At 58.1% G+C, this 57671-nt stretch carries 51 protein-coding genes and 4 pseudogenes (1 of these 55 running past the window's edge); 32 read left to right on the forward strand and 23 right to left on the reverse strand.

The features are described from left to right. Window positions 1-123: 123 nt before the first annotated feature. The gene (locus tag RIE31_03780; GenBank protein MEQ8639717.1) at window positions 124-600 is read right to left on the reverse strand and encodes a DUF2924 domain-containing protein; all 477 of its coding nucleotides are present in this window, start codon (window positions 598-600) and stop codon (window positions 124-126) included. After that, on the reverse strand, window positions 600-1163 hold the full coding sequence (locus tag RIE31_03785) for a DUF3489 domain-containing protein (protein ID MEQ8639718.1): 564 nt from the start codon (window positions 1161-1163) through the stop codon (window positions 600-602). The genes RIE31_03780 and RIE31_03785 overlap by 1 nt, the downstream gene beginning before the upstream one ends. A gap of 129 nt (window positions 1164-1292) precedes the next feature. Between RIE31_03785 and RIE31_03790 the strand changes: the two genes are divergently transcribed. Continuing rightward, on the forward strand, window positions 1293-1886 hold the full coding sequence (locus tag RIE31_03790; protein ID MEQ8639719.1) for a hypothetical protein: 594 nt from the start codon (window positions 1293-1295) through the stop codon (window positions 1884-1886). A 33-nt stretch (window positions 1887-1919) separates the two neighbouring features. On the opposite strand, the gene RIE31_03795 is transcribed toward RIE31_03790, so the two are convergent. The 6 genes from RIE31_03795 to RIE31_03820 form a co-directional block, all read right to left on the reverse strand. Beyond that, a complete protein-coding gene (locus RIE31_03795; protein ID MEQ8639720.1) occupies window positions 1920-2135 on the reverse strand; it encodes a hypothetical protein in 216 nt (71 codons plus the stop codon). A gap of 59 nt (window positions 2136-2194) precedes the next feature. Continuing rightward, entirely contained in the window at window positions 2195-3712 is a 1518-nt protein-coding gene (gene terL / locus RIE31_03800; protein MEQ8639721.1) for a phage terminase large subunit, read from the reverse strand. After that, a complete protein-coding gene (locus RIE31_03805) occupies window positions 3699-4109 on the reverse strand; it encodes a DUF5681 domain-containing protein (GenBank protein ID MEQ8639722.1) in 411 nt (136 codons plus the stop codon). Before RIE31_03805 ends, terL begins: the two co-directional genes overlap by 14 nt. Continuing rightward, window positions 4106-5593, reverse strand: a complete 1488-nt coding sequence (locus tag RIE31_03810; GenBank protein ID MEQ8639723.1) for a DNA methyltransferase — start codon at window positions 5591-5593, stop codon at window positions 4106-4108. The genes RIE31_03805 and RIE31_03810 overlap by 4 nt, the downstream gene beginning before the upstream one ends. A gap of 330 nt (window positions 5594-5923) precedes the next feature. Beyond that, window positions 5924-6346: a hypothetical protein gene (locus RIE31_03815; protein ID MEQ8639724.1), complete on the reverse strand. Its 423-nt coding sequence runs from the start codon at window positions 6344-6346 to the stop codon at window positions 5924-5926. A gap of 209 nt (window positions 6347-6555) precedes the next feature. Continuing rightward, a complete protein-coding gene (locus RIE31_03820) occupies window positions 6556-6801 on the reverse strand; it encodes a helix-turn-helix transcriptional regulator (GenBank protein MEQ8639725.1) in 246 nt (81 codons plus the stop codon). Window positions 6802-6995: 194 nt separating this feature from the next. Between RIE31_03820 and RIE31_03825 the strand changes: the two genes are divergently transcribed. The 4 genes from RIE31_03825 (at window position 6996) to RIE31_03840 (ending at window position 11512) form a co-directional block, all read left to right on the forward strand. Next, window positions 6996-8171 carry a hypothetical protein gene (locus RIE31_03825; protein ID MEQ8639726.1) on the forward strand — a complete coding sequence of 392 codons (1176 nt, stop codon included), beginning with the start codon at window positions 6996-6998 and terminating at the stop codon, window positions 8169-8171. 155 nt (window positions 8172-8326) lie between these two features. Continuing rightward, window positions 8327-9742: a hypothetical protein gene (locus RIE31_03830; protein MEQ8639727.1), complete on the forward strand. Its 1416-nt coding sequence runs from the start codon at window positions 8327-8329 to the stop codon at window positions 9740-9742. A 238-nt stretch (window positions 9743-9980) separates the two neighbouring features. After that, entirely contained in the window at window positions 9981-10655 is a 675-nt protein-coding gene (locus tag RIE31_03835; GenBank protein ID MEQ8639728.1) for a hypothetical protein, read from the forward strand. Window positions 10656-10717: 62 nt separating this feature from the next. Beyond that, window positions 10718-11512: a DUF4145 domain-containing protein gene (locus RIE31_03840; GenBank protein ID MEQ8639729.1), complete on the forward strand. Its 795-nt coding sequence runs from the start codon at window positions 10718-10720 to the stop codon at window positions 11510-11512. A gap of 127 nt (window positions 11513-11639) precedes the next feature. Here the strand turns inward: RIE31_03840 and RIE31_03845 are convergent, their stop codons facing one another. Further along, window positions 11640-12770, reverse strand: coding sequence for an ion transporter (locus RIE31_03845; GenBank protein MEQ8639730.1), 1131 nt, complete (start codon window positions 12768-12770; stop codon window positions 11640-11642). Between the two features lie 506 nt (window positions 12771-13276). On the opposite strand from RIE31_03845, the gene RIE31_03850 reads away from it, so the two are divergent. Together RIE31_03850 and RIE31_03855 are read left to right on the forward strand one after the other, a co-directional pair. Further along, complete coding sequence (locus tag RIE31_03850) at window positions 13277-13483, forward strand: hypothetical protein (protein ID MEQ8639731.1); 207 nt, start codon at window positions 13277-13279, stop codon at window positions 13481-13483. A 12-nt stretch (window positions 13484-13495) separates the two neighbouring features. Next, entirely contained in the window at window positions 13496-14320 is an 825-nt protein-coding gene (locus tag RIE31_03855) for a DNA/RNA non-specific endonuclease (GenBank protein ID MEQ8639732.1), read from the forward strand. 1620 nt (window positions 14321-15940) lie between these two features. On the opposite strand, the gene RIE31_03860 is transcribed toward RIE31_03855, so the two are convergent. Further along, window positions 15941-16864, reverse strand: a complete 924-nt coding sequence (locus RIE31_03860; GenBank protein MEQ8639733.1) for an NADP-dependent oxidoreductase — start codon at window positions 16862-16864, stop codon at window positions 15941-15943. A 349-nt stretch (window positions 16865-17213) separates the two neighbouring features. On the opposite strand from RIE31_03860, the gene RIE31_03865 reads away from it, so the two are divergent. The 7 genes and pseudogenes from RIE31_03865 to RIE31_03895 all read left to right on the forward strand — a co-directional run bounded on the left by RIE31_03865 (window position 17214) and on the right by RIE31_03895 (window position 24122). Further along, window positions 17214-18035, forward strand: a complete 822-nt coding sequence (locus RIE31_03865; protein ID MEQ8639734.1) for a serine protease — start codon at window positions 17214-17216, stop codon at window positions 18033-18035. A 1053-nt stretch (window positions 18036-19088) separates the two neighbouring features. After that, entirely contained in the window at window positions 19089-21047 is a 1959-nt protein-coding gene (locus RIE31_03870; GenBank protein ID MEQ8639735.1) for a PAS domain-containing protein, read from the forward strand. Continuing rightward, a complete protein-coding gene (locus RIE31_03875; GenBank protein ID MEQ8639736.1) occupies window positions 21034-21429 on the forward strand; it encodes a response regulator in 396 nt (131 codons plus the stop codon). Before RIE31_03870 ends, RIE31_03875 begins: the two co-directional genes overlap by 14 nt. A gap of 138 nt (window positions 21430-21567) precedes the next feature. Beyond that, window positions 21568-22104: a hypothetical protein gene (locus RIE31_03880; GenBank protein MEQ8639737.1), complete on the forward strand. Its 537-nt coding sequence runs from the start codon at window positions 21568-21570 to the stop codon at window positions 22102-22104. 93 nt (window positions 22105-22197) lie between these two features. Beyond that, a pseudogene (locus tag RIE31_03885) lies at window positions 22198-22555 on the forward strand (mannose-6-phosphate isomerase). Between the two features lie 274 nt (window positions 22556-22829). After that, window positions 22830-23360, forward strand: a complete 531-nt coding sequence (locus tag RIE31_03890) for a hypothetical protein (GenBank protein MEQ8639738.1) — start codon at window positions 22830-22832, stop codon at window positions 23358-23360. Between the two features lie 495 nt (window positions 23361-23855). Further along, window positions 23856-24122, forward strand: a pseudogene (locus tag RIE31_03895) (transposase). 192 nt (window positions 24123-24314) lie between these two features. On the opposite strand, the gene RIE31_03900 reads toward RIE31_03895, so the two are convergent. Continuing rightward, window positions 24315-25781, reverse strand: coding sequence for an aromatic amino acid lyase (locus RIE31_03900; protein ID MEQ8639739.1), 1467 nt, complete (start codon window positions 25779-25781; stop codon window positions 24315-24317). An 811-nt stretch (window positions 25782-26592) separates the two neighbouring features. On the opposite strand from RIE31_03900, the pseudogene RIE31_03905 reads away from it, so the two are divergent. After that, a pseudogene (locus RIE31_03905) lies at window positions 26593-27073 on the forward strand (transposase). Window positions 27074-27526: 453 nt separating this feature from the next. Continuing rightward, entirely contained in the window at window positions 27527-27928 is a 402-nt protein-coding gene (locus tag RIE31_03910) for a hypothetical protein (GenBank protein MEQ8639740.1), read from the forward strand. A gap of 127 nt (window positions 27929-28055) precedes the next feature. Here the strand turns inward: RIE31_03910 and RIE31_03915 are convergent. From RIE31_03915 to RIE31_03930, 4 genes and pseudogenes are all read right to left on the reverse strand, one after another. After that, window positions 28056-28461 (reverse strand): annotated as a pseudogene (locus tag RIE31_03915) (transposase). A gap of 2 nt (window positions 28462-28463) precedes the next feature. Further along, a complete protein-coding gene (locus tag RIE31_03920) occupies window positions 28464-29363 on the reverse strand; it encodes a U32 family peptidase (GenBank protein MEQ8639741.1) in 900 nt (299 codons plus the stop codon). A gap of 4 nt (window positions 29364-29367) precedes the next feature. Beyond that, on the reverse strand, window positions 29368-30369 hold the full coding sequence (locus RIE31_03925; GenBank protein ID MEQ8639742.1) for a peptidase U32 family protein: 1002 nt from the start codon (window positions 30367-30369) through the stop codon (window positions 29368-29370). Next, a complete protein-coding gene (locus tag RIE31_03930; GenBank protein ID MEQ8639743.1) occupies window positions 30353-30775 on the reverse strand; it encodes an SCP2 sterol-binding domain-containing protein in 423 nt (140 codons plus the stop codon). Before RIE31_03930 ends, RIE31_03925 begins: the two co-directional genes overlap by 17 nt. A gap of 457 nt (window positions 30776-31232) precedes the next feature. Between RIE31_03930 and RIE31_03935 the strand changes: the two genes are divergently transcribed. From RIE31_03935 to RIE31_03970, 8 genes are all read left to right on the forward strand, one after another. After that, window positions 31233-33263, forward strand: a complete 2031-nt coding sequence (locus RIE31_03935; GenBank protein MEQ8639744.1) for an FAD-dependent oxidoreductase — start codon at window positions 31233-31235, stop codon at window positions 33261-33263. Window positions 33264-33411: 148 nt separating this feature from the next. Then, window positions 33412-34941, forward strand: coding sequence for a trimethylamine methyltransferase family protein (locus tag RIE31_03940; protein MEQ8639745.1), 1530 nt, complete (start codon window positions 33412-33414; stop codon window positions 34939-34941). A 742-nt stretch (window positions 34942-35683) separates the two neighbouring features. Continuing rightward, window positions 35684-36133, forward strand: coding sequence for a cytochrome c (locus tag RIE31_03945; GenBank protein MEQ8639746.1), 450 nt, complete (start codon window positions 35684-35686; stop codon window positions 36131-36133). Between the two features lie 186 nt (window positions 36134-36319). Next, a complete protein-coding gene (locus RIE31_03950; GenBank protein ID MEQ8639747.1) occupies window positions 36320-38680 on the forward strand; it encodes a heavy metal translocating P-type ATPase in 2361 nt (786 codons plus the stop codon). Between the two features lie 137 nt (window positions 38681-38817). Next, a complete protein-coding gene (locus RIE31_03955; GenBank protein MEQ8639748.1) occupies window positions 38818-39282 on the forward strand; it encodes a potassium channel family protein in 465 nt (154 codons plus the stop codon). A gap of 3 nt (window positions 39283-39285) precedes the next feature. After that, the gene (locus tag RIE31_03960) at window positions 39286-40653 is read left to right on the forward strand and encodes an MBL fold metallo-hydrolase (GenBank protein ID MEQ8639749.1); all 1368 of its coding nucleotides are present in this window, start codon (window positions 39286-39288) and stop codon (window positions 40651-40653) included. Further along, complete coding sequence (locus RIE31_03965) at window positions 40653-42191, forward strand: thymidine phosphorylase family protein (protein ID MEQ8639750.1); 1539 nt, start codon at window positions 40653-40655, stop codon at window positions 42189-42191. Before RIE31_03960 ends, RIE31_03965 begins: the two co-directional genes overlap by 1 nt. After that, on the forward strand, window positions 42191-43114 hold the full coding sequence (locus tag RIE31_03970) for a ribose-phosphate pyrophosphokinase (protein MEQ8639751.1): 924 nt from the start codon (window positions 42191-42193) through the stop codon (window positions 43112-43114). The genes RIE31_03965 and RIE31_03970 overlap by 1 nt, the downstream gene beginning before the upstream one ends. Window positions 43115-43124: 10 nt before the next feature. On the opposite strand, the gene RIE31_03975 is transcribed toward RIE31_03970, so the two are convergent. After that, the gene (locus tag RIE31_03975; protein MEQ8639752.1) at window positions 43125-43397 is read right to left on the reverse strand and encodes a DUF5676 family membrane protein; all 273 of its coding nucleotides are present in this window, start codon (window positions 43395-43397) and stop codon (window positions 43125-43127) included. A 184-nt stretch (window positions 43398-43581) separates the two neighbouring features. Then, window positions 43582-44133, reverse strand: a complete 552-nt coding sequence (locus RIE31_03980; GenBank protein ID MEQ8639753.1) for a hypothetical protein — start codon at window positions 44131-44133, stop codon at window positions 43582-43584. Between the two features lie 234 nt (window positions 44134-44367). On the opposite strand from RIE31_03980, the gene RIE31_03985 reads away from it, so the two are divergent. Together RIE31_03985 and RIE31_03990 are read left to right on the forward strand one after the other, a co-directional pair. Continuing rightward, entirely contained in the window at window positions 44368-44961 is a 594-nt protein-coding gene (locus RIE31_03985) for a carboxymuconolactone decarboxylase family protein (protein MEQ8639754.1), read from the forward strand. Next, window positions 44958-46283 carry an APC family permease gene (locus tag RIE31_03990; GenBank protein MEQ8639755.1) on the forward strand — a complete coding sequence of 442 codons (1326 nt, stop codon included), beginning with the start codon at window positions 44958-44960 and terminating at the stop codon, window positions 46281-46283. The genes RIE31_03985 and RIE31_03990 overlap by 4 nt, the downstream gene beginning before the upstream one ends. Before the next feature lie 49 nt (window positions 46284-46332). Here the strand turns inward: RIE31_03990 and RIE31_03995 are convergent, their stop codons facing one another. Further along, on the reverse strand, window positions 46333-46740 hold the full coding sequence (locus RIE31_03995; protein MEQ8639756.1) for a helix-turn-helix domain-containing protein: 408 nt from the start codon (window positions 46738-46740) through the stop codon (window positions 46333-46335). Between the two features lie 179 nt (window positions 46741-46919). Here RIE31_03995 and merF point away from each other — a divergent pair, with 179 nt between their 5' ends. The 6 genes from merF (at window position 46920) to RIE31_04025 (ending at window position 52927) form a co-directional block, all read left to right on the forward strand. After that, entirely contained in the window at window positions 46920-47171 is a 252-nt protein-coding gene (merF, locus tag RIE31_04000; protein MEQ8639757.1) for a mercury resistance system transport protein MerF, read from the forward strand. Then, a complete protein-coding gene (merA, locus tag RIE31_04005; protein MEQ8639758.1) occupies window positions 47168-48610 on the forward strand; it encodes a mercury(II) reductase in 1443 nt (480 codons plus the stop codon). The genes merF and merA overlap by 4 nt, the downstream gene beginning before the upstream one ends. A 98-nt stretch (window positions 48611-48708) precedes the next feature. Next, the gene (locus tag RIE31_04010) at window positions 48709-49734 is read left to right on the forward strand and encodes a lysylphosphatidylglycerol synthase transmembrane domain-containing protein (GenBank protein MEQ8639759.1); all 1026 of its coding nucleotides are present in this window, start codon (window positions 48709-48711) and stop codon (window positions 49732-49734) included. Next, complete coding sequence (locus RIE31_04015) at window positions 49731-50999, forward strand: MFS transporter (GenBank protein MEQ8639760.1); 1269 nt, start codon at window positions 49731-49733, stop codon at window positions 50997-50999. The genes RIE31_04010 and RIE31_04015 overlap by 4 nt, the downstream gene beginning before the upstream one ends. A 113-nt stretch (window positions 51000-51112) precedes the next feature. Continuing rightward, window positions 51113-51850, forward strand: coding sequence for a ferric reductase-like transmembrane domain-containing protein (locus tag RIE31_04020; GenBank protein MEQ8639761.1), 738 nt, complete (start codon window positions 51113-51115; stop codon window positions 51848-51850). Window positions 51851-52336: 486 nt separating this feature from the next. Next, window positions 52337-52927, forward strand: coding sequence for a TlpA disulfide reductase family protein (locus RIE31_04025; protein ID MEQ8639762.1), 591 nt, complete (start codon window positions 52337-52339; stop codon window positions 52925-52927). Window positions 52928-52945: 18 nt separating this feature from the next. Here the strand turns inward: RIE31_04025 and RIE31_04030 are convergent, their stop codons facing one another. The 5 genes from RIE31_04030 to RIE31_04050 form a co-directional block, all read right to left on the reverse strand. After that, window positions 52946-53935, reverse strand: coding sequence for an amidohydrolase family protein (locus RIE31_04030; protein MEQ8639763.1), 990 nt, complete (start codon window positions 53933-53935; stop codon window positions 52946-52948). A 425-nt stretch (window positions 53936-54360) separates the two neighbouring features. After that, complete coding sequence (locus tag RIE31_04035; GenBank protein MEQ8639764.1) at window positions 54361-55548, reverse strand: CoA transferase; 1188 nt, start codon at window positions 55546-55548, stop codon at window positions 54361-54363. A gap of 86 nt (window positions 55549-55634) precedes the next feature. Then, window positions 55635-56369, reverse strand: coding sequence for a Crp/Fnr family transcriptional regulator (locus tag RIE31_04040; protein MEQ8639765.1), 735 nt, complete (start codon window positions 56367-56369; stop codon window positions 55635-55637). A gap of 42 nt (window positions 56370-56411) precedes the next feature. Continuing rightward, the gene (locus tag RIE31_04045) at window positions 56412-57107 is read right to left on the reverse strand and encodes a TfuA-like protein (protein ID MEQ8639766.1); all 696 of its coding nucleotides are present in this window, start codon (window positions 57105-57107) and stop codon (window positions 56412-56414) included. Window positions 57108-57180: 73 nt separating this feature from the next. Next, window positions 57181-57671 carry the end of a YcaO-like family protein gene (locus RIE31_04050; protein ID MEQ8639767.1) on the reverse strand. 760 nt of this gene lie beyond the right edge of the window, so only the last 491 of its 1251 coding nucleotides appear in the window; its start codon lies off the right edge, out of view — the gene reads right to left on this strand; its stop codon occupies window positions 57181-57183.

A 57671-nucleotide genomic window follows, 5' to 3' on the forward strand; every position in this document is an offset into this window, starting at 1 on the left:
CCTTCGCCCGCCTGGCTCCTGATATAGGCCGCGCAGGCCTCGCGCTGGGCGTCCAGGGAGTTGAAGTCCTGCTCCAGCCCCTCTTCGGAGGACTTACGGGTATAGACCGCACAGCGTCGGAGCTTAGGCGCGGTCATCACGGCGGCCCTTCAGGCCGAAGAACAATGGCCCGGACCAGCGAGCGCCGGTGATCTCGCGGGCCACGGCAGAGAGCGAGGCCCAGGTCCGGCCGCGATACTGCACGCCGGTCTCCAGCACGATCACCTCATAGGTGGCGCCTTGCCACTCTCGCAGTAGCCGCGTGCCGGGCTTGACCGTAGTCGGGGAGCGAGACGGCGGGCGGCCGGCGGCGATCTCTTCCGCGGCCCGGTACAGCCGGCGGCGGGTCACCGGGCGGAGGCCGCCGAACGCCTGTTCCTGCAGCCGGTAGGCCACGGCTCGGGTCATGAGGGCGCGCCCCAGCCGTGACGGCGGCGGAGACCCGTACAGGCCCTGCCTCCGCTGTTTGAGCCCGTCGAGCGGCAGTTCGGGCAGGGCCGCCAGTTCCGCGGCGAGCGCCCCGTCGGCGCCTTCCCGATGCACTTTTCGGCAGAGTGCCATCAGCCTCGCCCGGTGATGCGGTAGACCCGGCCGCGGCTCTCCACCTTCTCCGACGTGACGTCGAGGCCGAGCTTCTTCTTGAGCGTGCCGCTGATCGCGCCGCGCACCGAGTGGCGCTGCCAGCCGGTTGCATCCACCGCCTCGTCGATGGTGGCGCCGCCCTTGCGCTTTAGAAGGTCGATCAGCAGGGCCTGCTTGGTACCAACACGCATACCGGTGGTTGCTGACAGTTTGGTGGTCTTCTTGCGCGGATTCTTTGGCTTCGATTGGGTCGTGGGATTGGCTGCTTCGGCCGTATCGTCCGGCTCGACGCCGATCGCCTCCAGACCTGCAAAGGTGATGGCGAGTGCGACGTGCTCGCCGTCCTTACCGTCGCGCCAGACCCCCTCGCCGGCACTGGCTGGCCGTTCTTCGATCAAGTCTTTCTTTATCAGGCTCTTGAGCACGGACGCGGCGCTGCCCTTGTTGAGGGTGAGGGACGCGGGCAGAGGTAGGACGGCACCGTCGTCACGCTTGGCGGCATGGGCCAGAATGACCCGTTGGGTATCGGTGAGATTGGGCATGGGGTGGTTCCTTGTGCTTGGGCCATGGGCCTCCATGGCCTCCCACCACCCCAAACCCGGAGGTCCGGGCCGGGCCCAGGCGTGCTCTCAGATGAGCCAGGGCCAAGCCCCATGCATGCTTGCTTTGCGGTGGCTGACAAGCGAGAAATGGGCCTCGTCTCCAATGCCCTGAATATCCCCCGGAACCGTCTCATGTATGTCCGTGTCGCACAGGTCAGTGACCTGCCGATCATCCTCGGCCTGTTCCAGGAAGCCGAAGCCTGGCTCAATGCCAAGAACATCAGCCTGTGGCCCTGGGTCCTTGGCGCAGAAGCCGAGGACACGGCCTTCTGGTATCTGACCAGCAGCGAGCCCAAGCTGGATCGTACCACCGGGGCACCGGCCCGGACGGTCTATGTGGTGGAAGGCGGCCGCGGGCCCTATGCCACCTTCTGGTTGGCTCTAGCCGACCCAGACCAGGTCTGGCCCGGGCCACAATGGGATACCGCAGTCTATGCAGGCAATCTGATCGTCAGTCGTGCTCGCATCGGCCAGGGTTCTGAGGTGCTGTCCTGGATCACGGAGGAGACCATCCGCCTGGAGCGGCGGGCCATGCGGCTCAGCGTGCCGTCCGGCGCTATAAAGTTGTTCAACTACTTCCGGCGGCATGGGTTCGAAGCGGTTGGCCAGGTCAACACAGATCCACCGCTGCAATTGCTGCAGAAACCCCTGGTGCCTAGGTAGCAGGCTGTCCACACGCCAGATGGAATCTCGGTTCTATCCGGCAGCGATCACCCTTGCGGCGCGCGCGACCGTCGCTATCTTCCCGGCTTCTACATTGAGCTGATCTGCCAGTTCCATCAGCTCGGCCAGGCTCTGCCGAGAGGACTGACCCGCTACCGCAATATCACTGACGTATTCCAGCATAGCCGTAGCGGCGGCGAACAGCTGGTTGACCAGGTCTCGGGTGTCGTCATGGGCTTCGCCGGCCATGGTCAGAGTGACGCTTGCCGAGCCGGTGAAGTCCAGACGAATGTTGAGATACAGTTACCCTAATAGCCGCGGAAGCCACGCAAATTGTCAAACACATCGACGCCGGTACGGGCGCGATAGTGATCGACAGTGTCGAGCGGGAAGATCGCGCGGAACCGCACTTCCGGCAACTTCCTATGGTAGTGAGTCTGGGCCCAGCGCAGGAACTGCGAAACACTATCAGCCTGATCGTCGTGGCGAGTGTTTGGGAATGCAAGGATTTCGCTGAGGAAAGCATCGAGCCACGGTGCTTCGGCTGGCAGAAACACCCGGCCATCAGCGATCATCGCTGATACGCCTTCCATGCGGATTGCCTTGTCGCCTTCTGGTTTGATTGCTCGGAACGGCACCTGATTGCTCTGCGCCAAGCTTTGCATCAGTGATCGGCCGGTTGATGCGTTTTCAATAAGCACAAGATTTGGCTTGCGCCGAATACAAAGATGCTGTGCCATTTTGATCAGGTCGGGATACTCGATCCGCTCACGAAACACGTGCATCAAGTAGTAGCGGCTTTCGCATATACCCCAGGTGGTGCAAACCGAATAGCTGGCCGTCTCACTGATGCTTGATGCGGTATCCCAACTCTGGACCACCGTATCGAACTTCGGCGGGTTTTGCGTGTCATAGCTTCTGAACCAACGCTGCTTGATCAAATTACCTTCTGGCGGCATGGGATTCTGCTGGAACTGGGCCTGAAAATTATACGGACCCAGCGTCTTCCTGAATGTGTTCAGATTGTCCAGGCCCATGCGCGCTTCGTGCATGGCTTCGCCCTTCTTTCGCTCATAGAATTCATCATCGCCGATTCTTATGGTCTCGCTCTCCGTCGCGATGGCAGGAACATAAATCCGTGTCCAGTCATCCAGTTCCTCCACATAGCCAATGAGATCATTCTGATGAACTCGCTGGCTGATGATGATCATGACCCCGGTCTTAGGATTATCGAAGCGAGTTAGCACAGTGCTTGAATACCAGTGGTTGACGCGATTGCGCTCCGCTTCTGAGGTGGCGTCCTTGGGGTTGATAGGATCGTCGATGATGATGAAGTGACCGCCGAGGCCTGTAAGTGTCGCGCCGACCGATGTGGCGTAGCGGAACCCACCCTTGGTGGTGGTGGTTTCATCGAGACTGTCCTTGTCACCGATCTTCAATTTGGGGAATGCCTTCTTGTACCAGGGCGCCTTGATGATACGCACGAAGTCTCGATGAAGCTTTTCAGCCAGGTCCTTGGTGTAGGAACAGCAGATGAAGCGGCGTGTCGGGTCCCGACCCAGGCACCAAGCCGGGAAGGCCACGGAGACCAGGAACGACTTGAGGTTGCGGGGCGGAAGCGCCACCAGAAGTCGTCGCTCACAGCCGGTACAGGTATGACCGAGGCGCCAGCACAAGAGCTTCAGGTGCCAGTTGCTCTCGAACTGTTCCCCCACATTGACGGTCTCGAACGCCTTGATCGCGAAAGAATAGAAATCCTTGCGGAGCAAGGCTTCGACTTCTTCGTATCCGGCTCCGTCAGTTTCAGGCATGTCACTCAGCGTCATGATCATCTCTCTCAGTTGGGTTGGGGGTCTGGGTCTTGAGGATGTGCTTCTGGAAGTTTTCCAGAATTGCCTTGTCAGCCTTAGTTAGATCGAGTTCTTCGATCGGCACCTCTTCTGCGTCGTGGAATTTGTAAATCAGGTTGAATAGCAAGGTCATGGCACGGACATCGCCGTTCGCAGCCTTGGCAATCAGGCTTTTGACTAGCGCTGTTTGTTTGGAGACCGTCTTGGGCTTGCCGCCCTCCTTGATGGTGAGCTTTTCGTTTAGTTCCTTGCCCAGGACGGTCTTCAGGTTCTTGGCCTCCTTGGGCTTTCCCTTGGGGTTGCCGGACTGACCCTTCTTGAACTGGTGCTTCTTCGGCGGCTTCTTGTAGCCGACCTCAAAGTCGCTGCTCATACCGGCACTCCTTCGCCCCGATCATCGTCAGCGTCTGGTTCGATGGTTGGTTGCGGAGCGGGATCGCCGCCTGGCCCGCGGCAGGCGGCTACCTCATCGAAACTCTGGCCAGTCTTCCGGAGACGTGCCGTACCGCCGGTAGCGCCCTGCCAGCGGCGCACCGCTACATCCACGTAGAGCGGATCAATCTCCAGGCCATAGCCGCGCCGGCCAGTCTTCTCGGCCGCCAGGAAGAGGGTGCCGGAGCCGATGAATGGATCGGCGATGATGCTGCCACGGGTTGAGCAATCGAGGATGGCGTCAGCCACCATGGGCACCGGCTTGACCGTCGGGTGGGCTGCCAGCGCTTCGTCCCGTTCTGCCCCGAAGGCATTCTGGCCAGGATAGGTCCAGACATTGGTCCGATAACGGCCGTGCTTACCGAGCTGGACATTGTTGATGTGTGGCGCCCGGCCACTCTTGAACACGGCAATCAGCTCGTGCTGGGAGCGGTAGAGCGAGCCCATGCCGCCATTGGTCTTGTTCCAGACCACCAGGTTCAGCTGATCCTGGTAGATGTGGTCACTGGCTTCCAGCAGGTGACGGTAATGGCGCCAGTCGATGCAGACGAAGTGCAAGGAGCCATCGCTGCTGTGATCCACTGCCTTGACCAGGCAATGGGCCAGGAAGGAGATGTACTCACCATCTGCCATCTCGCCCGAGGCCTGAGAGAACTCGCGGTGGGTATTGCGGCCCAGCCCAGATACGTGACCACGGATTGGCACATTGTAGGGCGGGTCGGTGAAGACCATTTGGGCCTGCTCGCCGCCCATCAGGACATTCCAGGCAGCCCTGTCTACGGCGTTGCCACACTGCAGCCGGTGGTCGTCCAGCAGCCACAGATCGCCCGGGCGAGAAACCGGCACCGCATCGGGGTCCACTTCCGGCACCTCGTCTAGCGGATCGTCATCTTCTTCATTCGCCTGTTGGATAACGAAGTCGATCTCCGGCGGTTCGAAGCCAGTCAGATCCACCTCGAAGTTCACCGAAGCGAGGTATTCGAACTCGTGGGCCAAGGCCTTCTGGTCCCATTCGGCGAGCTCGGCGATACGGTTGTCGGCGATACGGAAGGCCCGGAGTTCGACGGCGCTCAAGTGAGTGACTCTTACTGCCGGGACAGCATCCATGCCGAGATCGGCCGCACATTCCACCCGCAGCTCGCCGGCGATGATCTGGTTCTGGCTATCGATCAGGATAGCGCCCAGGAAACCCATTCGCTTGATCAGGCGCTTGAGCGTCTTCTTCTGATGTTTCGTATGCTGACGCGGGTTGTCGGGCAGGTGATTGAGATCGCTCAGCCGTACCATCTCGATGGCCGGATGGTTGCGCAGATCCGTTAGACCCTGACCTGGGAGGCCTGGTGTCCCTGGTGTGGTGCTTGGTTTTGGGCTTTTCGCGCCACCAGATAGAGCATCTCGTGGCGTACTGCGAAAGTCATCGGACATGAACGACTCCTCTTGCGAGCTGTCGTTCCGTTACCACCTTCCTGGAATACGACAGCGGATTGACCCCCGCATCTCCGTACTCCAGCTGAACTGGCGGTAGATGACTTACGTTGCAGCGACCGTAGCCATGAAATGATTCCTTCGTCAACAGGCTTGTTGAATTAGTATGCAAGTGTTCGCCATGCATTCGACTTGTCGTTGTGAAGTTAACTTCATTTTCCCAATAGTCGCCGGCTGACTGAAGTTTGCAGTTAACTGCAAACGCCAATCCGCACCTGCGCTGATGCGAATCTGTCGATGTTGGTGTAGGTGCTGTCAGAGCGGAGATGATCATTCATCACCTCCCTCGGGAGACGGTTCCTGAGAGGAGGAAGAGCCACAGTGATCGCGCCAATAAACAAGTAAAAGGCCCAGTATCTCGAGGGCTTCAAGGGCGGGAACTCTGTAGGCCAGCACATTCTGGATGCCGATTTCCCGGGCGCAGATCGGGCAGAAATCTCCCTCGAAAACGAGCCCACGCTCGTCAACGATGATTGGGCCGAGCCACCCTTTCTCGAGACATGCGCTCTCGAGGCTCAACTCTTCAGGCGGTGAATGAGCGCAGCGATTCGGCGCCAGAAACGTCAGCGAGCCAATGGGCACCAGTTCACAAGCGTGATGGTGCTTCCCGTGCTGAGGGTCGAGCGCGATCTCGCTCGAGTTAATCAGCGCAGCTGCCGAAAATCTTGAAATGGGAATCGTCTTGTCCGTCATCGTGACCAACCTCCTTCAACGGTTGTTGGTCACCCGTGGAGGACGATCAACAACCGTCCTCCTTGACGAATCACTTGGTGAGACTCTTCTACATCAACAGATTCATGACACCAAGAGAAAAAATACAGGGGATGAATCAGGCCTCTGATATGCCCGGCAACAATTGTTGTGATGAATTTGTTCGCCGAATAATGGCAATAGACTCGGGCTTAGTGCCGGCCCAGTCGTCGACGTCGGTTGGCTGGAGTTACGTCTTCCACCAGCTCGGCAATGGACACGCCTAGTGCGTCGGCGATTTTTTGTAGAACGACGACAGTGGGATTGCGAACGCCGCGTTCGACACCACTGATATAGGTCCGGTGCAGGCCGCATTCAAAGGCAAAGACCTCCTGCGAGAGGCCACGCTCTTGGCGCAGGCGCTTGAGATTGAGGCCAACCGTGCGACGAATGTCCATGGCCCGAGTGGGCCAACTCTGCTGACTTTTGATCTACAGACGATGAGTCTCAATTGACTGGACTTCCCCGGCAGGATTAGCGACCAATAGCCTGTGGGGAGGCTGGTGCCCCCGGTATCTGTGGCGGGGACATTGAGATGGGTGGACGACAGCATGCCGGGCCGATTTTGGTCTCAGGCCTGGACGGACCAGGGGTGGCGGACCCACTGCCGCGGCTGGACCTGAGCCAGGATGGCGCGGGCCGGGTGCTGTACCACGAACAGTGGCTGCAGCGGTTGGTGCAGGCCCACCCCGGGCTCCTGCCGGTGGAGGAGATCGAGCCGGCCTTTATGCCCTTGGTGCCGGTCTGTATGGAGCTGCCGACCCCCAATGGTCCGGTCGACAATCTGTTCATCACCCCGACCGGCAATCTGGTGCTGGTGGAGTGCAAGCTCTGGCGCAACCCCGAGATGCGCCGCCAGGTGGTGGCCCAGGTACTGGATTATGCCGAGGGCCTGTCCCGTTGGGGTTATGGCGATCTTGAGGCGGCCGCTCAACGAGGTGCTCAGCTCAATGGGTCCCGCCTGACACAGGGCCTCTATGATCTGGTGGCCCCGGAGCTTGAGGAGTCTGCGTTCATCGACGCGATCTCTCGCAATCTCAGGCTCGGCCGTTGCCTGTTCTTCATCCTAGGCGATGGCATAAGGGAAGAGACGGAAGCCCTCGTTGGCCATCTCCAGTCCCATGCCGGAACTCACTTCGCCCTGGCCCTGACCGAACTGGCCCTCTATCGGCTGCCGGCAGGCGAAATCCTGGTGCAGCCGAGACTCATCGCCCGTACCTTCAACATCGAGCGGGGCGTCGTCCGCCTCGATGACAACCGGTTGTCGGTTGAGTCTGCACCTCAGGTCAGGACGACAGCCAAGGTTGCCAGTCGCCAGTCTCTGACCGCCGAACAGTTCTACGAGCACATGGCGGCATTGGATCCGTCACTTCCCAAAAAACTCCGAAACTTCCTGGCCGAGTCTGAGGCACGAGGCATTGTGCTCGAGTTTCGTCGCAGCCTGATCCTACGTTGGACGGCGGTGGACGGGACCTCCTTCAACCTGGGTCACATCGATACCAGGGGCCGGCTGATGACCGAGGCCATCAACTGGGGTGCGCGAGAGAAGGAGGTATTGGAGATCACCCAGGGCTATGTACGGCAGCTGGCAGACGTGCTGGGCGGCGAGATTCAGGCCCGCCCCGGCAATGGTGATCACATCTATGTGGTCGTGGGTGGCGCAGTCCCTATGATCGAACAAGCGTTGCGTCACCAGGACCAGTGGCTGCAGGCGATCGATCAGGTGACGGATAGCTTAAATGATAAGCTGGAGCACACCAGCTACTAAAGGAAAAGATAGGTCTTCGGGTCGGCCCTTGTGATCTGAATCACAGGGTGATGATTGAAGCCGTTGATATATTTGCACAGAATAGGAGTCATCATTCCAAGATGTGCCAATAGAATTCAATTTGTACTTCACAGATTCGCTTCGGGGTGGTGATTATGACAACGGGAGAGAGACCAGACTTTCTGCTGCGTGGTGAGCCAGCACGCCTGATCCCTGTGGTTGCCGACACCAGCCGTGAGCAGCGCGTGACCTCTGTATTGCTAGCGGGCATGGTGGCCGTACCAGACTTGGCCAACAAGATACTCTCGGCCGCGGGAAAGCCGGTTCGCAAGACCTCGCGTGTCAGCTGCTGGACTGAGCCCCAATTAGCCAATCAGCCAGCAGAGCTCCGCTCACGGGCTGATGGATTGATCGTCGTGCGGACCGGCAAGAAGACTTGGTCCGCCCTGGTGGAAGCTAAGATCGGCAATACGGAGCTGGATCCCCAACAGGTCGAACGCTATGCCGAGCTCGCTCGGGCCAATAGGGTCGATGCGGTCATCACTCTATCCAACCAATTCGTCGCTGGCGCGGATCATCACCCGGTGCGACTGCGCAAGAGTCTGACCAATCGGGTTGGGCTTTATCACTGGCCATGGATGTGGGTATTGACCGAGGCCCTTTTGCTGGATTGGAACAAGCAGGTTGAAGACCCCGATCAGGCCTTTCTGATCGACGAGATTATCCGCTACCTGTCGCATGATTCGGTAGGCATCAGCGGTTTCGGCCACATGGGGCGACAATGGAAGTCAGTTGTCGACACAGTACGCAATGGTGGGACATTGTCGCGAAACTCCCCTGACGTAGTCGCAGCAGTCAGCAGTTGGCAGCAGGAAGAACGCGACCTCTGTCTGAACTTGACACGCCATCTCCATACCCCGGTCACCCTCAGACTCACACGACGCGAGCGTGACGAACCGACTCTTAGGGTGGATGCCGCGGTCCGACAGCTAGCCTCCGACAAGACTCTGTCGGCCACGATCCAGGTCCCTGGCGCGGCAAGTGAGATTGAAGTGACCGCTGACCTACAGACGCGGACCTTGCGTTGTGCCATGCAGTTACAGGCGCCCGAGGATCGTAAAGGTGCCGGCGCCCGGTTCAGCTGGCTGACGCGACAGCTGACTCGTTGCCACCATCCCGAGGTCTATATTCAAGCCCAATGGCCGGGCCGAACGCCACCGACAATGTCCACTCTGTTATCCATTCAGGAAGGTGGCCCGAGTGGGCTTCTCCCAGAAAACAGCAAATTAGTGCCGCACCACTTCCAGGTTCTGATGGTCAGGGATACGGCAGGACGATTTTCCGGCTCTAGAACATTCATCGAAGAATTGGAGAAGCTTGCCATCGTCTTCTATGACGAAGTCGGGCAGCACCTCAGAGCCTGGCAGCCACGACCGCCAAAACCCAAGGCGGTTGAAAAATCGGACGAAAACCCCAGGCCGCATACCCACCATGCATCTATAGTAGATGTCGGGAGTGATAGCGGTAGCGAGGCACATTCAACACAAGTAGACAAACCGGAGGGCTCCTAATCCTTGTATCTACATGCCCTAGGACCATCACCTTGCAAAGGATGTTGTTGACTGGAATGGTTCGAAACACCATCTGCGGACCGCTCCCTCGTATCCGTAGCTCGGTGTTTGGGTATCGGTTGCCTAAGCTAAGTGTCGAAGGTTCGAAGTCTGCCGATACCAACACCCATCTCTTGGCCTTCAATTCTCAGTCGTTATAGAGCTGTGTTATTCAGAGCCAGTTATTCGGAGTCGAAACATGGTCAAGGTATATCAAATATTTGTGGGATGTCCGTTTCTAAATACGATACGCAAAAACTTTGACAAGCTTAGATATGACATAGAGAAGGAAACGCCACTGCATATCGTTTTAGCAGATACAATGGGAATTTCCTCCACAGACTATTTGTTAGAGCACATCACAGGACTCATCCGAGATTCAGCGGGTTGCATCTTTGACGTGACCGGGGGGAATGCGAACGTATCTCTTGAGGTTGGCATCGCACATGCACTTCCTTCGGATTTTCTCTTGACCCTAAAGACCAGGAAGCCGCGCACTCAAACCAATGCCCTGCGTGGCTTGCAGCGTGAGGGAGAAGCAAAACCGATCATCTCAGATTTGCAGGGCCGAAATCGGGTTGAATACAAGACCTATCCGGCACTGAAGGACCAAGTCCTAGAGCGGTACTTGAACACACTGCCATACCTTCGCCGATGGCGCCAATTTCGAATGCGACACTCCAGCATGGTCGAGCCAGCGCTGCAAATCTTTGACGATATAAGAACCTCGGGCAGGGCTCTTCGTCCCCGCGTTGTATCGATGTTAGACGGTACTGGAATTACTGCGAGGGACCTATTGGACGCACTGTCCCGTGAGAAACTGATCACGGTCAAGCGGGGACGTGCAGGAGGAATTTACTATCCGAACAAGTAGATTAGGATTGCATTCGGCGTTCGAGTCCTGTCGAGCGCTCCAACTCTTTCACAGGAAAGAGAATGGTTGACGTCCGAGCCAAGTACGTACCGCCAGCAATTGACCAGCTCGCCTTCAACTGCCCGCATTGCGGCGCGCTGGCGAAACAATTCTGGCTTACGCTTCACGCCGCCGCGATGAAGAAGGACGGGACGCCGCTCCGGCTCACAGACGACGAGGTCAAGGACATGACCCTTGACCACATCGAGGAGGCTGATGAGCGGAGGAGGCTGAGAGATTGGGCTGAGCGGATGGCCAAGGGACGGCCTTTCATCGAGCGGAATTCGAAGTATCGCGAATTCGACCTGCAGAATGTCTCGTTATCTCGCTGCTACAACTGTAACGACGTGGCTCTCTGGATCTACGACCGACTGATTTGGCCGCAGCGGGGTGAGGCACCACTTCCCAACCCCGATCTACCCGACGATGTCCAGAGGGACTACGGCGAGGCAAGCACAATTTTCGACCTCTCGCCCAGAGGAGCCGCCGCGCTCCTGCGTCTTGGCATCCAGAAGCTATGCGCTCACCTCGGCGAGAACGGCAAGAGTATAGACGATGATATCGCCTCGCTCGTGAGGAAGGGACTGGACGTGCGCGTGCAACAGGCGCTGGACGTAGTGCGCGTGATTGGCAACAACGCTGTTCACCCCGGACAGATCGACTTGCGGGACGATCGTGCCACGGCGAAGAAGTTGTTCGGCCTCGTCAACCTCATAGCAGAGATAATGATCAGCCAACCGAAGCACGTAGCGGAGATGTACAGCGGTCTGCCAGAGAGTTCGCGCAAGGCAATAGAGATACGCGACAAGAAGAGATAGGGACGAGGCGAGTTATGACTGTCCTTTACAGAACAAGTGGGCGGTGGAAACTGTTTCTAACGTGTCTGATGTCAGCGTATGTGGGACAGCTTGAGGGTCAACGTAGCGGTATTCTTGTTGTGCTGAACTAGAAATTTATCGGCGCCAGATCTACTTTGATCAGTGAGTCGGCATCGCGGTTCAGCGGATCGTCCATGTCTTCGATGAGGACATACATGCCGCCCAGGACATAGATCACGAGCGCCGCAGAGAAGAAGCCCACCAGGCCTGGGATGGCGAGAATGACGACGCCCGTATAGACCACCGTCACATTGCGCAGGAAGCGTTCATAAGCGATCGGTGTATGGCTCTGCGCACGGTGCAATACGAACTCAATATCGCGGTGCAGACTGGCCGTCACAGGCCCACCGATGCCGGCCTTCTCCAGGACTTGTTCCAGGTGATCTGACCGCTGCCGCATTTGGTTGAGGTGGTCGGCGACCCCGTTTTGTAAGGCTTGGCGGAAAGATGCTGTCCAGGACTCGATCTCGCGTACGACGGCCGGGCTGTCTTTGTTGATGTCACGAAGAGAGCCGGCAATGTGGGCAATCGCATCTTCCAGAGCGTGGATGCGTCGCTGGACGATTCCCAATTTGGTGCCAAGCAAAATACCAATCGCAAAGCCCGTGACGCCGATGACGATAGTGAGGTCACTGCCGAGCGGAGGCCACCAGGCTTTGCCCTCCAGCGCCACCACAAGCCCTTTGATGCCGACACCGATAGCTACATAGGGCAGGATCTTGCGGGATATGCCGCCGGCTGTTCTCGCTGAGGCACCTGACACCCTCATGAGCTTCAGAATGCGAACGAATCGGAACAGGCGAAGCGCCCGCAGGGCGGAAAGATCGGCGCCGAAGGGTGCTACCCAACCAACCAGGCCAGGGACCACCGCGACCACATCGATCAGACCCCACCAGCTGAAGAGATATCTGAGTGGTTTGGGATAGCATGAGAGCCGAACCACGAGCTCCAACGCAAAGACCGCCAATATGAACCGTGAGGCGCCGTCCAGGACGTCGGTGTATCTACTGGCGATGTCAGGAAATCGATGCTCTATGACCAGAAGCACCACAGAGCCATAGATAAAGGCCAGCAGCGAGTATACGACGATACGGGCCGGCAGGGATTGCGGTGCATCCAGAGCTTCGATGACTCGATGCCGCACAGATCGACTATTGGTCGGACGGTTATCTCGGTCTGTGCTTTGGCTGACGGCCATTCCCCTGCACCCCATACTCCCCATTTCAGCCTAGGCGTAGCTCTGCAGCACTGGGTGTGATGTGTCTCACACTTGGGCTGGCAGACTTGTAGGAAACTCTGCTCGTCAGGTGGGGCTAGCCAAACGGAGAGGGCAGGGTGATGTGTCTGATCTACAGGTCTTTGAAAATCTTGGCGCTGGCCGTTGGACTGGCCCTGCCACTTGCTGGGCTAGCTGGCGACAATGGCCCTCCGGACCTCGTATCTGCGCCTTGCCAGGCCCAGGTGCAGGTTCCCTGGGCCGATGGCGTCAGCCAGGCAGCCTGCTGCCGGGTCTGTACGGTGGGGAAGCCGTGCGGCGACTCTTGCATCGCCCGCAACAAGACCTGTCACAAGGGCCCAGGCTGCGCCTGTTTCGCACCGCAGGGTGACTCAGAGGGCGATGGTCTGACGGACCTGTAGGTGGGCCTGGTTTTTCCTGTGGCATATCCGGTGGCATATTGTGTGGGCAGATATCAGCGAGGCCGCATGGTTGAGGCAATAGATGTTTGGCGCACGGCGTCCACGCTCGTCGCCGCTCATGGCGAAGATGCGGTCATCATGGCGGCACAGAACGCTGATCGGCATCTTGAGCAAGGAGACATGGACGGCGTGGCGGTGTGGAAGCGGGTTCTGGCAGCGATCAGGGAGCTGCAGGATCAGTCGCCACCGCCGGACGGCACCTCACTCAACTAGGCGGCCGAGGCCATGACCAAGCACCTGCGCCGTTGGATCCGGTCCACCAGTATCTGGGTATCGGTTGTGGCTGCCGGCCTTCTGGTCCTTGCCTCAGTTTCTCAGGCCCAGGAGATCCATACTCCACATTGCCTCTATGGCTGTCCGGCAGGGACACCCTCGACCAATGATCTCATCGTCAGGGAGATCTACACCCTCAGCTCCAATGACCTGACCAAGTTCGCCGACTGGGTGGCCTATGTGGTGACCCCGGGGACTATAGGCCCATCACAGACCCGGGTCTGGCGGGCCGATCCCTTGCTGGACGTACGCGAGACCCTGGAGCCCGAGGACTATACCGGTGCCCATGCGGCCCTCGGTACCGACCGTGGCCACCAGGTGCCGCTGGCCAGTGTCTCCGGCACCCCGGACTGGGAGACCAGCAACTACCTCTCCAACATCACGCCTCAGAAGAGCGACCTGAACCAAGGGCCCTGGAGCCAGTTGGAGCAGGCGGTCCGCGATATGGTCATAACGACGGGCAATAGCGCCTACGTCCTCACCGGCCCCCTCTACGAGCGGCCCATGACGCCACTCCCAGGCGCGGACGAGCCTCACCTGGTGCCCAGTGGCTACTGGAAGATCATCGCCGTAAAGGACGATAGCCAAGTGGCAGTGGCAGCCTTCATATTTGAGCAGGAGACGCCGCGGTCAGCCGGCTACTGTGTTGGCCTGACCACGGTCAGCGACATCGAGGTAAGGTCCCGGCTCATGATGTTCTCCGACATCGGCAGCGACCCTGTTGCGATTGACGGCGGCAGTGCTGCCGAGTTGGCACAGGCTCTCGGGTGTATTTGAGGCCCAGAAGCTGCATTGGTCGCCTGGCCACCTCTCCGGAATGGTTCAATGAGATCGGCGGAAAACGCATGGCTACAGTCGCTGTAGCCCGCTATAGGCGAGATGCGAAGAGTACAATCACGAGTCCACCAACCATCAGCAATACAGTCAATAACACCAAGCTGCTCGCTGGTCGTTGGCTCGTGCGCGTTGGCAACGAAGCCTGTGGTGAAGGTCCCTGCTCCGGAATTCTCCGTGAAGCTACTTGAGCCCTTTTAGTGCCGGTTTCTTTTGGCACCGACCGCCAAATAGTATGGCTAGTGAACTGTCCGGTTGCAGAATCATATTGTTCTTGTGAGACAATGATCCGACCGGCGTTTGGTTTGTTCAACAGACGATGTGCTGCGACAATGGCATCCTGCCGGCTCCAGTAGCTTTCCACAGCTACCCACCCCGAACGCCGGAGCGTCAGGACTTCGAAGAATGTCTGTTCGGAGTTTCGACTCGGTGGCATCATTCAATTGATCGATTGATGGACCTGGAGCTTGTCAAACCCGACCTCGGACCTGCTCGCGCAGGATTCGGCGAGTCGGCCTAATGTCCCCTAGTAGGTGATCCTAGTGCTCGGTCTTTTTGCATATCAGCGCAACAACACGCATATATGTGATTTACCTCACAACAAGACGGTCAGTGACCTGCGTTTTGAAGGCGCGCATTTTTCTTCCACCCTGCGACCGGAAGGGATTCCATGGCATCTCTGCTTGGGCGTGTAGCTGTCGTGACTGGTGCGGCCCGAGGGTTGGGCAAGGCAATCGCCATTGGCTTGGCCCGTGCAGGCTGTGATGTTGCGCTCTGCAGCCGGTCCCCCCGGGACCTTGAAACCGTCGCAGAACGAACTCTCCGAGATAGCGGTAGGCGCGTATATTGGCAGGGTGTCAATGTCGCATCCGCCGCGGAGGTTGCCACATTTTCTGATGCTGCGTGTACCGCCTTGGGCCCGGTCAGTATTCTGATCAACAATGCCGCAGGATGGGTGGATGCGGATTTTCTCGAAGTCTCCCCTGAGGATATCGAAGCAACGATTGACGTTACACTTAAAGGCCCTATTTGGATGGCCCGGTCGTTTTGGCGACAGCTGAAACAGACGGTACCTGGCCATATTGTCAATATTACAAACCTGGGGCTCGGCCATCGCGCAGCAATGCCTCACCAGCTTATGTAGCGGCGAAATTTGGGGCGAGCGGTCTGACGGAATCACTCAGGCGCTATGCGGTCAGGGACAATATCAAAGTTACTGAAATCCTGCCCGGCAGTATTGCAAGCAAGTTTGATATTGACGATGGGTCGGAGGCTGTCAGCCGTAGTTACGGAAACGGGAGAGTTCCTGTCAGTGACTATGTCGAAGCCGTCTTGTTTGCGCTCACTCGCCCGCCAATGAGCGTAGTTGAGGATATCTCAATCGCATCAGTCCAAGACTACAAGACCGATTATTCAACCTACTAGGGGTCGGACTCATTGGCGTCACCAGATGCCGAAGGCTGCGGTGGTTATGTTTGCCACCGACCCACCCTTCATGAAGGATCCGCTTGTGATGTTCCCCTGTGAAGGTGATCGGTAGTGCCGCACCAAGACAGTGGTTTCTCAGCGCACCCTGAACACCAGCTTGCCGCGAAAATGCCGTGATTCGCTAATGGCCTGCGCCTTGGCCGCTTCAGATAGCGGGAACTCCGTGGTCTCCGGCGTCCGCACGGCACCTGCTTCCACCAGCTCGACGATGCGCTCCAGGTGGGGCCGGTCACGCCCGACCTGCGGCCGCAGGGACCGGACGTCGCCCCGTGTCGGTTCGGGCGCCTTGCCGCCGGAGGCAATGAAGGCTGCGCGTCCGCCGGGCTTCAGGACGTCGAAGGAACGCCGCGCCACATCGCCGCCCACCGTATCGAACACGCTGTCGCAGCCGGATACCACGGCGGCGAAATCCTCCGCCTCATAGTCGATGACTTCATCGGGTCCGAGACCCTTGACATAGTCCAGATTGGCGGCGCTGGTCGTGGTGACGACATGGGCGCCGATATGCTTGGCCAGCTGGATGGCGAAGCCGGCGACTCCGCCGGCACCGCCTTGTATCAGGGTCTTCTCGCCGGGCTGGAGCTTCAGCGTGTCCTCTACCGACACCAGCGCCGTCAGGCCGATCAGGCCAAGGGCGGCGGCATCGACATGGGAAATGGTGTCGGGCTTCCTGGCGACCAGGCTCGCCTTCATGGCGATCTTTTCCGCATAGGCGCCTTCCTGGCCTACGTCGCAAACGCCGAATACGGCATCGCCGGCATGGAGATCCACGACCCCGTCGCCGACCTGGCTTATCACCCCGGAGAAATCACGCCCCAGTATGTAGGGAAAGGACGAAACCTGGCTGTCACGGCCGGAACGGACCTTCCAGTCGGCGCCGTTGACGCTTGCCGCATGGATATCCACGACGACTTCGTTCGGCCTGGCGACGGGGTCCTGCAGATCGCCGTAGCGCATCACGTCCGGTCCGCCATGCTGCTCGAAATAGGCTGCCTTCATCACGGCTCCTCTTCTGGTCTCTGTGGATATCTTGGACAGGGGTTTCAAATGGTTCAACCGCCGGGATCGATGCTTCCAATGCGATCCCAGCTAGACCGTACCGGAATTGTGTCTCACAAAAACTGGCTCCCCCGCGGCACCGAGTTGAACCAGGGCAGGGTCGCCGGGTCCGACCCGAAGCCATGTGGGTCCTGGCTATGACCAGTGATCAGGCCGGGTGAGCAGGTCGCCATCTGTGAGGTATCTCACAGGAGGATCGACGGTAATTGCCCTAGAATGATTCTATTGAAGATATGCGGTCTTTCGGCCGCCGGCTGAAAAATGGTCGATAACGGGGGCCGATGGACCGATGAACTCTGTCATTACCAGCATCCGGCTGTTGGGCGTCCTAGGGTTCCTGCTCCTGGGGGCGCTGCTCAGTAGTGCTCTGGCTGACCACATTAGTGTTGAACATGAATTTTCGCTGTCGGCATTGCCCCTGGCGTCTGGACACTCGGTTCCAGTCGAGCAGCGGATCGGGCTCGGCTTTGCGATCTCGCAACGCAACGGGGGCAGCCATGTGATTACAGCCGCCCACGTGGTCAATGGCTGCGAGGTGATTGGAGTGACCTACGCGGACTCGTTACGGCGGCAGGCGACATTGATCGGTCTTGACGACAACAATGACCTTGCCTTGCTGTTTGTGCAGGGAGAGGCGCCCGGCTTCGCCAGATTCAAGGCGCAAGGCCAGCCCTCCGGCAACAACCGGATCTTTCGTGGCAGTCACGACAGCTTCGGCATAGCCAGCGCCGATGGCGAAACCATTGGCTATCGCGGTGCCCAGTTGGACACCCGCCTGATGAGTTTCCATGGCCAGGCCGTCAAACCGGGTGAGAGTGGCGGCCCGGTATTCGACAAGGAGGGGCATGTGATCGGCATGATCATCGGCCACGTGCCGGATATGGAGGTTGGTAGCAACTCCTTGCGGCAAATTTCCTATGCGCTGAAGGTGCCGATCTTGCTGGCCTTTCTGTCAGCTTTCGACAATCCGCAGACGGTCGAACCACTGCAAGGGCCGCTTGAGGATGTTGATTTGCACAATCTCGTGGCAAAAACGACGGCTGATGTAACCTGCATCGCGGCGACACGGACCAACGCGAGCACCGCATCTAACTTACTGTCGGATGGGTAGCGTGAAACCGCAATCGACCAGGCCTGTCGAACGCCGTCACGAGCGATTGAAGCGAACTGCAGGGAGCAGCAGCTGGAGGCGTTTGGCCGAATAAGCTCTCTATATGAACATCTGGAAGACGACTCACCGGCCGAGCGCGTTCTTATCGGGTGTGCCACAAACATATTCAGTGTGCTGAATAAACTGGATTACCTGACTTGGTACGAGTGCGCCCGGCTGTCTCTGGAACTCGATCCGGCCTGAACACCGAGTCTGTGATTCAAACGGTATTTTGACCATGCCTCGCGCTGACCGTCTATGGATCAGAAGCCGCACAAGTGGCTTTACACGGTTCAATAGAATTTGGATAAAATTCAAACTGATAATCATTGAAACTTTCGGAGTGCTTGACCCAAGCTGCGTGTATGTCCGCCCTCGTGCCAGTGTATTGGGAATGTCCGCAAATGGCGCCAGATAAGAATACCGCCCGGACATTCTTCGAGGTTCAGGTCCTCAAGCGTTCGGGCTGGGTAGTCGTGGTAAGCTACTGGGACAGATTCGATGCACACGAAGCTGCACATCGTTTGTTGCGCTCTCCCTCCGTCAGTCGAGCCAGAGTTACCGAAGAGAGATACGATACAAAGCTCGACCGGTTTTCCAGCCACATCATCTGGCGATCAAGTTCGGACGACCCCGACCGTCCTTCTTATAGAGGGCAGACAGAGATAGGGCCTCGACTGGCAAAAGCAGGCCCACGGCCCAAGGAGAAAATGCGCACCTGGTCGCGTCGGAGACACTCGTCTTCTGGGCGCATGATCGCGTTTGTTGTTGTGCTTGCTCTGAGCGGGCTGCTCCTCATAGTGCTAGCTTCGCGAATATACCATTTGCTGGAGCAATTTTGATGGACGCCTGTGGGAACCTTCATGACACACAGTGGCCCCGCGCGCGTAGCTGTAGCGGTAGCAGGCGGTGCTCCCTCTGGGGGCTTAGTGAGAACCGGCTTGCACTTCTCGGCCAAGCGTGGGGCGTGATGTTCTCGCTGCTGGCACTAAACCGGAATGGCAGGCGTTCATCATGAACAGCTCGTCGTCCACTACTGAGCCGCGAATGGCTAGAGACGTCCTGCAACAGTGGCTGCTGGACTCGGCGGAAGATGCATCGAGCTCCATCGCGATGTATGACCGCTTCGAGCGCTTGATCTATGCCAACCGACGATTTCTACAGGGGTGGGAGCAGTTGGATCCGGAGTGGTCACCGATTGGCAGAACATTAGAGGCAATAGTTCTCCGGTGGATTGAGGCCCATCAGGCGACACTACCAAAGGCTGAACGCGCCACACCAGAGCAAGTTGAGCAGAGATGCAATGAGAGCCTGCGATTATTCCGTCAGCCAGGAACGGTTGTGCGCACGCTCAGAACCATGAGTAATCAGATCTTTGAGATAAGAGAGCGACCTCTGAGCTATGGTGGTCGTATTCAAGTCATTCGTGATATCACGCCGGCCGAGTACAACCGAGCGATCCTGCTCTCGCTTGCTGAGCATTCTCCGGAAGGCATGTATGTCAAAGATTTGAAAGGTCGGTTTCTCTGGGCCAACAAAGTTATGGCAGAAGGAGCTGGCCTGACATCGGAGTCGATTGTTGGGAAGCTAACATCCGACTGGCTTCCGCCCGATCAATCCGGCCGACTTGAGCGCATGGACAATCATGTCATAGAGACAAAGACGGCGATTACCGAGGAAGTCCGTATAACGCGACGATCGACCGGCGATAGCGTCGAGCTCTTGTTGACCAAGTTTCCCGTACTCGATCAAATCGGCAATATCACTGCCGTGGGAGCTATGTCGCTCGATATTACAGAGCGACAGCAACTAATGAGGCAGTTGCAGCATGCACAAAGGCTTGAAGTGATTGGTTCGTTGACGGGCGGTATAGCTCACGATTTCAACAATCTTCTTCAAGTTGTCTCAGGAAATCTGGAGCTCCTTCGGGAGACGGTGCCTTCAAGCGAAGACCAAGATCTTCTTCGAATGACTGCTGAAGCAGCAGATCGTGGCAACCGGCTCGTCCGTCAATTATTGTCCTACGTTAAAAGATCAGATCTTTCTCCATCGTCGATCGATGTCACAAAAGTCGTGGCACATGTACAAAAATTTCTGAAGCCTACCTTGGGCGAAAGGATCACATTGAGGTTCACGACGGAGCTGGATATTCCTTACCTATATGTTGATTCAGCGTTGCTGGAGTCGAGTCTGGTGAATCTGGCGATCAATGCGCGAGATGCCATAGAGGGGGCGGGGACAATTTCGTTCAATGTGTCCCACTTGGACGGTGACGAGATGGGGGCACGTTGGATACGCATTGAGGTGATAGATAATGGCAAAGGCATGGATTCCGACACTCTCACACGGGCTACGGAGCCGTTCTACAGTACGAAGGAGAAGACAAATGGGTCCGGGCTTGGTTTGAGCCAGGTGCAGGGATTCGTGCACCAATCAGGTGGCCGCTTTGCGCTAGAGAGCACTCTTGGCGAGGGCACCACAGCAATTATCGACCTTCCGATCCCGGAAAGTGAACCGAAACCAAGTCCCACGAACGCAGTCAGCAGGCGAGCGCCTGACCTGACCGAGCCGGACAGTTTGTTGGCTGGTCAGGTTGTACTCTTGGTTGAAGATGACGAATTTGTGCGTGATAGCACAGCTTTGTCCCTCAGTCGGTTAGGTGCGATCGTTCAACAAGTCAGGAATGGAGATGAAGCTCGCCAAATCTTGCTGACAGACCAGGATATTTCCTGGATGCTGACTGACTTGGTTATGCCAGGCTTGCTCAATGGGTTTGAGTTGGCAGGTTGGGCGAGGGAGCAAAACCCTTCTCTTATTGTTGTGGTTGCTAGTGGCTATGCCTTCGATGAGGAGAGTGCTGACTGCGAATCTGGTGTCCAGTTCCTACGCAAGCCGTACTCCCAATCAGATCTTCTGGCTGCTTTTCAGGCGGCAGCTGACTCGCTAAAGCGAGATGAAAATGGCCGAGTCTGAGCGCCCAAAAGTCTTGGTCGTGGATGACGACGATTTGCTGAGATTTCAATTCCGACGCGCGCTGTCTACGTTAGACGTAGACGTATTTGAGGCGGACGATGGACCAGGTGCGATTGACACAATTCGAAAAGAAAACCCGGACATAATATTTCTCGACATACTAATTCCAGGTATTGACGGTGTAGAGGTCGCCCGAAGGGCTCGCGAACTGGTGCCGAACGCCAAGGTTATTCTCATGACAGGTTTCGTCAATGCGTCCATTGAAGCGAACGAACGGCATGCAGCGGTATTCGCTATAGTTGAAAAGCCGATTCCATTGGCTGTCTTGCGAAGGTTTGTCGAGAATGCAGTCGCTGTACAGCAGACAAGAGGCCGATCTTGATTTCTGCGACTAATGGCCTTCACACCTGTGCTCCGTCGGGCCACGGGAACGATCTATAGTCGCTCGTTTTGGTGGCGACTCCTCAATGCGTCGACGCTGGTTTCTGGTGCCAGTATAGAAAGGAGCGAAGTTCTATAAATGATCTACCCGACCACTACGCGAACTGCTTTGATCCATATTTTGTTCGTCGCCATGTTGCTCGCGCTTCCGTTAGCTGAAGGCAAATCAAACGAAGGTGTTGGGCGTTGGGCGGTGCTCAGTGATGAGGTTAATGGTGAGAGAGCGTGTTGGGTCGCTGCAGAGCCGGCCGCAAGTGAGAACCCCGACAATGTGGACCGTCTCTTCCCGATGTTCATGGTGGCGTTTTATCCCGAAAGGAATATTCAAAACGAGATGACGTTTAACGCTGGATTCTCGCTTGCACCGGATCAGCGAATTGAGCTTGTGGCCGGAGCGCGGACATATACGCTTTCTCCGTCCGGTGCTTGGGCCCTTGTCGGTCTCTCGCCAAATCGGATTGATATTGATAAATTGACGGCAGATTCAACATTTACAGTGAAGTTGCGCTCATTAGCCGGGTCGGTCGTAGTTGATCGTTTCGATACAACGGGCTTGCGCCAGGCTTTGATTGAGGCTGCGCGGCAATGTGAAGTGTCGTTGTCCCTATTGCCATGAACTGCGTTGGAAAGACATCCTACGGATCGGCAGGCGATGACAGGGTCTCAAGTCGACGGCATGCAGAGAAACTGACGGACCGAAGGTGTCCGTATCGTCACGGCGCCGAATCTCGATCTCAATACGCCATAGACTCCCGGCATGACTCGCGCGGTGGTAACTAATTTCGCGAAGGCCGGTGCCAGCAAGCATTGGGCAGGAACAGTGAATTTCCACGCAAATGTCAAGGTGGACGCCCATCACCATGGCGATCTGGAGAGTATAATTTATGTGCTCAAGGGATAGGCGTGCATGCGATGGGGTGAGGTGACAGGAGTTCACGGCCGAGATCGGCCCCGGGGACTTCATCTATGTCCCGCACCAAGAAATCTATGCAACGAGAGACGAACCCTTGGAGTGCGTCTTGATCCAAAGCGATCAGGAGCCTGTTGTTGTCAATCTCGATATCAAGCAGTGGAGAACGCGGAAGAAGATCGTAGGGCCGGCTCGAATCGTCCCCGAGCGCAATGAGAGGCCCCGGCTCTCATCAATCTCCTATTCTTGTCCGCGGTGCTGGCAAGGAAGCCCTCCAACAAAACTACGGGTTGGGTGCAATCAAATAATTGACCTTGAGGCACCAGCCAATACTCCATAATCTTTTCGACAGGTGAGGTTCGCGGGTGGCCGCCGAAGGCACATTGCTCTGGCCGTGCCTCCATGGATTTTTCACTTTAGGGGAGGTTGATGTGACACGTTTTGTCTCTGCGTCATTAGTCTTGGTCTTACTTGTTTTTGCGGGTCAACTGGTCGTTCGGCCTGCCTTTGCGCAAGACGCCGAGTCATCACTTGTTGGATTGCGCCAAATTGGCGTAACGGTGTTTGAAGTCGATAGTGATGACACGTTTTGTGGCATAGATTGGGAACAGACTCGCCAGACAACATTGCTAGCACTCGCATCCGGCGGACTTGCAGCGACGGACTACGAAAATGCACTCTGGGATCCAGAATTTGTCGTGTTCTTCATTACATATCCGGTTGCAAACAATACGGAGTGTGTCACTTATGTAGAGACATATTTGCAGATTTCAAACACGGTCGTCTTGCCAAGTAGTGAAAACTTTCGGCCTCCTTCGGATGCAGTTGTACGCGTTCGACTATGGGACAGTCATAGACTTCTTCGGGGCTCGGTCTCCGGTCACGGCGCCCAGTTCTACAAAAATGTAGAAGAGAGAATCAGCGAGTTGATCGCAGACTGGAAGATCCAAAACGGTATCTAGGCTTGCGTTCTATAAACAGGAGTTACAATCGGCTGAATATGTAGGTCACTCGTCTTCCGTGAGCCTGCTGATGCGTCAACGTACGATGACGTTCAACTTCGTGCGCAGGCATCCAGCTGAATTCGGCATCTGTTGTCACAGTGCCATGACGAACAAGACGGCACGTACCGCCTGGGCGGTGCCGGCGCATGAGGCGCCATGCCACACGCCGGTGATCGCATGAGATGATACTAACCGCGGCAGCCACGCTGCTATGCCGAACTGCATGAGCAGTATGATTGATGGTGGTCAAGGAGGACCGCTACCGGGACACCCCGAGATGCTGTCAGGGCTTCAAAGTCTCGATAGACTGTTTGGAACCCGACATGCGGACTTCATCAGCGCCAGTGGCCAAAAACACCGCGAATACAAGCGGGACGCATGACCGCAACCCGCTACGATCGCGTCAAGCTTGGCCAGGGTGAGCGGATTGGGACGATTTGCCGGTCGTTCGGCATCTCGGAGCAGAGCTATTACCGCTGGAGACGGGAGTATGGCGGCCTGAAGGTAGATCAGGCCCGGCGCCTGAAAGACCTGGAAAAAAGAGAACACACGCCTGCGCAAGGCAGTGTCGGACCTGACCCTGGAGTGGCTGATCTTGAAAGAGGCTGCTGAGGGACCCGAAGGGCGGCGTCAGCCAATCTTCTGAGTCCCGAACGTCGCCGCCGTTGTGCGACCCGTGTCCGGCAAAATTACGGACTCTCCGAACGCCAGGCCTGTCGTACCACCACCAGATCCGTTGCGACACCTTCAAGCAGAACCGTGAAACAGTGGTTGCAGAATGGCAGTCACTGGCCGCCTGATGCCGTCGGAGATCGCAAATTAGAGGGCCAGTACGTTTAGATTGACGGCACCAAAGGGGAGAAGGTCAACAGCTTGTACCCAGCTTGCATATTGCAAAGCCACTTCAGAAAGTTATTTGGTCGGCTGCACCAGGTTCGCAGCCCCTGTTTGTATCATGGCAGAAAAAGCATCAGCCAGCCGTTTACCATCATCCCCGAGGCGCCGTGTACTCTCAACTACGGGGAATAGTGTGCGAATCTCTTCCAGGAATCCGATCAGAGCCGATGGTGCCTTGCGCTTGGTCACCCACAGGGCCTGGCTTACCACCGCTGCCAGCACCGCCAACACCATGTCCATCAGGCGGGCAATCTTTGCTTCCGCCCGCCATGCGGCGAAGCCAGGACTGGAGATATCGTCCTGTTCCGATGCAGCAGGCTCCACCGGCGACAATAGGTTTGGCACCATAAGGTCTCGCATTTCGTCTACGAAGCTATTCGCAACATACTCCAGCAGGGTTGTTGAGTGGCCAGACAACCAATCAGTTCCTGTCGGCAACAGACCGTCCGGCAGTAGGGAATACTCGCCCTTGTGCAATTTGACCGAATGACGGTGCGCCAGGGTCGCCAGGTCGACCCAGCTTGCCGCCACACCGTCCAGCGCCGGCGGCACGATAGCATTGTGGTAGGTCCCCGTGCTTATTGTCTTGCCATAGAGCAGGCCACGGTGCGGGGGCACGAAGGTCGGGTTGGATGCAGCCACGGCTATCGAATAAGAAGCCGTCTGTTCCAAAGTCGCCACCGCGCGATGGGCCTGACCGAGAACTCGGGGCAGGATATTCCACGACACAGGAGCCTCATAAGATCGGCGGCCCTTGCGCGGCACGCCGCGCAGCCAGCGATTCAGGCCATCCAGCGCCCGACCTTCGTAAGGATCTTGCCACAGCGGTTTGAGCGCCGGGTCATAGGGTTCCAGCGGTGCCGCCAGGGCCTCGATAGACAGTGCAAAGACTTTCTCCACCAACTCCAACCGGCGGCGTGCCTGGATCGCTGCCACCGCGCCCATGGCGCTGACGAAGGGCGCACCATTGCCATTGCCAGCATGGAACCCCTTCGCCGCCTTCTGCCAGGAAGGACCGAACAGGGCGAATAAGGGCATGATCTCGCCAGCGGCAGTAAGTCCCTGAGCCGGAATTGGTGGTAGGGGTTTGTCCAGCATGCCGGCGACGAGACGCACCCTGTCGGGAGAGGTCGCCGTCGTGCCGTCAATAAACATGGCCAGCGAGGCGAAGATGGCGCCGCGTACCACGCTGTCCGGTAACATGTCGTCGCCAAACGCCAAAGCGGCAAAAGGCAGGCCCCGCCGCATGCGCTTCTTTTGTTGTTCCGGCGTACGGTGGTTCTTGGCTTCCGGGCCTGCGCCCGATGTGACGCCGTAGATGAACTTGCCCCGGTTCTTGTCTACATAGACCTGAAAGTCGGCGTGTGCCTTGCCGATGGTTTTCAGCGCTGTGGTCGAGAAGCGTACTGACTCACCATCGAATGCGACCCGCGCAAAATTAGACAGAGTAAAATCGCGTCGCGAAGCCAGCACTACAGTCATCACGTGATTCCTTTGCAGACGCTTGTCGGGTCCAAGGTCAGGTCTTCCGCCAACTCCAGGCGGGTGGAAAGGTACCAGCATCGGCCAGCATGTCGGTCTCTCCCGCTGTAATTACGCCGGTTGGCCGTAGTTATATCCCTCCCACTGTGTGACTGGATCGCACATTAGGGTAGGCGAACGGCCATATATGACTGATGAGTGTAAATCTCGCGACTACCGGTTGACTGCAGACAAGACGGGCGTATGGCTCAGCTAAACCTGATGGCTGCCGGCAAACTGAGATTCCAGCGAATCTGACTAATCTCCAAACTCTGTCAGGAAGTAGCAGGCCGGTTCCTGTCCTGCCACACTCGGCCGGTGAGCGTGCTCGGCGCCGGAGGGAATATGGGCCATATCACCAGGGCCGAGTTCGACAACGTGGTTGTGGAATTCATACAACACGCGCCCGGATACGACAAAGACGGAGTGACCCGTTTGGCACCATGGGCCATCGTTTCGCGGGCCGGGTTGGCGCTCTTGGTATCGTAGGGTCATGCCATTCAACATACGCGCTTCTTTTACCTTCAAATTCGAAGAGCCTTCGGAGAACGAAGTCTCACTAGCGCGGAACACATACGGGCTCTCATACATCGAAATCTCCCTGCGAAAAGATGGTGATGTCATAACGTCATAACAATGTGCATTTTGGTGTGAAGATCTTAGCTGCGTTGCCGGCCAGGATACTCTCTGATTGGGTGCGATTGAGATCAAGCGCGCGCACTGCGGCAATTGAATCGTCACTTTTGACGAGTGAGCATCGAGACCAGCTGGTGGCTGGCACGTGAACGTGAAGCGAGTCTGGCGTATCTTGCGGCGGGAGCGGCTCAAGGTCCCCACGAAGTAGCAAAAAACGGGGCCGTCTCTGGCTCAATGACGGATTATGCGTGCGCCTGCGGCCGCAGAATCCAGGACACGTCTGGTCCTATGACTTCGCCCAAGATTGTCCGCAACTAGCTCAGCCGTATCGGCGTTCGGACCCTGTACATAAAACCCAGGTTGCCCTGGGAGAACGGATATAACGAGAGCTTCAATGGCAAGCTCTGGGACGAGCGCTCAACGGGGAAATCTTCAATACCCTGAAAGAAGCACAGGTGCCGATCGAGCGCTGGCGCGGCCAATACAACACCATCCGACCACGCAGTGCGCTTGGCTATCGACCACTGGCGCCACAAGCCGTGTTGCCCACCTTGCTGTGCCGTCCGAAGCGTAGCGTAGGGCAGCACAGCAAGGTGGCCATGACTGCCGGACTCTAACTCTCTACCGGTGGACCACTCCACGGGGGCAGTTCACTTATCAAGCAAAACTTGAAAGGAAGGCAATCAACCGCCAACCAATTTGGCGCACATGCCAAGTTGATGTCGCACTTCGGCCTTAATCTGGAACTGTGGTTGCATTGCCGCGCGGCGGTGAGAAGGCTGCTGTGTGCAGGCAAGTACTCTCAATTGCTGAGGGAAAACCGGAAAGGAGACAGAGGAATGTCACATCACCGGTCAAGGGTAAGCAAAGTGTTTGCAAGTGTTGGCATCATAGCAACGGGTTGCGTTGCAACTATACTACCTCAACTCGATATGCAGTCTGGGCAGCTTGGCTACGCTGCGGCTTATGCCCAGGGAAAAAGCGGGAGCGCTCCTGGTCGTAGTGGACCTACCCCCGGAAACAGGGGCAATAATGGAAAAAGCAGTTCCTCTAATGGAAATGGGGTTGCTTTGGACGAAGAAGATGAAAACGAAGTAGCTCGGCCTGTTTGGCGGGCATCCTCCACCGCAACTGGTAATGAATTCCGCAATCACGGCCAACGTGTTCGCTCCATGGTGGCAATTGCAAAGGCGCTTGGCTATCCGGCGTCTGTCGGTGCCCTTCAAGGAAATTTCGGTACGCCACAAGAAATACTAAACGACGATGAGCTGGTTGCATTTTTTGCCGGCAACCCAGATGGAGAAACCATGCAGAAGATACTGGCCGCCAAGCCAGGTAGCGACTCTGGAGCCTGGGCGACCTACAACCTCGATGTTAACAATGATGGTGTTGTCGATTCGATTGATTTGGAAATTGTGCGATCAGGCGCCGGTCAAAACGGCGGCAATGACGAAGAGGATAGCGGGGTATGATAGTTCTCATCGCCTATTCAACAGGTGTATGACATAACCCCTTCAGGGCCACGCCGGAATCATTCTCAGCGTGGCCCTACTAGTATAGCCCCAACAGTCATGCCCCACCTTGCTGTGCCGCCCTACGCTATGCTTCGGACGGCACAGCAAGGTGGGGCAACACGGCTTGTGGCGCCGGCGGTCGATAGCCAAGCGCACTGTGCGGTCGGATGGTATTGTAGTGGCAGCGCCAGCGCTCGATCAGCACCTGTGCTTCCTTCAGAGTGGTAAAGATCTCCCCGTTGAGCAGCTCATCCCTGAGCTTGCCATTGAAGCTCTCGTTGTATCCGTTTTCCTAGGGCGACCCAGGCTCTATTTACAGGGTCCGAACGCTGATATGGCTGAGCTAGTTGCGGACAATCTTGGACGAAGTCATAGGACCAGACGTGTTCTGGATACTGCGGCCGCAGGCGCACGCATGATCCGTCATTGAGCCAGAGACGGCCCCGTTTTGGCTGCTTCGTGGGGACCTTGAGCCCCGCCCACCGCCAGATAGCTAGGTGTCTCCAAGCCAGACATGCCCAGCCTGGCCATGGATAAAGCCATTAGCAAACGGTGCATCGATGCTGATCTCGCCAAGCTTCTCGATGCCTTCCGTGGCTGCCATATGACCGTCAGCAACGGCCCGGTATGCCTCAGACACTCGCACCATGTCGCAAGTGTGAGGCGACAAACGAAAGGCATCCACGCCGGCAGCGCTAAGCACCGGCATTTCGGCCATCAGATTGAGACAGGCGTGTGACAGAGTTTGAATTCCATTGATCGCCAGAAACGGCGTTTTATCCAAGGTACGCAACCCCATTCCGTCAGGATCTTCGCGGCAGACGAAACGACAGTTGTTCTTCACGCGGCCGTGGGCCCGGGCGTGATAACAGCGAGCTGACAGAGCCAGAGGAATGCGTCCAAACACCTGGACTTCCACCGATAAATCAAAGGTCTTGGCCGCAGCGGCCATGGTTCGTATTGCCGGCATCCGCAATTCAGGCGGCAAGGTCACATGCGTCGCGCCCAATCCGGCAAGATACCTCAGGGTCAGTTCGTTATAGACATTCAGATATGGGCCGCACGCAAACGGACGCCCCTGCAGGTGATAGAGAGTCGCTGTCTCATTCGCCTCGACAAGGTCGTCATAGTCGGCGATTTTTTCCGCCATGCGTCGTTCCGGCCTGGTCATGACTTCTGCAAGGCCGGACATGACCACTGATTTCCCGCCCGCTGTTAGCCGTTGCCGCGCAGATTCATAAAGTGGTTCGATAAATGGCGCGCGCTTGGAACAAATCACTTCGCCAAGGTACACCGTATCCACTGGCGCTTCGTCAGCGATACGGGCATAGAAATCCAACCATTTCTGCGGCGCCCAATGAAACAGAAGAGGCCCGATCGTAAGTGCGGTCACCGGTTTATCGCCACAATTTACTGGCGAATGCGCCGGGGCTTTGCTTGCCGCCTTCACTCAGCGCCACAAGATTTGCCAGGATCGGCTGGCGACCTGCCTCCAACTCATCGAGCGCGTGGCGCCATGCTGAAACGACTTCGCGCACATAGGCTCGCGATCGCTGCCTGCCTTCGATCTTGAAGGCCGACACACCAGCGGAAACGAGCTCGGGGAAGAGTTCTGCCAGGTTCAGGCTCAGAGGCTCCTCGAAGGCGTATGTGGCGTTGGATTGACGGCCAGCAAAATATCGGCCCTTGCAAATGGTTGGATAGCCAGCTTTTTGGTCACATGCAAAGCAGTCAATCGTGAACACCCCTAACCGGGACGCTCGGCTGCCATTCGCGTCTTCTACGTAATGCACATGGTCAGCTGGTGAACAAGCGCCATCCATGTTGGTTGACACACCAGTCACATAGTTCGTCAGGCTGCATCGCCCCTCCGCCATCAAACCGTGATTGCCAAATATGAAGGTTTCAATTTCACATGGAACCTCGCGTTTGAGTTCGCGTATTTCAGCCACTGTTAGAATACGCGGCAACACGACGCGCTTGACGTCAAATGCCTCACAATAGAACCGGATGGCATCAACGGATGGCGCCCCGGCTTGTACGGAAAGATGCAAACGAAGCTTGGGGTAGTTTCGTGCCGCATAGTCCGCAACGCCGATATCGGCAATAATGACGGCATCGACACCAAGCGCTACAGCGCGATCTATGGCATCCCGCCAAAGATCGGTTCCGCCGGCTGGCGGAAACGTATTGATGGCAAGCAAGACTTTCGTACCATGAGCATGTGCATAGGCAAGGCTCGCCGCCAGCTCATCAACGCTGAAATTTAGACCAGGAAAATTACGTGCGTTGGTGGCATCGCGAAAACCGCAGTAGACAGCGTCGGCACCGGCATCCACTGCGGTCCGTAGAGACGCGGGCGTCCCGGCCGGGCAGACGAGCTCAGGCCGGGTAGCCATCAGAACCGGCATATGCACGGCAGGCCCGTCTCAGGGAACGCAGGACAATGCGGCCAGGATGGCCAAAGGCCGACGCCAGTTCGTCAAGCACACTACCGTCGAGGTCATCAAGCGCATTGCGCAGGCATACGACGGCCTCGACCTGCCCCTCTACTGCTAGGGCTCGCGAAAAGAACATGGCGTCGCCATCGAGCTGTCCGTCGATCATGCGGAGCAGCATCAGGAATGACCCGGCGATTCGCGCGTCATGGGGCGGCCTATCGCCGACCAGGGAGACACGAACAATTGGCGACTGCGTACCGGGTGTCAGGATAAAGGCGACTGGCAGATCCGTAGGCTCGATCAGGAACCGCTTGGTACGATGGCTACCGAGACGGTCGAACAGATCTGGTTGACGTTTTACCAAGACGCGTGTCAGGCCTGTGAGCACTCGACTACCCACCATCCCCAAGAGACCCATCGGCAATGCGCCGCGCCAACCTGCACGACCTCCTGATAGGAAACTGGCCACGGGCAACTGTGTTGCTGCATTCATCACATTGCAAATCGACTTGGCTGAACTACTTGCCGATCAGACCACAATCAGAGGCTGGTAGCATCCTGTGCGACGAAATGTCCTGCTCAATGCCGACTTTTCCAGTTGGGCGATCCACCAGCTAAGGTCGAGACTATTGGCGGGTTGATGTGTTTGGCATTTGTGATCAAGTGGGGTCGGCCCGCATGCTCGGTCCAGCGGGAGTGCAAGTCTGAACGATTGACCCACATGGTGATGGTTAGGAATTCGAGCGTACGGGCGATAGAGGCGCTCTGGATATCAACATCGGCTGTGTGCTTGAGTTCGTCGCCTCTCGCGTGATGCGCCGTTGGCCATACGGTCGGGGTATAAGACGTCTTCGACGGGGAAGAGTATGAGCGAACAGTTCCCGCGTCTCTTCAATCCGATCACGATCGCCGGCAAGACCCTGCGCAACCGCATCGTCTTCGGCGCCCACACCGCTAATATGGCCGAAGGCGGCATGCCGAGCGAACGCCACTTCGGCTACTACCGCGAGCGCGCCCGCGGCGGCGCCGGCATGATTGTCGTCGAGCCGATCCCCGCCCACAGAACCGGCATTCTTACCCGTGGCAATTTTCGCCCTGACGACGACGCAGTGATCCCGCATTTCCAGCGGATCACTGACGAGTGCCACAACCACGGTGCGGTCATTGTCCACCAGATCTATCATGTCGGCGCACATGGTGATCAGGACAATTCATGGGAGTCGTACTGGTCGCCCTCGGGGACGCCCTCTTTCCACGATCAGTTCGGGTCCCACGCCATGACCGAGGCCGAGATCGAGGAGGTGATCGCCTCGTTCGTCGAGGCGGCGCGGCGCGACCGCGACTCCGGTTTTGACGGGGTAGACCTGTTCGCCGGATATAACTGTCTGGTGGATCAGTTCTGGTCACCGCTGACTAACCGGCGTGATGATCGCTGGGGCGGCAGCCTGGAAAACCGGACCCGCTTCGCGGTCGAGATCTGCTCTCGCATTCGCGCTATGGCCGGGCCGGACTTCATCATCGGCATGACCGTGAGCGGTGCGGAAACCGAGGGCGGCCTGACAATCGAGGGCAAGCAGGAGGTCGCCGCCTATCTCGATGAGCGCGGCCTGGTCGACTACTTCTCCTGCGGCACAGGCAGCTATCTGGGCGGCACTGGCGCAACGATCATTCCGTCATTTCAGCTGGGCATGCTGCTCGGCGCCGATGATGCGGCCGCCTACCGCCAGGTGGTCAAGCATGCCAGGGTCACTGCCGAGTCGCGCATCAAGACACCGGCGAACGGCGAGGCCCTGATCGCTTCGGGCAAGGCGGACATGGTCAGCCTGGTGCGGGCGCAGATCGCCGACCCGCATCTCGCCAACAAGGCGCGGGAAGGCCGGGTTGACGATATTCGCCCGTGTATCAGTTGCAATCAGTTGTGCATCGGACGCCGCATGCGCGACTACTGGGTGTCCTGCCTGGTCAACCCTTCCGTCGGCCGCGAGTTTCAATGGGACGGAGACAGGCCGCCGCGCGCCCGGGAGCCGCGCGACGTTCTGGTGGTGGGCGGCGGGCCGGCGGGACTGGAAGCGGCGCGCGTGGCGGCGGAACGCGGGCATCGGGTGACCCTGGTCGAGCGCCAGGGCGAGCTTGGCGGACAGTTCCGGCTGGCCGGGGGTCAGCCGGAACGCGGCGAGATCACGGAACTTCTCGGCTGGTACCAGCGCCAGCTCGAAAAGCTGCAGGTCCGGGTCAGGCTGCGCAGCGAGATGTCCGCCGCCGACATCAAGGCCTCCGGCGCGGACGCCGTCGTGCTGTGCACCGGCTCGCTGCCGACCAGAACCGGCTATCAGCGCGCCCTGCCGCACCTGGACATGCTGCCGGGAGCCGACAAGGACAATGTCTGCACCGTCCATGACGTCCTCGAGGGCAAGCCCGTGCGCGGTACGAACATCCTCATCCTGGACGATATCCGGGGCTGGTGGCCGGCCAGCGGGACTGCGCTCTACCTGGCCCAGCAGCGCCGGCAGGTGACGATCGTCACGGCGGCGGAGGTAGCGGCGTCGGCCCTCGGCAATGTGGCTAGCGGCACGCGGCAGCGCTTCGCCGAATACGGGATCGAAACGCTCACCGCCACTGCGCTGCTGTCGTGGAACGGGAGCTCGGCAACCATGAAGGACCGCTACACGGGCGAAATCGAGGAGCGCAAGTTCGACTATCTGGTGCTCGCGGGCACCAACACGCCTGAAGACAGTCTGACGAAAGAGCTGGCCGCCGATGGCCTGGAAGTCCACACAATCGGCGACGCCGTATCGGCGCGCACGGCGGCGATGGCCATCTTCGAGGCGCGCAGGCTGGCGCTCACGCTCTAACGGACACCGCAGGCGGGACGGCGGGACGCCGGCCCGGCCTGAGGAACACTTTGCCGGGACGGGTCCGTCCACAGGTCGAGGGCATGGAGATGAACAAGTCTATGGATATTGCAGGACGGGAGGGGCGATCCTTCACGCCCGGCCGGCCATGACGTCGAGACGCGCCGCAAGCCGGCCACGACGCCGGAACACCCGCATCGTCCAGCCCGACTGGCCGCAGCCGGTCAATCCCTATCCGCCGGTTGAGCTTGCCAGCGACGACGAGGTCGAGGCCATATTCCGCACGGCGCTTCAGATCCTGCAGGAGATCGGGATCGAGATATGGGACCCGGATTCCCTCTCCCGCCTGAAGGCGGCGGGCGCGGACGTGGATATGCAGAACCAGCGCGTGCGGTTCGATTCGGCGTTCATCGAGGAAAAGTTGGCCCTGGCGCCCGGAGCCTTCACCCTGTGGACCCGCAACCCCGAGCGCGATCTGCGGATGGGCGACAACCGGTTGCTCTTCACGCCGGTCGGTGGCCCCGCCTTCTGCACCGATCTCGACCGCGGCCGCCGACGTGGAAGCTATGGCGAGATGTGCGAGTTCCTGAGCCTGGTTCAGTCGCTCAACATCATGCACTTCGGCGGCAGCCCCGGCGGTCCCTTCGAACCCATGGACCTGCCGGTGGCGTCGCGCTATCTGGACGTGAACTATGCGCTGCTGACCGTCACCGACAAATGCAATCCGTCGGCCGCCTTTGGACGGCAGCAGACGGAAGATGCTATCGAGATGACCCGCATCGCCATGGGCATCGATCACGCGACCATGCGTGAGCGCCCCAGCGTGATGTGCATCATCAACACAAACTCCCCGCTGCGGCTCGACAGGCCGATGGCGGAGGGGCTGGTGGCGCTGGTCGAGGCCGGGCAGCCGCCGGTCATCACGCCGCCCGCTTCGGCCGGCGCCATGGCGCCGGTGACCCTGGCCGGCGCCATGGCGCAGCAGTCGGCCGAGGTCATGGCCTGCGTGGCCCTGTGCCAGACGGTCAAGCCCGGCGCGCCGCTTGTGGTCTCCTCCGGGGCGAATCCCGTGGACATGCGCACCGGGGGCGCATCCAATGGCATGCCGGGGGCCATGCAGGCGCGGCTGATCGGCGCTCAACTCGGTCGCCGCTACGGTGTGCCGCTGCGGGGCTTCGCCGGCGCCGTATCGAAGCTGGTGGATGCCCAGGCAGGATATGAAACCGCCTCCGGCCTGTGGGGCTCAATCATGTCGGGGGCGAACCTGATCTACCACGCCGGCGGCTGGATCGAGCAGGGACTGACGGCTTCCTATGAAAAACTGATCATGGATGCGGAGATCCTGCAGATGGTTGCCGGGTCCCTGCAGAGACTGGAAATCAGCGACGAGACCCTGGGGCTGGAAGCCGTGCGCGAAGTGGGGCCGGGAGGCCACTATTTCGGCGCCAGACACACGCTGCGGCACTACCTGGATTCGCCATACGTTCCGCTGGTCTCCGACTGGGGCAACCATGATGCCTGGCAGTCGGCGGGCAGCCTGTCCACGGCCGAACGAGCCAATTGGGTATGGAAGCGGCTGCTCGCCGACTACGAGAAGCCGGCCCTGGACCCGGCCATCGACGAAGAGCTCAAGGCCTATATGGCGGGCCGGAAACAACAACTGTCGGTGGCGGCCTGAGGCCGTCGGAGTATTGATTGACTGGAGGACCTGGAGCGAGCGATTGGGTCTCTCTGCCTCGCGCAATGCGCAATACCATTTGATATCCTGGCGGTTCTTCCAGGGTCATCCGCCTGGTTGTGATGATGTACTGACCTGCCCCTTGAGAAATGGCCCGGATTGAGAGTTAGAGTTTCGGCTATTCCGGTCTCCGGGGCGGCTTCCTCAAGGGGCAGGTCAGTACATCATCAGAAAATCAATTGACCTTCCAGCGAAGGAAAGTCGTACCAATGCCACTAAGGAGCTGCAGATCGATTGATGGCACAGGCGAGGTGTCAATTGTTCATAAACGAGGCGGCCTGCCGATCTGGATTGTCTGCCAAGACAATTCGTTATTATGAGTCGATTGGCTTGATCGCGCGGCCAGTGCGCAAGACCAACAGGTATCGCGAGTTCAGCGATCGCGACATAAGTGAACTACAGCTGCTTGCTCGCGCACGCCGGCTTGGTTTCTCGGTCAGAAACTGCAGCACACTTATGTCACTATACAGAGCACGCAATTGTAGAGACGTAGATTTCTGTATTCTTGCTGCGGAGCTTATTAGCGATCTTGATTGCAAATTGCGGGACTTGCAGGAGATGCGCTCTGTGCTGAAGTGTTTGACGGATCGACGTACCAGAAACAAGCGTCGAGACACCCGAGTTTTCAATAGCCTCGAGGAATCAACAAGTGTCAGGCCGTAGCACAAGGATAATCGTTGCGGTGGTCTTGGCTGTGGTTCTTGGGGTTGCGTGGTTCGTAGTCGATCAGCGTGATGACGTACCTGCGCCCCTTGTCAATTCAGGTAATGTCGAGCTCGTGGCGCTGGGACGTAATGTCTACACAGAAAGCTGCGCCTCCTGCCATGGTGCGTTTCTCAAGGGTGAAGCTGATTGGCAAGTCCGCAAGTCAGATGGACGGCTACCCGCACCTCCGCATGACGAAACCGGGCACACTTGGCACCACGACGAGCAGACTCTGTTCGTATTGACCAAGTATGGCCCTTCCAAACTGATTGGCGGTGCCTATGAGAGCGATATGCCGGCATTCGACGGGATCCTTACCGACGAGGAAATCTGGGCCGTTCTGGCATTTATCAAGAGCACCTGGCCCACAGAAATTCAGGAACGGTGGGAGCAGATTAATATGCGGGCGCAACAACAGAGCCGATGACCTTGCGTCGGAAGATACGGTTGGTAACGTTGTCTCACAGAGCACACAAGGAATGCTTTGTTCTTGTCCAGGTGACGATTTGTCCGTCCGGGCAGTCTTTGTTCTGACGGAGCGAAGGTCGCCGATTCTTTGGCGTTGGAGATAGGTGGTTCCCGTAGGCAGACGAATCCACATTCTGGAGAAAAAATGACTGAGCATCACAGCCACCGCCATACCGCAGGCCATGCGCCCACCAGCGAATTGACGGACAGCGAGACGGTCAAGGATCCGGTGTGCGGCATGTCCGTGCGGCTGAACGCCGGAAAGCCGAGCTTTCAGCACAAGGGCCACGCTTATCACTTCTGTTCCCAGCGCTGCCACGACAAGTTTGCAGCCGATCCCGAATCGTATCTCTCCGAGAAACCTGAGCACCAACCCGCGCCCAAGGGTGTCAAGTACACGTGCCCGATGCATCCGGAAATCGTCCGTGACGAGCCGGGCGATTGCCCTATCTGCGGCATGGCGCTGGAGCCAATGGGTGTGCCGGCAGCTGATGCCGGGCCGAACCCGGAGCTTGTGGACTTCAAGAGGCGGTTTTGGGTCGGGACGGCACTGACGGTACCGCTTTTGGTGCTGACGATGGGTCCGTTCGTCGGGCTTGGCTTTGTCCGCGATGTCTTGGGTGAGCGGTTGTCGCTGTGGATAGAACTTGCTTTGGGCACACCTGTTATTCTGTGGGCTGGTTGGCCGTTTTTCGTGCGAGGCGTCAGGTCTGTAATCAACCGCAGCCTCAACATGTTCACACTCATAGGCATGGGTGTCGGTGCGGCCTATCTCTTCAGCGTCGTGGCTGTACTGTTGCCGGGAATTTTTCCAGACGGTTTTCGTGATGAGGACGGTCATGTCGGTGTCTATTTTGAGGCTGGTGCCGTCATCGTCGTTTTGGTTTTGCTTGGCCAGATCATGGAACTTGGCGCGCGCGAGCGGACAGGTTCGGCAATTCGAGCCCTTTTGGATCTTGCCGCGAAAACAGCGCGCGTCATTCGCTCGGACGGCCGGGAGGAGGAGATACCGCTCGAAGATGTCAAGGTTGGTGACAAGCTGCGAGTCCGCCCGGGCGACAAAATCCCGGTGGATGGCGTGGTAGCGGAGGGCCGCTCGTCGGTTGACGAGTCGATGATATCCGGCGAGCCCATCCCTGTAGAAAAAGTCGAGGGAGACAAGGTCACCGGGGCGACGATCAACGGCACCGGCAGCCTGGTGATGGTCGCTGAACGCGTCGGTGCTGACACGATGCTCAGCCAGATCGTCGAAATGGTCGCGAATGCGCAGCGTAGCCGCGCGCCTATTCAGAAACTGGCCGATTCGGTGGCCGGCATGTTTGTTCCCGCTGTCGTTGTCATTGCCGTAATGTCGTTCGCCGCATGGGCGATTTGGGGGCCTGCGCCGGCTTTATCCTATGCACTGGTCTCGGCGGTCGCGGTCCTTATCATTGCCTGTCCCTGTGCGCTGGGGCTGGCGACACCCATGTCGATCATGACGGCGACTGGCCGTGGAGCACAGGCCGGTGTGCTGATCAAGAATGCCGAAGCCCTGGAGAGGTTCGCCAAGGTCGATACGCTGATTGTCGACAAAACGGGCACGCTGACACTGGGAAAACCGAAACTGATCGCCGTACTGCCCGAAGCCGGCCATGACGAGGATGACGTGTTGCGACTGGCGGCCAGCCTGGAACGCGGTTCCGAGCACCCGCTCGCTGAAGCGATCGTCGCGGGCGCCGAGGAACGCGAGATCGCGTTGACTGAAGCAGAGGAGTTTGAAGCGGTCACCGGAAAGGGTGTGAAAGGTGTTGTCGATAAAATGTCGGTAGCGCTTGGCAATGCAAAACTTCTCGCCGATCTCGGCATTGACGGGCGCAGATTCTCAGAATCGGCGAACGCACGCCGCGACCAAGGTGAAACAGTGATGTTTGTCATCGTCGGTTCGAAAATCGCTGGTCTTGTAGCGGTGGCTGATCCGGTAAAGGACACAACTCATGACGCGCTCAAGGCGCTGCATGCACAAGGTTTCCGCATTGTCATGGCGACGGGTGACAACGAGCGGACCGCGAAAGCGGTAGCTGCAAAGCTGGGTATCGACGAAATCCGGGCGGATGTTCTGCCCGAGGACAAGGCACGCATCATTAAGGAGATGCAAGATGCCGGCCGAAAGGTGGCGATGGCTGGTGACGGCGTCAATGATGCGCCGGCCCTGGCCCAGGCCGATGTTGGTATCGCCATGGGTACGGGTGCCGATGTGGCTATAGAGAGCGCGGGCCTTACGCTGGTCAAAGGGGATCTCAATGGCATCGTGCGGGCGCGCAAACTGGCCCGCGCGACCATGCGAAACATCAAGCAGAACCTTTTCTTTGCGCTGGTCTACAACGCTTCAGGCGTGCCGGTTGCGGCGGGCGTGTTGTTCCCGGTTTTCGGTATTCTAATCTCGCCAATTTTTGCTGCCGCGGCCATGAGCCTGTCGTCCGTATCCGTGGTGGGGAATGCCTTGCGACTACGGTCTGTCAGAGTCTAGGAGCTGATCAGACGGCGGCCGAGAGGCTGATGTCCCAATCCGTTTTCTCAGGATGGCGGGCCTGCGATGTGCCGGCGGTTCGAAGGCTGCGTGTGAGCATGGCGATCTATACAATCTATGACTGAGGGGCAGCGGCAATGGTGGTGGCCATAGTTCTGGCAGTCGCAATGGTCGTCATGACGGCAGCGCTTCATTACTACGTTTTACAATGGCTGTCTGGTGGCATGGCGCGTATTCCTTTGCGACCGGGCCCGCGGGTCCTGTCGATTGTATTCGTGATCCTCGCCACGCACATCATACAAGTTGTCCTTTACGCTCTCGCATATGGCGCCTCAATCCATATTCTGAATCTCGGGACATTTGGTGGTCTCACGGTTGAACGACCGCTCGACTTTCTCTACTTCTCGATCGTGACCTACACGTCCCTGGGTCTCGGTGACGTGTTTCCGACCGGCCATCTTCGCTTCCTGGCCGGCGTCGAGGCGCTGAACGGCTTGCTGCTGATTGCGTGGTCCGGATCGTTCATCTTTCTGGCAATGGGGCGGTTATGGCCGTGGCAGAGTTGCGTTGAGCCGACCCGCCTGCATCGCAGTAGGGGCTGACAAGTGACCAGTTGCAAACTGTCCTTCTTTGGTGGGGTCGGAACGGTTACTGGGTCCAGATACCTGCTTGAGGTCGATGGCCTTCGAGTGCTCGTCGATTGCGGGCTTTTCCAAGGGTTCAAGCAGCTTCGCTTGCGAAACTGGGCGCCGTTTCCTATCGCCCCCAACCGCATCGATGCTGTGCTCCTTACGCACGCTCACCTCGATCACTCTGGCTATCTGCCGTTGCTCGTCAAGAATGGGTTTTCGGGGCCGGTTATTTGTACCGAGGCAACGCGGGACTTGTGCGCGATCCTTTTGCCGGACAGCGGGTATCTGCAGGAGAAGGATGCGGACTTTGCCAATCGCTATGGCCATTCAAAACACCACCCGGCCTTGCCGCTGTACACACAGAAGGATGCCGAGGTGTGCATGAAGCGATTCATGCCATTGGGGTTCAATAAGGCATTCAACGTCAAGGATGCGGTATCCGCCCGTTTTCTGCCGGCCGGGCACATCCTGGGTGCGGCCATTATCGAGATAACGTGTGCCGGCCGTACAATTGTCTTCTCGGGCGATCTGGGGCGTCCCCACAGTGCCACCATGGTTGATCCGGCGGTTGTCGAACGTGCTGACTACCTGCTCATAGAGTCCACTTATGGTGACCGGCGTCATGAGACGCGCGATGCACAAGAGGCCCTCGGTGAGATTATCAGCCGGACCGCGGCGCGTGGCGGAACAGTCCTAATACCCGCATTTGCTGTTGGCCGGGCACAATCCCTGCTCTTCCATATGGAGCGTCTGAAAGCCGAAAAGCAAATCCCGGACCTACCGATCTTTCTCGATAGTCCGATGGCGATCAATGCCAGTGAGTTGTTCTGCCAACGCGTCGAAGACCACCGATTGACGGCGGAGGAGTGTCGCACAGCCTGCAGCGTCGCGCGTTATGTCCGTGAACCCGAAGAATCAAAGTCATTGGATCAGGATCCTATGCCGAAAGTCATTATTTCAGCGAGCGGGATGGCGACAGGCGGCCGGGTACTGCACCACTTGAAACACTATGCGCCTGATCCCCGGAACACGATCCTGTTTTCTGGCTTCCAGGCGGGAGGAACCCGGGGTGCTGCTATGACTTCGGGGGCCGACAAGGTCAAAATTCATGGTGGTTATGTTCCGGTGCAAGCGGAAGTCGCCAACCTGCAAATGCTCTCGGCCCATGCTGACGCAGATGAGACCATGGCTTGGCTTGGCAACTTCAATACACCACCCCGAATGACCTATGTCACCCACGGTGAGCCGGCCGCCTCCGACACACTGCGGCACCGGATTAAGGAAGAGCTTGGGTGGCCATGTACGGTGCCGGAGTTCCGTGAAGAAGTCGAACTGAATTGATGTCGGACTCTATTGAGGTGGCTGGATCGCCGGGCCAGTCGGCAAATACTTTGCGCGCACGACGAATCGGTATAGATGCCCAGTACGAATCCGTCGTGTTTATGCACAAGGACTGCCCGGTCTGTCGCTCGGAAGGATTTACGGCCCAGACGCGTGTGCGATTGACCTATGGTGATCGGTCAATCATCGCGACCGTGTTCCAGATCGTCAGTGACCTAGTGACACATGACGAAGCGGGCCTGTCGGAGACGGCGTGGCGCCGTCTCGGACTTTCAGGCGGCGAGATAATTTCCGTGAGCCATCCCCGCCCACTTCTGTCGCTGAGTGACTTACGTGGAAAAGTCTATGGACGTCCGTTCAATGCTGTGGCTTTGGATATGATTGTCAATGATGTCGTCGCAGGTCGATACTCGGATATTCATCTGTCTTCGTTCATCACGGCATGTTCAGCCAGGCCGCTCGACCTTGACGAAACGGTTGCCCTGACCAAAGCCATGATGAGTGCCGGTGAGCGGCTGAGCTGGAGCAAAAGCCTAATTTCCGACAAGCACTGTGTCGGCGGACTACCAGGCAACCGTACGACGCCGATTGTGGTGGCCATTGCTGCTGCTTGTGGCCTGACGATACCTAAGACATCATCCCGGGCGATCACGTCTCCCGCCGGCACTGCAGATGCAATGGAAACCTTGGCACCGGTTGATCTCAGTATTCAAGCCATGCGGAAGGTAGTCGAACGGGAAGGAGGGTGTATTGTTTGGGGCGGGGCGGTACGGCTGAGCCCAGCCGACGACACCCTGATACGGGTTGAACGGGCGCTCGATCTGGATAGCGAAGGGCAGCTTGTCGCGTCTGTTATATCGAAGAAGGCGGCTGCTGGAGCCACTCATCTCATACTCGATCTTCCAGTGGGTCCAACGGCGAAGGTGCGTAGCACAGCGACGGCTTCTGCGCTATCGCGGAGTCTGCTTGCCGTCGCACAGACTTGCGGAATAGAGGCGCGCGTAATCATCACGGACGGACAACAGCCGGTTGGTCGCGGTATCGGACCGGCTCTTGAGGCGTTGGATGTTCTGGCTGTACTGCAGGGAAAACCTGACGCACCGCGTGATTTACGTGACCGCGCTATATCTCTGGCGGGCGGGCTACTTGAACTGGTCGGCAGCGCGGAGGTCGGTTGCGGTGAGGCTATGGCGTCTGAGGTGCTCAATGACGGTCGCGCCTGGAGAAAATTTCAGGGAATATGTGAAGCTCAGGGCGGCATGCGCGAGCCGACCACTGCCGCTCACCATCGCCCTGTAATAGCAAGCAAGGCAGGACAAGTGACGATGATTGACAACCGTCGGCTTGCGCGAGTGGCCAAGCTCGCCGGGGCCCCAAGTGCTAAATCAGCAGGCATTGAACTCCATGTGCGCCTTGGCACGAATGTCTCTTTGGGTGAGCCGCTGTACACGGTGCATGCGGAGGCGTCGGGCGAGCTGTCATATAGTTTGGCATATGTGGCTGAAAACGAAGACATCATAGCGTTGAGCGACGTGTGATGCCGCCACCCCTTGTGGTGCTGCAGGAAGGTGACCCTTTTGGCAAACGCCTGGCCGGAGCAATTGGAGCTGAGGTGGCGCAGTTTGAACTTCGCCGTTTCCCTGACGGTGAAACCTACCTGCGATACGATACGCCGCCCGGGGGGCGATCCGTCGTCATACTATGTTCCTTGGACCGGCCGGACGGGAAGTTCCTTCCGCTGCTGTTCGCTGCAGCTACCGCTCGTGATCTCGGCGCGAAATCCGTCGGACTCGTTAGCCCCTATCTTCCCTACATGCGGCAAGATCGTCGGTTTCGCCCGGGCGAAGCCGTGACGTCAGCCTATTTTGCTGAATTTCTCTCGGATCAGTTTGATTGGCTGGTGACTATTGACCCGCACCTTCATCGGCGGAGCTCACTGTCTGAGATATACTCGATGCGAACGGCGGTTCTTCACGCGGCCCCTTTGATCGCAGAGTGGATCCGAAAGAATATAGAGTTCCCGCTTCTTATCGGGCCTGATGAGGAAAGCGAGCAATGGGTTGCAGACGTTGGTCGTGACGCCGGAGCTCCGCATCTCGTGCTGCAGAAAATTCGGCATGGTGATCGTGAAGTGGACGTGTCGATTCCGGATACCGAGCGGTGGCGGGACCGCACGCCAGTAATCGTGGACGACATTATTTCGTCAGGGCACACACTGATCGAAACGGTCGGCCACCTGGTGCGCGCCGATATGAAGCCACCGATCTGTGTCGCCGTTCATGGGCTATTCGCGGAAGGCTCATATCAGAAGCTTGTGCAGGCCGGTGCGGCGCGGATCGTCACCTCGAATACGATCTCTCATGAAACCAACGCTATCGACGTCACAAGCCTGCTCGCTGTCGCCGTCGGTGAGCTGATTGGCCTACCGGCGCCGGTTGCAAGCCGAAATCGCCGCCCATGATACTGAGTTCCTAGGACTTCCGGCCGCGCGCGGCGAAAAAGTTGTAGATGGGTATGAATACGATTGCCGCATACCAGCCATAGGCAAAAGCCCAGAGCAATCCAATGAAGAAGCTTTGCCAGGAAAACCAGATGAACCCCGGCAGCAACATGGGGAGCAGCTGATGCATGTTCGCATTCTGAAAGATCAACCCGTAGCTCACGCAAACCAGGTAGGTGATGACCAGAAATACTGCCAGGCTCATGCCAACGGGAACGATCCGCAACGGTAAGCGTTCGGTCATGGTGTGCGCCTCGTAAGGTAAACTGGGTTCAAGCCATCCCTTGCCGCAACGGAAAAAGGGCAACGCACTCTCGGCGTCGCCCTTTCCCTGGGAGGGACCGTAGTCATTTGAAGCTCAGCTTCATAGGCATAGTTCATTCCAAACTCGTACACGTCAATGCCGGACCGTGGCCCGCGACGAACCGTCACGCGATATCGGCAACTACTTTCACCACCGCGTGTTGGCCAGCTTCGTAGTGCTCAGGGATGAAGCAGCCGACCTCCCATTCGCCTTCGGCGCCGGCAGGAATCCAGATGTGCATGGTTGCTGTCGGCAGCGGTGCGTCATCGTCGTCGGGCCGCGGTGGCAGGTGAACGCCCATCATACCATGCGCCATATGCCGTCGCTGACCGGACTGCATCATTGAGGGGCCGAACAGGTTTTCGGCATAGTGCCGTTCCTCCATATCCGGTCCGCGACCAAAATGGATTTCGTGGTCCAGCCAGCCTTCGTTGATAAACTGAATCAGGTGAGGCCGCCCGGAGACCAGAGTAATTGGTGCGTTCTCTTCCTTGCCGTCCTCCCGGAAATAGAACTCACCGGTATAGATGGTGAGGTCTGGTCCCATGTCGTGCTCGGCGTGGGCAAAGGCGGGACGGGTATTTGCTAACAGCGGCAGGGCCACGGCGGCGCCCAATGCGAGGGTCAGTGATCGGCGGGTCAGAAGCGTGCCTGACTGCCCGGACGTCTTGAACATGGTCAAATCTCCCTGGTCAGAGTGCGAATTACCATAAGCCGATCTGGGCCGTTCATGCCTTGATCTATGTTGAGTTTCGCGCGAATTGGCCGGGGCATAGTGTCGCGGTCCGAAACGTCACAGAGCAGTATTTGTCTGCTAGACTGACCAAACGGCACTCATGGACGTATCGGCCGGATCCTGTGCCGTGGCTGCAGTCCACCCCCGCCATATAGTCCGGCCGGGAGCAGTTTGATGCGCATCGATCCAGTGCCAGCAGAGTCTCCGCCATGGCTCCTGCGGCCTTTCTTCTGGAACCAGCGACGAAAGTACGGTCAGGTCCTGGACGCTGCACGGGCATGGGCCCGCTCGCCACGCCTGTTTCTCGGTGTAGCCTTCCTCTACGGCATAATTGACCGTCGTCGCTCACCCATTGAACCAGCCCTACGCTCACTCATTACTGTGCGCGTGTCACAGATAAACTGGTGTGTCTTCTGCGTCGATATCAATTCCGCCACACTGCTGAAGCGCGGCGTTACCCCGGAGAAGATCGACGCGCTAGTCATGTGGCGTGATAGCGCCCTGTTCTCAGATCGTGAACGCGCCGCACTTGACTATGCGGAGGCCATGACGCGGTCGGACCTGGACGTTGAGGGCAGTCACGTTGCTGCGCTGCGGCGGTATTTTGACGACGACGCCATCGTCGAGCTGACTGGGCTGATCGCCTTCCAGAACATGTCCAGCAAGTTCAACAGCGCTCTGGCTGTCCCAGCCCAGGGTTTTTGTCGCCTGCCTAACGCAGCCGATCGTGGGTCGTCGCAGAAGGCACATGTCGTGGACATCCAATGAGTGCCGGGCACCAGACCGAGTATCGGGAAAACAGTATCAGCCTGATCGCCGGTATCTCCATGGGGACCGGCGTCATGATCGGCGCCGGTATCTTCGCCCTGACCGGTCAGATTGCAGAGCTGGCGGGACCGTGGTTCCCGCTCTCCTTTATTGCCGGTGCCATCGTCACCGGATTCAGTGCCTACACTTATATCAAAATGTCGAATGCCTATCCGTCGGCCGGCGGCATCGCCATGATTCTGCGCAAGGCCTATGGCCCCGGCGCCATCGCTGCCGCAGCCTCCCTGCTGATGGCGTTCTCCATGGTGATCAATGAGAGCCTAGTGGCGCGCACCTTCGCCACCTATGCCCTGCGGCCGTTTGACGTGGCGCAGGAGAGTTTTCTGATTCCTACGCTCGGTGTCGGCCTGATCGTCTTCGCTTATCTGGTGAATATCTCCGGCAACCGGTCCGTCGGGGTGTTTTCCTTCACCATGGCGCTGCTCAAGATCGGTGGTATCGCGCTCTTCGGTGTCGCTGCCTTGTGGGCCGGCGGCTTTTCTTTCGCGCCAGCCGCCGGAGCAATGGACCCGATTCCGCTCACAGGTTTTATCGCGTCTGTCGCCCTGTCCATTCTGGCCTTCAAGGGATTTACCACCATCACCAACAGCGGCGCCGAGATCGTCAATCCACATAAGAATGTTGGCCGGGCAATCATGCTGTCCATTGCTATTTGCGTCGTGGTTTATCTGCTGGTGGCCTTTGCGGTCGGGTCCAGCCTGACTCTGGACGAAATCATTGCAGCGCGTGACTATGCGCTTGCCAGGGCAGCGGAACCGACACTCGGACCATATGGATTCTATTTCACTATCGCGCTTGCCATCGTCGCTACAGCATCCGGCCTTCTGGCCAGTATATTTGCGGTGTCGCGGATGTTGGCCATGCTGACCGACATGAAGATGATCCCGCACAGCCATTTCGGCATGTCCGGCATGATCCGGGAGCACACACTGGTCTATACGGTGGTGACGGCGGCGGTTCTGACCGTATTCTTTGATCTTGGACGCATCGCCTCGCTGGGTGCGTTCTTCTATCTGGTCATGGACATCCTGATTCACTGGGGTGTGTTTCGCGCCCTTAGGCAGGAGATTGGCGCGCGCGGCTGGGTGCTGATTGGTGCCATAGGTCTTGATGCCATTGTGCTTGGTGCTTTTGGTGCGATGAAGCTGCGATCCGACCCGCTCATCGTCATCATCGCCGTAGCGGGCATTGCGCTCGTGTTTCTTTTTGAGCGTCTGTACCTAAAACGGTGGCTGGAGACGGATACAGTGGAAGATCATTGATCTAACTGGTACCGACTTTGCCCCGAGATGCTGGACGATCAGCGCAGTGCTATGGGGCCTTGTAAAGAGTTTCAATGATCGGGCAGTCGGACAGAGCGCCCTGTTCACACGAGGCGATCATTCTCTTTAGTACGGACTGCATCTTCTTCAGATCGACGATTCGTGCCCTGATCTCCTTCAATTGGTCAGCGGCAATGGCTCGTACGTCGTCGCACTCGGGTTCTTCCTGATCGACGAACGTCAGCAATTCGCGCATCCTCTGCGTCGAGAACCCTAACTCGCGACAGCGACGCAGAAAGACGAGCCGTTTAAGGTTGTCCATATCGAATCGGCGATGACCACTAGGCATCCGCTGGACCGGTTCGAGTAAACCAACCTTTTCATAGTAGCGGACTGTTTCCGGCAGGCAGTGAGCCTGGTCGGCGAGTTCACCTATGGTCATCAAAGTCAGCGCCATTCGCTTCTCCACATTGGCCTCCGGCATTGGCTAGCAGGCACTCTTCAAAGCGTGAGCACAAGGGCCTTGTATCTGTAGTTGGTACAGATTCTACGCTTTGGTCAATGCAATATCAGGTGACCGGCACACGCACTCGAGGCGTCGTGCGCGGTCATCGTGTCTGAAGGGACCATTGTGCTGTGAACAACAAACGACTTCTTGTCGTCGGCATGGGTGGATCTCTGCTGGCCGCGCTCTGCTGCTTTACACCAGTTCTGGTACTGGGGCTCGGTGTTGTTGGGCTGTCGGCGTGGCTGGGGTGGCTGGACTTCGTGCTGTTTCCGGCGCTTGGCTTTTTTGTCCTGCTGACCGCCTACGCCCTCTACCGACAGCGCAGACAGATGAAAGCCGCTCCGACAGCGTCCATCGGGCAATCGGGAGCCGGCTCATGACGGCAACTGAACAAGTGGACCGGCAGGCATCGGCCAGCCATAACCGTGCGGCGGCAGACCTCATTGTCGTCGGGGCCGGGTCGGCTGGATTCTCGGCAGCGATTACGGCGGCGGAGCTGGGCGCGAAGGTCGCCCTGGTTGGCCACGGCACGATTGGCGGAACATGCGTCAATGTCGGGTGTGTTCCATCCAAGACGCTGATTCGCGCCGTTGAAACCGTACACCAGGCCAGGTCCGCGTCCCGATTTTCTGGCATCGAAGCTCATGGCTGTCTCGCTGACTGGACGGCGCTAGCCCACCAAAAGGATAGTTTGGTCGCAGAGTTGCGCCAGGCGAAGTATCTGGATCTTCTGCCGCAATATGAAGGCGTCACTTACACTGATGGTCCGGCCCGGCTGGTGGAGGGCGGTGTCCGGGTCAATGGCAGCCTTCTGTCTTCAGACAGGGTCATCATCGCCACAGGGGCGCAGCCAGCCCTGCCCGAGATCCCAGGCATTGAGACGGTTCCCTACCTCACCAGCACCTCTGCACTGGCTTTGGAGAAGCTGCCCAGGTCACTGCTTGTCATAGGCGGTGGCTATATCGGCTGTGAACTGGCGCAGATGTTCTCCCGCGCCGGCGTTGCCGTCACCCTGGTCTTCCGCAGCCGTCTTCTGCCTGAAGCGGAACCGGAGATCAGTGATGCGCTCACCGGTTATCTCCGTGACGACGGTATGCAGATCCGGGACGGACTCTCCTATCAGGCGATCACAAACACCGGACACGGGGTCGCCCTGGAGGTCGTCGATGACGACGTCACCGATACGATTGAGGCCGACGCCGTTCTCGTCGCGACGGGGCGCCGGCCCAACACAGACGGGCTTGGGCTGGGCGAGGCCGGTATAGACCTGTCGCCCGGGGGTGCCGTCCAGGTGGATGACCGGCAACGGACCACCCGGACCGGTGTCTATGCGGCGGGCGATGTGACCGGCCGCAACATGTTCGTGTATATGGCCGCTCACAGCGCGCGGATTGCTGCGGAAAACGCTCTCAATGGCGACAATCGTCGCTATGACGCATCGGTGATACCAGCGGTCGTGTTCACCGACCCGCAGGTGGCGAGCTGCGGGCTGACGGAAGCTAGCGCCAGATCGCAGGGGATGGAGGTGCGGACCTCAGTGCTTCCCCTCAGCTATGTTCCGCGTGCAATTGCGGCTCGCGACACGCGGGGACTCATCAAGCTCATTGCCGAAACGCGCACGGGTCGGCTTGTGGGTGCGCATATTTTGGCGCCGGAGGGCGCAGACAGCATCCAGACAGCCGTCCTTGCCATCAAACACGGCCTGAAAGCCACGGAGCTAGCCGAAACGATCTTTCCCTATCTGACGACAGTAGAAGGGCTGAAGCTTGCGGCGCAGACCTTCGACAAGGATGTTTCCAAGCTGTCCTGTTGTGCCTGACGGGCGAAGCCTAGCCACTCCCACTGCTGCCGGAGACTGCCACGCGGGGCGAGTATCACGGTCGTCGTTTTCGTTGCTGCAAGCGGACCATCAATGAAATGACACTTGGGCGTCAGCTCAAACAAAAATTCATGCGCTGGATCGTGCCGGTCCTCGGTGGTCTGTTGGCACTTGGCATCGTCTTTTGGCTCTATCGCGATCTCGATATAGTTGAGTTTGCGGCTATTTTGCAGAATGCCAAGCCTTGGTGGGTCGCCGCATTGGGAGCCACCATTCTCCTTGAACAGGTCATACAAGGCTGGAAATGGCGCCAGCTGCTTTTTGATATCAAAATGGTCTCGGTATGGCGCCTGACCGGGGCATTCCTCGCCGGCTACGCAGCCAATACGCTGGTTCCCCTGGGCATTAGCCCGGTCGTTCGATCCTGGCTGGTAGCTCGCACTGAGAATCTCAAAGTAGCAACGGTCCTTGTAACAACCGTCATATCCCGATTTGTCGACGGCATCGTCTTTGCAGCCATGGCCGGTCTGGCGGCTGCGACAGTTCCGGTCATGCAACTTGAAACCGGCGTCGGAACGGGCCTCCTTATTGCCGGGTTGCTCAATGTCGCCCTGTTTGGTGGCGCCCTCTGGCTACTCTTTCGTGCTCGACATCACCTGAATAGAGAAACCTCTTTCGCCAGTCGAATTGTTGAGCGTATTTCTCGGCTGAGCCAGAGACACTTAAGCGGGATTCGTCTCGCCCTTGTGGAAGGAATCATATGGCCGCGTCAAAGGCGGCGGCAGATATTCGTGATCGGCGCAAGCGTGACCATGAAATTGGTTGCCCTGACCCATTTTCTCTGGGCTGGTCTGGCGATCGGTGTTCGTCTCGATCCTCTCGACTATCTGTTCCTGATGGTCTTCGCCGGGTTCGGAATGATTATCGCTAGGTTCGTCCGGATGCCGGGTGGCTTTATCATCGGATCGGGCTTGGCGATGAAGCTGGTGGGTGTGCCAGACGAGCAGGCGATTGTTATGATTTTGCTGAATCAAATGACATCCGTCATTCTCGTGATCGGTATTGGCTTCGTCATATTGGGGAGATCTGGAATCGAGATTCGCGGGCTGCAGAATTCACCGTGACCTCTGAAGGCGACTCGTCACGCGACGATCAATCACCACGTTCATCGTTCATTCGTATTGCAGGTGCGGGAACGACATTTCAGGCGGGTTCGGCAGCCATTGATTCAGCGACCATCATGTCGGCTCTGGTCCTTCAACTCACGGGCAGTGTCATTGCCGTTGGTGCCGTTCCGGCGATCCTCAGATTTGGCTGGCTGTTTCCTCAGTTCTTCGTTGGGTATTTTGCCAGCCGCAGCGCGTCCAGTATGCGGTACTACGTCGTCGGCGCCTTCGGCCGTGCCGCTGTCATCGCTGCTCTGGCCGTGGTTCTCGCCATCGGAGCAACCTGGCCGGCTCTGTTTTTATCGGTGGCTGTGCTGGGGTTGTGGACTCTCTATGCCTTCGTCAGTGGGATTGTCGCAGTCCCCTACAATGACATTGTCGCACGGGCGATACCTTCTGATCTGCGTAGCCGACTTCTGGCGACCCGTTTCCTTGGCGGCGGAATACTGGCCCTGTTCGTCGCAGCTGCCGCTAACAGCCTAATAGAACAAATCTCATTTCCACAGTCGTTTGCTGCGGTGTTTGCGCTTTCAGCGGCCCTGATGATTGTCTCGTCAGCCATCTTCGTTTCCATACCGGAACCTGTACGGCCAGTAGCAGGTCGTAAGTCGGATCAGAGTTTTGGTCAGTACTTCACAAAGGGGATTAACACCTATCGGTCCCACGCGACGTTTCGTCGATTTGTCCATGCGCAGTGGTGCGGTGGTGTTGTCCTTATGGCTATGCCTTTTTATGTAGTCCAGGCCAACCAGAGTGGCCTGAATCTGGACCGGATTGCGCTTCTGCTGGGCGCACAGGCGCTCGGTGCCCTGTTGTCCAATCCATTGTGGGGCTGGTGGGGAGATCGTATCGGAAAAAGGAGTCTCATGCGTGCAGTGACTACCGGTCGCATGGTTCCGCCTGCGTTAGTATTGCTTACTTCAATAGGTGGTTTTGAATTTGGCCTTTTACCTGTCTATGCCGTGGTGTTCTTTGTGCTTGGGGCGTTGTCGAATGGACTGACCATTGCTGTCATTGGTCTGCTAATGGAGATTTCTCCAAACGACCAGCGTCCGGCGTATGCAGGTTACTTCAATGCCCTTACCGCGCCGGCATTTTTACTACCGTTTGTCGGCGGCTTCATCGTGCAATTTTCAGGGATAGTAGTGGTCTTCGGATTGTCAATTGTGTTCGCTATCGCGCAAACGGTGCTGATTGGTAAACTGCGTACTCACCAACTTTAGGGACCGCATGGGTCGGCCGGCTCAGTCTGTGTGAGCGGACACGACCGATCAATTTTTGGGTCAGGGTCAGCGTTGATCGGTATGTCCCATAAAGCCAGGGAAGGTGTGCTAAAGTGATTGATAAGCAGACTCATCATCGTATCAGGTTCGATCCCGGCTGGAAAATCCGCCACCTTGGTGTGATCGGCGTGGCCACGCTCATCGCCTATGGGTTTCTGCTGTCTCGTCCAGAGTGGGCCGAAATGCACCGTTGGAACCGTGCACTGGGAGACGCGTCTTTCGTTCTTGTCGCGCTTGCCATGGCAATAGGACCGCTATCCCGTCTTCTGCCTTCGTTCCGTATGGCAATTCCATGGCGTCGTGAGTTTGGCGTTCATGGTGTATTGCTGGGCATGGCCCATGTTGTCGTTATTCTGTTCGGCTGGGTCGAGTTGGATCTCGTCCGTCTGTTCGGTTACGAGGTCCATCCGGCGACAGAGCGCTACGTCATGGTGCAACACGGGTTTGGTCTGGCTAACACCATTGGTATCGTAGCTGCGGTTTATGGCACGATGCTGGCGGCAATTTCAAATACCTGGAGTCAACGCAGACTGGGTGGCCCGGTGTGGAAATTTTTCCAGCAGAGCAGCTACGTGCTGTGGATGCTGATCGTGCTGCACACCGGCTATTTTCTCTTTCTTCACTTCCAGGACTTTCATCGTCGCGTGCCGGAGCCGAATTGGGCTCAGTGGCCCTTCGCAGTGGTTGTCCTGGCTATCCTGTCACTTCAGATTGCCGCATCAATACAGACGTGGCGTCCACGTTTGCACCGTCGTGGCCGCATGACAGGCTTGACGGACAGCCGATCCTGATTGCCGTCTGGGGCATAGTTTGGAGAACACAAATGGTTCGGGAGCTTCCAGATTGCTCTATTGGATTCAGATGTTGCGGTGGTTTGACACACAGATAAGAATAGCCGACCAAATCAGGCTGGCAGAGGTATACAGTTGATGCAATTCAGAGATCATTCAGGGATCGCCAAGGTTTCGGGGTGTTATGAACTCTCGTTTCCGGATGACGGTCTGGGTGAAACAACCGTAGCTGTCGGCTTATGAGATAGGGAGACGGAGCCATGAACGGAATGTCGAATGGAATGATGGACGGAATGTCAGGCTTCATGTTTTGGGGTATGGGCCTGACTTGGATCTTGGTCTTTGCCCTACTGGTCCTCGGCGTTGCTGCTTTGCTCAAGTATTTGTTTCGTAGTGACAAGCGGAGCAACGGCCAGTCGTAGAATCTGTTCTCGGCGCATACGGGCGCAGTGAGTAGCTTGGAACGCACGAATCCTTGAGAGGGTTATGCGCAGCCTGATCGAACGGAGGGTGGCTGTCTGTATCGCCCTATTCTTGGTGTGGCCGGGGTCAGCCACCGCCGATTCTTTGCCGCGCCTTTTCAGCGAAACCTCACAGTACATCTCTCTGCGGCCGCTAACGACAGCGCCGAATATGCAGCTATTGGACACCAGTGGGTCTCCAGTTCGGCTGTCTGACTTCATGGAGCGCCCCGTCGTTCTAAATTTCTGGGCGACCTGGTGCGAGCCTTGTTTGCGTGAGATGCCGTCGCTGGATCGGCTCGCATACCAGGCAGAGAGTCTTGGAATCGTGGTTCTGGCGGTTTCCATTGATGAAGATGGGATGACGTCCGTGGCAACTTTTCTGCGTGGGAACGCGATCACAGATCTGAAGGTCCTGCTGGACCCTAACCTTGATATCGCATTTATCGAGCGGGAGAACGCACGGCGCGATGCCTTGGGCATTTACGGATTGCCAATCACCTACTTCATCGATTCAGCAGGTCAAGTACGCGGTTACATCACCGGTGCCGTGGATTGGTCCGATTCTGAAGCGCGCCGCTTCTTGGCGCACTTGAAGGGAATCACTAAGTCATAGGGGTCTGAGGTCTGGGCCTTAGGCAGCAAGCTTGAGTGTGAAAATCTTTGCTGCGTTGCCGGCCAGGATACTCTCTGATTGGTTGTGATTGAGATCAAGTGCGCGCACTGCGGCAATCGAATCATCACTGGTGAACACGGGAAAATCTGTCCCGATCATTATTCGGTCGGCGCCGAAGGTTTCGATGGCGAGACTTAGCGCACGCGGGCCCAGAGAAGCATTGTCTACATAAAGTCGCCGAATGCGCTCCGAGGGAATGGGTGCGTCGGGCGTCCTTGTCCTGGCGACATGGTCCATCCTCTCCAGGAGAAATGGGATGACACCACCGAGGTTGATGACCTGAATAGTCAGGTCAGGGAACGGATCGAGCAGATCGGTCATCGCTAAGGTTACCACCGCGTGGGACACTTCGTTCTGGATGGCCAGACTACTGAAGCGATGATTGTGGTTGTCTGTGAATTTGCCGGCGGGCGATTCGCCAGCCCGGAATCCCGGATGGACCAACAGATGGGCACCGAGCTCATTGGCGACTTCCAGGAGCGGAGTCAGATATTGGGCTGTCTCGAGGCTCTCGAAATAGCGAGCCGGGACAATAGCGCCCTTGAGCCCGAGGATCTGGCAGCAGTGGGTCAATTCCTTCCGTGCGGCATTCAAATCGGCATAGGGTAGGCCAGCAAGCCCGCTGAACCGTTGTGGTTCATCTCGGCAAACTTTAGCCAGATCCTCGTTTGCAGCGCGCAACACTGGCGCAGCGACGTCTACCGGTCCCGCGTCTATGCCGAGTAGGCCTGGGAACGACATAATCTGGTGTGTGATGCCAAAACGATCCATGAACTCACGGCGTCGGCCTAAATCCTGTTGCTCGGCTTTCAGCGGGAATGCACTGGTGTGGCTATAGGTCCTGGCTACGCCGCTTTTGTCGTTCCGAATATAGGGTAGTTCGGTTCGTGTCCTTAGGTGGCCGATCAGGCTCGGTGCCATGAAGTGGCTATGCGTATCGATGATCATGATGGTTGCCTGTATTACTATCGTTCCTGGTCGCTTTTATCACAGTCGAGCCAATTAGAAGTTCGGCAACTGGGCACTCCCGCCGCGATGTGTCCGCGAAGGCAAAAACTCCCTGATAGGACTTGCAATTTCCCTGATGGGAGGAGAAAAACTCCCTGTTCCGGTGAGTAGGGAATTGAGCGAAGAATCCTCGGAAGTCTGCCGCTTGTACCGGCGGCCGTCCCAATAATTGGCGGCCCAGTTGAGGGTATTCCCTGTATTTTCCCTGTTGAACAGGGAAACCCGGCAAGAGACGGGTTCGCAGTAGACTGCCTGCACCGCCACTGAGTTCGTCACGATATCCTTGTTGAGTCGCGAAGCGGCGCGGAGTAGCCACCGCGCTGCCGGGTGGCGCTGGTGGCGCGGCGCCGCCTGGCCGGTGACGCTCAGTCCGGCGGCCCGGGGTTGGGCGTTGCCGTGTCCGGCACGGACGCAAGGACTTCGGCCGTATGCTGACCCAGCGAGGGCGGCGGCGTGACGGGCCGGTTCTCCTCGCCGAGGTGCAGTGGGTGCTGCAGGACGGTGACTTCGCCGGCCGTTGGATGATGGACCGACCGCAGGACACCGCGCGCGGCGAAGTGCGGATTGGCGAGCACCTCCGGCAGGGTTTTGACTGGCGCCACCGGGACCGACGCGCTCTGCAGGCAATCAACCACATCGCGGGTCGTCCGCGCCGTGGTCCAGGCGGTGAGGATCGCCCGCAATGCAGGCTCATTTTCGGTGCGCGCATGATCGGTGGAAAAGCGGCTGTCGTCAGCCAGCTCCGGACGACCGATCGCCGCCATCAGGCGGGCAAACATGGGCTGGTTTGCGGCGGCCATGACGATGTGGCTGTCGGCGGTGGGAAAACAGTCCGACGGAGTGCTGATGGGGTTGCGGCTGCCGACCCGGCGAGGCGTATTGCCACCATAGACGGTGTCGGCCAACGCGGTCACCATCATGGAGACGAGGGAATCCACCATGGCGACTTCCATATAGCGGCCATGGCCGGTTCGCTGACGCTCCAGCAGGCCGCTCAGAATACCGATGACCGCATAGAGCCCGGTGGACACATCGCCGATGGATTCGCCGACCCGGGTCGGCGGGCTCCCGGCACTGCCGTTAAAGCTCATGAGCCCGCTCATGGCCTGGGAAATGATGTCATAGGCCGGCCGCTGGGCCTCCGGTCCCGACTGGCCGAAGCCCGAAATGCTGAGATAGATGAGGTCCGGCCGGATGGCCGACAGCGCCGCATGATCAATGCCCAGGCGCCCGGCCACGCCGGGACGGAAGTTCTCAATCACCACATGGCAGCTCGCCACCAGGCGGTGAATGGCGGCCCTGCCGGCGGCGGACTTGAGATCCAGAACGACACTCTTCTTGTTGCGGTTCAGCAGCATGAAATAGCCGCCCTCGCCGCCTTGCTTTGGACCCCAGTGGCGCGATTCATCCCCCCCGTCCGGCCGCTCCACCTTGATCACCTCGGCGCCGAGATCGCCCAGGATAGCGGTGCAGAAAGGGCCGGACAGCGCCCGCGTAAAATCGAGAACGCGAATTCCTTGCAGTGGCGCGCCTGGCGCCGGCTTGTCATCCATTGTCGCCTCTAGAACGGTTCACCGGTCCAGCCACCACAGGCGGCTCCATCGGCGGTTGATGACAAGCAACACGACCGGCAGACCCGCTACGATTTCGCCGTGATCCGGCCGAGCGCCTCCGGGTCATGAATGAGTATGTAGCCTTTTTCGTAGCTCAGTACGCCGTCCTTCTGCCACACGCCGATCTCCCTGTTGACACTCTCGCGCGATGCGCCGGTCATCTGCGACAGGGTCTCCTGGGACAGAGGCAGGGTCAGTCGAATACCCTGCGGCGTGTGCTGGCCATAGGTAGTGCTGAGGCTGAGCAATCGCCGTGCCAGACGATCCTTCAGGCCGCGAAAAATCGTATCCTCAATAACCTCGCTGGAGCGGCGCACATGGCCGCACAGCACGCGCAGCAGGCTGATGCAGAATCCGGGGTTATTGTTGAGGAAGGCGAGGAACGATGGCCGCGTGATTTCAAGCAAGCTGCTTTGGGTCACGGCAATAGCGCCAGCCGTTCGGGGCTGTTCATCAATAACGGCGATCTCGCCAAACATCTCATCGGACTCGAGAATATTGAGCATGATTTCCTTGCCGTCGGGCGAGGTTGTCCGAATGCCGATACGGCCGCTCAGAATGTAGTAAAAGGCCTCGCCCGTATCGCCGCGTTCGAAGACCACCGCACCATTGTCGAACGGGCGTATTCTCGCCTCGGCGACGAGCGGTGCGATTTCAGATTCAGAGAGGGTCGAGAACAGCGGCGCATTCAACAGGCGCTGCGCCAGCCGGCTCGCGTCACTGTCCGGCAGGAGTTCACTGGCTACGGGCTTGCGCATCATCCGACCGCATGTTTCCTGGAAATGCGACGATATCAGGATTGATCAGTAGCCGTCCTGTCCATAGAAACCCGGTCCCTGACGCTCCGCCTTACGGATGGCGGCGCGCCAGGCGATCGTGCTTTCAAAGGCGAAGGTCACGTCCATCGGCGTGTGCCCGGACGATGCCATTTTACGCATGGCCCGGAGCATTTCCATTGCATCCAGCTTCTTTTGATCGACCCGCCCGCTGGGCAGCCACTCCACCAGGCTGTTGACTTCACTGGTGGCCGGCAGTGAGTCGCGGAGCAGCGTCATGATCTTCGGAAAGGAACGCCCCTTGTAGTGGAGGCCCTTGGCGATGGCCAGCAACTGGCGCGAGAACTCAGCGGAGATGACTTCTTCCAGGACCGCCCGGGAGACGGTCGCGCGAATATTCACCATGGCTTCCGACAGGGCCGGGTAATTCAGCTCAGCCGGTCCGTGCGTGACGGTCACCTCGTCATCGTCTTCGATCCACCCTTCCTGATAGGCCTTGTAGATCTGGCCGACGCCGACCATGCCGAAGGGCGCCAGCTCCGCCGCCCGCAGCGCGCCCATGCTCGATGCGCCAAAGACATGGACGCCCTGCTGCATGGCCCAGAGGATTTCCTTGTGCCAGACAGACGGCCGTGTCTCAAAATAGCCGTCGATCAGGCCTATGGCGCTGGGTCTTTCCTTGGCGGCCTTGTAGATATCCCCTTGCGCGGCGGGCGCCAGCACCCGGCAGTCCAGACACCGCAGCGCATCGTCCTTTTTTATCGAGGGGCCACAGAAGACAACCATGACCATGGGCTCAGGCCTCCACGAAGGCGCGGGCCCGTGCGCCATAGACGTATGAGGCGGAGTCGACAATGCCTTCCAGTCCCGGAACCAGAATCTTGACGACCGGAATATCGAACTCGTCTTTCGTCAGGTTGACCGCACAGACGCTTTGGATGTCGACGCCGGCGAGGCATTCCAGAACGTGCAGGATATCTTCCTCGAAAGTCGCGTGGCTGGCGGTCTGCACATCCTGGAACCTACGTTCCGCCACACCGTCATGGATCAATGATCGCCAGGCGTGACGTCCATCGCCGCGCCTGAACTCAACGAAGTCCTCCGGGTTGAGGTCGTCGCGTGAGCCGGCGATGAAGGTAAGCCGGCTTTGCGCCGCCTCGGTCATCGCCCGCATCAGCGCGACGGAGCGGTCAAGGTGGCAGCCCATGCCAGCCGCTGGCCGGATCAATTGAGAAGGATTGTCCGACGATTCGATGATCCGGCAGAGGAACACCGGCACCCCTACAT

This window comes from Alphaproteobacteria bacterium (assembly GCA_040218575.1).
GTDB lineage: Bacteria > Pseudomonadota > Alphaproteobacteria > JAVJRE01 > JAVJRE01 > JAVJRE01.

What these genes read in the sequence shown, in the direction of transcription:
- RIE31_03780 (MEQ8639717.1), bottom strand. Translation starts at nt 600, where the DNA reads ATGGCACTCTGCCGAAAAGTGCATCGGGAAGGCGCCGACGGGGCGCTC.
- RIE31_03785 (MEQ8639718.1), bottom strand. Translation starts at nt 1,163, where the DNA reads ATGCCCAATCTCACCGATACCCAACGGGTCATTCTGGCCCATGCCGCC.
- RIE31_03795 (MEQ8639720.1), bottom strand. Translation starts at nt 2,135, where the DNA reads ATGGCCGGCGAAGCCCATGACGACACCCGAGACCTGGTCAACCAGCTG.
- terL (MEQ8639721.1), bottom strand. Translation starts at nt 3,712, where the DNA reads ATGACGCTGAGTGACATGCCTGAAACTGACGGAGCCGGATACGAAGAA.
- RIE31_03805 (MEQ8639722.1), bottom strand. Translation starts at nt 4,109, where the DNA reads ATGAGCAGCGACTTTGAGGTCGGCTACAAGAAGCCGCCGAAGAAGCAC.
- RIE31_03810 (MEQ8639723.1), bottom strand. Translation starts at nt 5,593, where the DNA reads ATGTCCGATGACTTTCGCAGTACGCCACGAGATGCTCTATCTGGTGGC.
- RIE31_03815 (MEQ8639724.1), bottom strand. Translation starts at nt 6,346, where the DNA reads ATGACGGACAAGACGATTCCCATTTCAAGATTTTCGGCAGCTGCGCTG.
- RIE31_03820 (MEQ8639725.1), bottom strand. Translation starts at nt 6,801, where the DNA reads ATGGACATTCGTCGCACGGTTGGCCTCAATCTCAAGCGCCTGCGCCAA.
- RIE31_03830 (MEQ8639727.1), top strand. Translation starts at nt 8,327, where the DNA reads ATGACAACGGGAGAGAGACCAGACTTTCTGCTGCGTGGTGAGCCAGCA.
- RIE31_03835 (MEQ8639728.1), top strand. Translation starts at nt 9,981, where the DNA reads ATGGTCAAGGTATATCAAATATTTGTGGGATGTCCGTTTCTAAATACG.
- RIE31_03840 (MEQ8639729.1), top strand. Translation starts at nt 10,718, where the DNA reads ATGGTTGACGTCCGAGCCAAGTACGTACCGCCAGCAATTGACCAGCTC.
- RIE31_03845 (MEQ8639730.1), bottom strand. Translation starts at nt 12,770, where the DNA reads ATGGCCGTCAGCCAAAGCACAGACCGAGATAACCGTCCGACCAATAGT.
- RIE31_03850 (MEQ8639731.1), top strand. Translation starts at nt 13,277, where the DNA reads ATGGTTGAGGCAATAGATGTTTGGCGCACGGCGTCCACGCTCGTCGCC.
- RIE31_03855 (MEQ8639732.1), top strand. Translation starts at nt 13,496, where the DNA reads ATGACCAAGCACCTGCGCCGTTGGATCCGGTCCACCAGTATCTGGGTA.
- RIE31_03860 (MEQ8639733.1), bottom strand. Translation starts at nt 16,864, where the DNA reads ATGAAGGCAGCCTATTTCGAGCAGCATGGCGGACCGGACGTGATGCGC.
- RIE31_03865 (MEQ8639734.1), top strand. Translation starts at nt 17,214, where the DNA reads ATGAACTCTGTCATTACCAGCATCCGGCTGTTGGGCGTCCTAGGGTTC.
- RIE31_03870 (MEQ8639735.1), top strand. Translation starts at nt 19,089, where the DNA reads ATGAACAGCTCGTCGTCCACTACTGAGCCGCGAATGGCTAGAGACGTC.
- RIE31_03875 (MEQ8639736.1), top strand. Translation starts at nt 21,034, where the DNA reads ATGGCCGAGTCTGAGCGCCCAAAAGTCTTGGTCGTGGATGACGACGAT.
- RIE31_03880 (MEQ8639737.1), top strand. Translation starts at nt 21,568, where the DNA reads ATGATCTACCCGACCACTACGCGAACTGCTTTGATCCATATTTTGTTC.
- RIE31_03900 (MEQ8639739.1), bottom strand. Translation starts at nt 25,781, where the DNA reads ATGACTGTAGTGCTGGCTTCGCGACGCGATTTTACTCTGTCTAATTTT.
- RIE31_03925 (MEQ8639742.1), bottom strand. Translation starts at nt 30,369, where the DNA reads ATGGCTACCCGGCCTGAGCTCGTCTGCCCGGCCGGGACGCCCGCGTCT.
- RIE31_03940 (MEQ8639745.1), top strand. Translation starts at nt 33,412, where the DNA reads ATGACGTCGAGACGCGCCGCAAGCCGGCCACGACGCCGGAACACCCGC.
- RIE31_03950 (MEQ8639747.1), top strand. Translation starts at nt 36,320, where the DNA reads ATGACTGAGCATCACAGCCACCGCCATACCGCAGGCCATGCGCCCACC.
- RIE31_03955 (MEQ8639748.1), top strand. Translation starts at nt 38,818, where the DNA reads ATGGTGGTGGCCATAGTTCTGGCAGTCGCAATGGTCGTCATGACGGCA.
- RIE31_03965 (MEQ8639750.1), top strand. Translation starts at nt 40,653, where the DNA reads ATGTCGGACTCTATTGAGGTGGCTGGATCGCCGGGCCAGTCGGCAAAT.
- RIE31_03970 (MEQ8639751.1), top strand. Translation starts at nt 42,191, where the DNA reads ATGCCGCCACCCCTTGTGGTGCTGCAGGAAGGTGACCCTTTTGGCAAA.
- RIE31_03975 (MEQ8639752.1), bottom strand. Translation starts at nt 43,397, where the DNA reads ATGACCGAACGCTTACCGTTGCGGATCGTTCCCGTTGGCATGAGCCTG.
- RIE31_03980 (MEQ8639753.1), bottom strand. Translation starts at nt 44,133, where the DNA reads ATGTTCAAGACGTCCGGGCAGTCAGGCACGCTTCTGACCCGCCGATCA.
- RIE31_03985 (MEQ8639754.1), top strand. Translation starts at nt 44,368, where the DNA reads ATGCGCATCGATCCAGTGCCAGCAGAGTCTCCGCCATGGCTCCTGCGG.
- RIE31_03990 (MEQ8639755.1), top strand. Translation starts at nt 44,958, where the DNA reads ATGAGTGCCGGGCACCAGACCGAGTATCGGGAAAACAGTATCAGCCTG.
- RIE31_03995 (MEQ8639756.1), bottom strand. Translation starts at nt 46,740, where the DNA reads ATGGCGCTGACTTTGATGACCATAGGTGAACTCGCCGACCAGGCTCAC.
- merA (MEQ8639758.1), top strand. Translation starts at nt 47,168, where the DNA reads ATGACGGCAACTGAACAAGTGGACCGGCAGGCATCGGCCAGCCATAAC.
- RIE31_04010 (MEQ8639759.1), top strand. Translation starts at nt 48,709, where the DNA reads ATGACACTTGGGCGTCAGCTCAAACAAAAATTCATGCGCTGGATCGTG.
- RIE31_04025 (MEQ8639762.1), top strand. Translation starts at nt 52,337, where the DNA reads ATGCGCAGCCTGATCGAACGGAGGGTGGCTGTCTGTATCGCCCTATTC.
- RIE31_04030 (MEQ8639763.1), bottom strand. Translation starts at nt 53,935, where the DNA reads ATGATCATCGATACGCATAGCCACTTCATGGCACCGAGCCTGATCGGC.
- RIE31_04035 (MEQ8639764.1), bottom strand. Translation starts at nt 55,548, where the DNA reads ATGGATGACAAGCCGGCGCCAGGCGCGCCACTGCAAGGAATTCGCGTT.
- RIE31_04040 (MEQ8639765.1), bottom strand. Translation starts at nt 56,369, where the DNA reads ATGATGCGCAAGCCCGTAGCCAGTGAACTCCTGCCGGACAGTGACGCG.